Raw genomic sequence first — 55357 nt, 5'->3', positions numbered from 1 at the left:
GAGGTGTTCGCCGAACTGCGCTCGTTCGCCTCCTCGTTGCTGGGGAAGTACCCGAACATCACGTTCGAGGACACACACTTCCACCTCATCGAGGCGATGGGGCGCATCATGCCCGAGGTGTCGTTGCCCACCAGCGAGTGGGTGCTCAAGGACCTCGCCAAGCGCGGTGCACACGTGCACCTCGACACCCAGGTCAAGGGCGCCATCGACGGCAACGTCGAGCTGTCCACCGGTGAGACGCTCCCGTCGGACCTGATCATCTGGACCGCCGGCGTCATGGCCAACCCCACCGTCGTGCGGGGCAGCGACCTTCCGGTCGAGGAGCGCGGGCGCATCCGCACGCGGGCCGATCTCCGGGTGGGAACCGACGAGGAGATCGTCGAGGGGGCCTGGGCCGCCGGTGACGTCTCGGCCGTTCCGGACCTGTCCGGTGGCGGCGTGGGCGGCATGTGCGTGCCGAACGCACAGCACGCCGTGCGACAGGGGAAGCTGCTGGCCAAGAACATCACCGCGGTGCTGCGTGGCGAGGAACCCAAGGAATACTTCCACAAGAACCTCGGCGCCGTCGCCGGCCTGGGGCTCTACAACGGTGTCTTCCAGTCGGGCAAGATCGCCCTGAAGGGCTTCGTCGCGTGGCTGGCACACCGCGGCTACCACGGCCTGGCGATGCCCACGTGGGAGCGCAAGTTCCGCGTGCTGTGGGGCTGGTGGAACAACCTGTGGTTGGGCCGCGACATCGTGAGCCTGTCCAGCGTGCAGAACCCCCGCTACGTGTTCGAGGAGTTCGCGGCCCGGCCGCGTCCGGCCGAGCCGGAGAAGAAGGGCGACGCCGACACGGAGAAGGCCGCCGCGCGCTGACCGGTAGCGTGGCGGGTGCCACGGCGCCCCCGTAGCCCAACCGGCAGAGGCAGGCGACTTAAAATCGCTTCAGTCTGGGTTCGAATCCCAGCGGGGGCACATGATCGAGTTGCTCTCGCGCGAATCGGCGGCACAGTCATGGCGTGATCCTGCGGCGTACTGGGGCGCAATCGCCCACGCGGTCGCCGAGGTGAGCGGGCCGTGTGCCGTGATCGAGGTGGACGCGCTGCGCCACAACGCGCTCGACATGCTCGTGCGCGCGGCAGGCGTGCCCATCCGCGTCGCGAGCAAGTCCGTGCGGGTACGCGGTGTACTCGAGTCGACGCTGGCCCTGCCCGGCTATGCAGGTGTCCTCGCCTACACCCTCCCGGAGGCGTTGTGGCTCGCCCGGACGCACGAGGACGTCGTGGTCGGATACCCCTCGGCGGACCGGGACGCCCTCGCGCGGCTCGCCGGCGACGAACGCTCCGCGACGCGCGTGACCCTCATGGTCGACGATCTCGCGCAGCTCGACCTGCTCGACCACGTCGCGCCTTCGCGGGGGCGCGCCGAGGTGCGCGTGGCCATCGACGCCGACGCCTCGTGGCGATCGGCTGCGCTCGGGCATGTCGGCGTGCGCCGCTCGCCGCTGTTCGAGGCCTCCGACGTGACACGTCTGGCACGGGCGATCGTCGCCCGTCCGGGAATCCGGCTCGTGGGCCTCATGATGTACGAGGCCCAGATCGCGGGGCAACCCGATGCCGTCGGCCCGGAGGCACCGATGATGCGGTGGATGAAGAGGCGCTCCCGCGAGGAGCTCCACGACCGTCGAGCCCGGATCGTGGCCGCGCTGCGGGAGATCGCGTCCCTCGAGTTCGTCAACGGGGGCGGGACCGGCTCGCTCGAATCGACCGCCGCGGATCCGTCGGTGACAGAGGTGACCGCCGGCAGCGGACTTCTCGCCGGTCACCTGTTCGACGGGTACCGCGGGTTCGACCCGGCCCCCGCCTCCGCTTTCGGGCTGGAGGTGGTCCGTCGTCCCTCCGACGACATCGCCACCGTCCTCGGCGGCGGCTGGATCGCCTCCGGCCCGGCGCGGGCGTCCCGTCAGCCGAGACCGGTGTGGCCGGCGGGACTGAAGACCGTGGCACGGGAGGGCTCCGGAGAGGTGCAGACTCCGCTCCGGGGCGCGGCGGCCCGCACGGTGAGCGTCGGGGACCGGGTGTGGTTCCGGCATGCCAAGAGCGGGGAGACAGCCGAGCACGTCGACCGCTACGCGCTCGTCGCGGACGGGGTGGTCATCGGCGAGGAGCCGACCTATCGAGGTGAAGGGAAGGCGTTCCTGTGACACGGCCGGGTGCGATGTGGCACAACTGGGCGCGGTCGGCTTCGGTGCGCCCGCAGCGGATGGAGTTCCCGCGCAGTGTCGGCGCGGTCGCACGCGCGGTCGCCGCCGCCCGGGAGCAGGGCCTGTCCGTCAAAGCCGTGGGCGCAGGTCACAGCTTCACCGGTATCGCCGTCGCACCGGGGGTACTCCTGGATCTGACGGATCTGACGGGCCTGGTGCGCGTCGACCGTGAGCGGGGGCGTGCGACCTTCCTCGCCGGTACCCGGCTGCACCAGATCCCGAAGCTTCTGGCTCCCTACGGGCTCGCGATGGAGAACCTCGGGGACATCGACCGCCAATCGATCTCAGGCGCCATCTCGACGGGGACCCACGGCACCGGCGTGCGGTTCGGTGGACTGGCCACCCAGGTCGTCGGGGCGTCCCTCATCGTCGGCGACGGCGAGATGCTGCAGGTGACCGAGCACGAGGACCCCGATCTCCTGCCCGCCGTCGCACTCGGGCTGGGGGCCCTCGGCGTCCTCGTGGAGGTCACCATCCAGTGCGTGCCCGCTTTCCAGCTGCACGCCGTCGAACGTCCCGAACCGCTCGATGACGTCCGTGAGCACCTGCATCGGCGGGCGGAGGAGGCCGACCACTTCGAGTTCTACTGGTTCCCGCACACCGACAAGGCGATGACCAAGACGAACACGCGTCTTCCGGAGAGCGCGCCCCGTGCACCGCTGGGCGTCCTCGGTGCATGGGTCGACGACACGGTGGTGGGGGGTGTGCTGCACAAGGCCGCGTGCGGCGTCGCGAAGGCCGTGCCGCAGACCGTCCCGACGATCGCCCGGACCTCGGTGACACTGTGGGGGGATCGGGAGTTCACCGATGCCTCGCATCGCGTGTTCGCGACCTCGCGCTCGGTGCGCTTCCGTGAGATGGAGTACGCCCTGCCGGTCGAATCCGCGCTCCCGGCGTTCGACCGGTTGCGCGCGCTCATCGACGAACGGGGATGGGCGATCTCCTTCCCCCTCGAGGTGCGATTCGCCGCGGCCGACGACCGCTGGCTCTCGACCGCCCACGGGAGGGATTCGGCGTACATCGCCGTGCACCGCTATTGGCGCGAGGACCCGTCCGAGTACTTCGAAGCGGTGGAGCAGATCATGCTCTCCTACGGCGGGCGCCCCCACTGGGGGAAGATGCACACGCTCGATGCCCCTCAGCTGCGGGATCTCTACCCGCGCTTCGACGACTTCCTCGCCCTGCGCGAGCGGCTCGACCCCGATCGGCTGTTCGGCAACAGATACCTTTCGCGCGTGCTCGGCGAGTGAACGGGACCCTCAATAGATCAGCACCGGTTTGACGGTGACGCCGCGCGCGGCGTCGTCCAGGGCCCGGTCGATCGATGTGAACGGATACCTCCGGATCAGGCGGTCGAACGGGAACCGCCCCTGTCTCCAGAGATCGATGAGCGCCGGAATGAGCAGCTGGGGGACCGAACTGCCTTGACTGACCGTCCGGACCGTCCATCCCTTGCCCAAGGACGCGCCGACCTCCAGCGGGACTTCGGTGTCTGCCGGCGATGACCCGACCTCGACGGCCATGCCGCCGATCGCGAGGCTGTCGCATGCGGTGCGCAGTGTGGTGGGGCGGGCGGTGGTGTCCAGCGCGAAATCGACTCCGCGTCCTCCGGTGATCTCGGTCACGCGGCGGGCGAGATCAGGGTCGGCGCCGTCGAGGGTATGGGTCGCGCCGAGCTCAGCGGCCAGTTCCCGTCGCTCGGGGACGATGTCGATCGCGATGATCCGTGTCGCCCCGGTCGAGCGCGCCGCCATCACCGCGGCCGCCCCCACCGCCCCCACCCCGAAAACGACCAGCGAGGCCCCGGGCCCGGGCCGGAAGACGGTGAACACCGTTCCCGCCCCGGTGTGGATCCCGCATCCCAGCGGAGCGAGCATCGTCAGGTCCTCCTCGCGGGGAACCGGCACCAGACTTCGCTCCGATACGTTCGCGTGTTCGCTGAAGGACGATTGGCCGAAGAACGTCGAGCCGATCTCGCGCCCGTCAGCGGTGAACGCCGTGGTCCCGTCCTCGCGACGAGCAGCGAAGTTCCGCTGCCAGAACTGCTCGCAGTATGACTGACGGCCGGTCAGGCAGGTGCGGCACGAACCGCAGGAGTTCGCGGAGAGGACGACGTGGTCGCCCACTCCCACCCGCGACACGCTGCGACCTACCTCCTCGACGATGCCGGCCCCCTCGTGTCCGAGGACCGCGGGAAGAGGCGTGGGGATGACCCCGTCGCGCACCGCCGCATCGGTGTGGCACACCCCGGTCGCCACCATCCGCACGCGGACCTCGGAGGCGCGCGGGGCATCCAGCGACACCGTGTCGATGCGGAACGGGGTGCGGGCGGCGACCGCGATCGCCGCGCGGGTCCTCAACGCGGAACCCCCCGCGACGTGGCGAGGACGGTCGGTCGGGGGGATGGTCGGCATGGCGCTCCGGGGTCTGTGCTCGAATTCTAGGCGACCACGCCGCGGTGGCGAGCCCGGAGGGTGCTGAGAGTGTGGGGTCCGGGCGTGGCGGTGCCGGCGACGCTGGATAGGATGGGCGCATGTGGGAATGGCTTATCCCGGTCCTCATCGTCGTCGCAATCGTCGTCATCGCCGGAATCTACCTGTGGGCGACCTACAACTCGCTCGTGCAGTTGAACGTGCGCGTCGACGAGGCATGGAGCGACATCACGGTGCAACTGAAGCGTCGCGCCGACCTTCTGCCGAACCTCATCGAGGCGGTGAAAGGATACGCCGCACACGAGAAGGCCGTGTTCGAGAACGTCACGCGCGCTCGCGCCGAGACACTCAACGTCGCCGGCCCCGCGGAAGCGGGAGTCGCCGAGGGGCATATGCAACAGGCGCTGAAGTCGATCTTCGCCGTCGCCGAGGCCTACCCTCAACTGCAGGCCAGCCAGAACTTCCTGCAATTGCAGCAGTCGATCGTCGACACCGAGGACAAGATCCAGGCCTCGCGCCGGTTCTACAACGGCGGCGTGCGCGAGCTGAACACGAAGATCAAGGTCTTCCCCAACAACCTCTTCGCGAAGAACCTCGGCTTCAGTGAGCGGGACTTCTTCGAGGTCGTGGACGGCGCGGCGATCTCCGAGCCGCCTCGCGTACAGTTCTGACGCGACCCGGACCGACATCCGGCTGAGGTGTCGACACGGGTGATCTCGAGGACGGGGAGTCACCGTGTACAGTGCGATCGCGCGGAACAAGCGCAACACCTGGTTCATCCTGATCGGTTTCGTGCTCGTGCTCGGTGCGATCGGGTGGCTGGCGGGGTGGCTGCTCGGGAACAACTGGTTCGTCACCGGTTTCATCCTCATCTTCGCGGCCGGGTACGCCACCGTGCAGTACTTCTTCGCCGACCGTGAGGCATTGGCGATGGCAGGCGCCGTGGAGGTGTCCAAACAGGAGGCGCCGCGGTACCACCGCCTCGTGGAGAACCTCTGCATCACGACCGGCACACCGATGCCGACCCTGTACGTCGTGGAGGATCCCGCACCCAACGCCTTCGCGACCGGTCGCAAGCCCGAGGAAGCGGCGATCACCGTGACGACCGGGCTGTTCGAGATGATGACCGACCGTGAGCTGGAGGGCGTGCTCGGCCACGAACTCGGGCACATCCGCAACTACGACATCCGGGTGTCGCTGATCGTGTTCGGTCTGGTCGTCGCGGTGGGGATCCTCGCCGACATCATGCTTCGTGCCGCTTTCTTCGGGGGGATGCGGCGCGGCGGGGGCAACAACGGGCAGGCTCAGCTCCTGTTCCTGCTGTTCGGCATCGTCGCGGCCATCGTCGCGCCCCTGTTGGCCGGTGTGGTGCAGGCCGCGATCTCGCGTCAGCGCGAGTACCTCGCCGACGCGACCGGTGCTCTGACCACGCGCGACCCGGACGGGCTCGCCTCGGCACTGGCGAAGCTCGAGCGGTACGGCAAGCCGTTGCGCCGGGAGAATACGTCGATGGCGCACCTGTGGTTCGCCAACCCGCTGGCACCGAAGGCGTTCGCGAAGCTGTTCGCGACCCACCCGCCGATCCCCGATCGCATCGAACGCCTCCACGACATCGGCGGCTCGTTCTGAGCGGTCAGAACACGCTGATCACGGCGCGCGTGTCCTCGAAGGAGAGCGTTCCGCGCAGGGACCAGTCCTCGGCGCGGTAGGTCCGTTCCCCGTCGCCACCGTCGCGCGGGTTGCCGCGCACGGTCGCCACGACGACGCCGTCCGAGGCGTAGACGGCGTCGCCGAGCGAGAATTCCTGGACGGTCGGATAGACATCGACACGGTAGGTGATCGTCTCGACGGAATCGAAGTCGGCCGGCCAAGGCACATCGAATCCGCACGCGGCCGGGACGGCATCCGCGCGCGCGGTGCAGTCGTCGGCGTACGCCTCGATCGCCGACTGCACCGTCGCGACGGCGTCGTCGGCCAGCGCCGCATCCAGCGCCACCACGACGGTCTCCTGCGAACTGACCGCGACGTCGTCGGCGCCGGTGAGCACCTCGGCAGGCAACGGCGCGAGCGGGTACCGGGCGGGAAGGAGCGGGAGTGAGGCCCCGTCGGAGATGCTCGTGCCCCCGACCTGAACGGCATCACCGGGTGAGGTCGATGCGGTCAGCTCGCCGAGGTCGTCGATGACCACGTGGGCACCGTCGTCTTGCGAGAGCACGGTGAAGGGGATCTGCCTGCGCGTGTCGCCGAAGACGGCCGAGGCCTCGACGGTGGCTCGGCCGGCCCGGCTCGTGTCGATCGCCTCGACACGTGCATCGGTGACCGACCGCGCTCCGGAGAACGCCTCCGCGGCACCCTCCGGCAGAGGATCGCGCCGGAGGGCCTGAATCTGCGCGACGTCGCCGCGCTCGAGTGCCGAGAGGTAGCCCTCGGCGGTCTCCCGCGCCGTCGGCTCGCCGCGGGCCGCGAGCGACCACCAGGCCGCGGCGATCACTGCCGCGACGGTCAGCAGGCCGACCCCGGCGAGGAGGACTCGACGACTCACGAGGCCACCGCGAATCCCTCGGGGGAGGGCGGCCCGTCGATCGGGGCGGCTGTGCCGTGCGGGCTCGACGGCCCGGCATCGTGTCGCGCGGCGTCGCCGAGCGCACCGGCCAGATCGTCGGTCGCGTCGCCCCAGTGGGAGACCGACACCGAGTCGAGCCCCTGCCACGCCGCCGCCGCGCGTAGTCGCTCGGCGACGCGCTCGGCGGCATCCGGAGGAGCCCCGGGCTCCCACCACGCCGACTGCACGAGCAGCCGACCACGGGTGCGGTCGGCCTTGAGGTCGGTGCGCCCCACGACGTCGTCTCCGACCACGATCGGAAGCGAGTAGTAGCCGTACCGACGTCGTGCGGCGGGGGTGTAGATCTCGATGCGGTACTCGAAGTCGAAGAGCCGCGCGGCCCGCTCCCGGAACCACACGACCGGGTCGAACGGGGTGAGGATCGCGGCCGTGTCGATCCGACGGGGGAGGCGGGCCGAGCGATGCACCCACGCCGGTGCCGGGCGCCCGCCGACACGCCATCCCTCGACGGCGACGGGGGAGAGTTCGCCGGCGTCGACGAGGTCGTGCACCGCTGTCAGGACGGCTCTGCGGTCCCGGATCCGCCAGTAATCGGCGAGGTCGGATGCGGTCGCGACGCCGTACGCGGCCGCGGCGCGTGAGACGAGTTCGCGGATCGCCTCCTCGCGCGGGACCGGCACGCGTGCGGCGTCGGGGATCACCTGTGAGGCCAATCCGTACCGTCGTTCGAACCCTCGCCGACCGGCGATCGCCACCTCGCCGTACAGCCACAGATACTCCAGCGCCGACTTGACCTCGTCCCAGTCCCACCAGGGACCGCGCGACGAGCGTCGGGCGTCCCGTTCGATCTGCGCGGGACGCAACGGTCCGCGGGAGGCCAACTCGTCGCGCACCCACGCGACGGTGTCCGCGTGGCGTCGCGTCCAGCCCTCCGGGGCATCATGACGGCGCCTCATCTCCTGCATCCGGAAGTCGAACAGGCCCCAGTCCGCAGCCGGGATGAAGGCGGCCACATGGGCCCAATACTCGACGAACGACCGCTTGCCGGTGAACAGCAGACGGTCCAGCCCGGCGGTGTCGTACGCGCCGAGGCGCGAGAACAGCGGCATGTAGTGCGACCGGGCGAACACATTGACCGAGTCGATCTGCAGGGTCCGCAGGCGCCGGATCGTCGCCGCGAGCGCACGGGTGCCCGCACTCCCGTCGATCGGCGGCGTGCCGAAGCCCTGGGCGGCCAATGCGACGCGCCGCGCCTCCACCGTGCTCAGGGTCGCCTTCACGCGGTCAGCCTAGCGGGGCCCGACCTCGAGCCGGGGACCTCCTAGACTGGCATGATGAACGGTCCTGACGACACGTCCCGTGGCTCGTTCTTCTCCGCACTCCGCGACCGTACGCGCATCGTCTCGGGAGAGATGAGCGGACAGGTGCCCCGGGGGCTGCGGCTGACGGCCGAGTACGCGTGGCGCTTCCTGTTGATCGCCGCCGCCGTCGGTGTCCTCATCTGGCTGATCATCCAGCTGAAGCTCCTGATCATCCCCCTCATGGTCGCCATCCTCGTCACGGCGCTGCTGTGGCCGTTCTTCGCGTGGATGATCCGGCACCGGTTCCCGCGGTGGGTGGCGATCGTCCTGTCCCTGCTGGGAACGTTGGCGGTGGTCGCCGGACTGGTGTGGCTGGTCACGTGGCAGATATCCGCCGAATGGCCTTCCGTGCAAGTTCGCACGGTCGAGGCGGCGGCGGAGTTCCGGGACTATCTCGTGCAGGGGCCGTTGCACCTCACCGAAGAGCAGATCGACGATCTCCTGGGGCAGGCCGGGACATTGCTGCAACAGCAGGCGGAGCTGCTGTGGTCCGGAGCCCTCGCGATCGGCACCACCCTCGGCCACGTGGTCACGGGTGCATTCCTGGCCGTCTTCATCCTCATCACGCTGCTCGCCGACGGCGCCGGCATCTGGCGGTGGACCGTCAAACTGTTCCCCACGCGTGCGCGGGCGGCCGTGGACGGCGCCGCCAAGGCGGGCTGGGTGACCGTCATCAACTACGCCCGGACCCAGTTGCTGGTCGCCACGATCGATGCGATCGGCATCGGATTGGGTGCGGCTCTGCTGGGTGTGCCGTTGGCGATCCCCATCGGCGTGTTGGTCTTCCTCGGCGCGTTCATCCCGTTCGTGGGCGCCGTCATCACCGGCGCGCTCGCGGTGTTCCTCGCCCTCGTGTACAGCGGGCCCTGGATCGCACTGTGGATGCTCGTGGTGGTGTTGGGGGTCCAGCAACTCGAAGGCCATGTCCTCCAGCCGTTGCTGATGGGTTCGGCGGTCAAGGTGCACCCGCTCGCGGTCGTGCTCGTCGTCGCCGGCGGTGCGATGGTCGCGGGCATCCCGGGCGCGCTGTTCGCGGTTCCGCTGGCGGCCTTCGTCAACGTCGTCGCCGTCTATCTCAGCGAACGCGCCTGGGAGACCGGCGCCGACCCGCGAACCACCGCGGATCTGATCTGGACCACCGTCCCGAGAACCAGGAGGACGCGCGCGTGAGCGCACCCACCATCGAAGAGTTCACCGATGCCGCCCGCACACTGGCCGGCGTCATCGCCCGAACCCCGACCGACCGCTCGCAGTTCCTCTCCGACCTGCTCGGAGTGCCCGTGCACCTCAAGCTCGAGAATCTGCAGCGCACCGGGTCGTTCAAGATCCGCGGAGCGACCTATCGGCTCTCGCGGCTGAGCGAGGCCGAACGGGAGCGCGGTGTCGTCGCCGCCTCCGCGGGCAATCACGCGCAGGGTGTCGCCCTGGCGGCGCAGACACTCGGGATCCCCGCGACGATCTTCATGCCGTTGGGCGTTCCGGTGCCCAAATTGTTGGCCACGCGAGGGTACGGTGCCGACGTCGTCCTCGAAGGTGCCACGGTCGAGACCCCACTGCGACTGGCCGCCGAATACGCCGATCGCACCGGCGCCGTACTCATCCACCCGTTCGACCACCGCGACGTGATCGTCGGACAGGGGACTCTGGGCATGGAGCTCTACGACGAGGTGCCCGAGGTGGAGACGGTGGTGCTGGGCATCGGCGGGGGTGGTCTGCTGGCCGGTGTCGCCGCCGCGGTCAAGGCGCGTGCCGCGGTCGAGGGCCGCCACGTGCGCATCATCGGTGTCCAGGCGGAGAATTCCGCCGCGTATCCTGCGTCGATGGCGGCGGGGGAACCGCTCGAGGTCGAGACGCGTCCGACGATCGCCGACGGCATCGCGGTGGCCCGTCCCGGCGATCTCCCGTTCGAGATCATCCACGACCTCGTCGACGAGGTCGTCACCGTGACCGAGGATGACATCGCCCGCGCCCTGCTGGTGCTGCTCGAGCGTGCCAAGCAGGTGGTCGAGCCCGCGGGCGCGGTGGGGGTCGCAGCGATCCTCGCCGGAAAGATCACCGCCACCGGCCCCACGGTGACCGTGCTGTCCGGCGGCAACATCGACCCGCTCCTGTTGCAGCGCGTGGTCGCGCACGGGCTCGCGGCCTCCGGCCGCTACATGAGCCTGCGCATCCCGCTGCCGGACCGTCCCGGCCAGCTCGCGAGGGTGTCGGAGCTACTCGCGCTCGCCGGCGCGAACGTCATCGAGGTGCTCCACACCCGGCACGGCCAGGGGCTGCAGATCTCCGAGGTGATCCTGCAGTTGAGCGTCGAGACCCGAGGCGCCGAACACCGCGCCCACGTGATCTCGACCTTGGAGCAGGCCGGGTTCACCGCGACGGTCGTCACCGACTGAGAACGACCGCGGGCCGCCTCGCGGCGTGTGTCACACGCGGAGAGACGGCCCGTCGTCGATGCGCCGCCGTCGGCGGCGGGAGGTCACTGCCCGTCGTAGGTTTCGACCTTGACGATCTCCACCGAGATGTCCTTGCCGTTGGGGGCGGTGTACGAGACCTTCTCGCCCTCCTTGCGGCCGATGATCGCCTCGCCCAGCGGCGAAACCTCGCTGTACACGTCGAGTTCGGTCCCGCCGGCGATCTCGCGGTTGCCCAGCAGGAAGGTCTCCTCGCCACCGGCGATGACGGCGGTGACGACCGTGCCCGGCTCGACGATGCCGTGGCTCTGGGGCGTGTCGCCGACCTTGGCGGACTTCAGCAGCGCCTGCAGCGTGCGGATGCGGGCCTCCTGCTTGCCCTGCTCGTCCTTGGCCGCGTGGTAGCCGCCGTTCTCCTTGAGGTCGCCCTCCTCGCGGGCCGCTTCGATGCGCTTGGCGATCTCCTCCCGTCCGGTGGTCGAGAGGTGCTCGAGTTCGGCGGTGAGCCGGTCGTGGGCCTCTTGCGTGAGGAACGTCACCTGGGCGTCGCTAGACACGTCAATCTCCTTCGGTTCGGATGGGCTCGTCGTGAGAATCCGGTGCGGATAACCGAAACGCCCCGGCATCGGCCGGGGCGTCAGTCGCCTGTGTCTCGAAAGACTATGTCACCCAGCACGAGTTGACAAAACCCGTCGTGGCCTCCGCGAGGGTCGGGATCACCTCGCGGACGGCGATCGTGTGCTGCGTCGATGCCGGGTACTCGACGATCTTCCATCCGACGACGCCGTGGTCGGGATCGCGCGCCTCCAGGGCGCATGCGATGTCGCGGCCGGCGGGTGCGGCCACCTGGAAGCTCAGCGACACCGAGTGCTCGTCGACGACGTCGAAGGCGACGGTCTCGACGTCCACGTCGTCGAGCACGTTGCTCACGGCGCCCCAGGCGATCGCGCCGGCCGCGACGGCTCCGACCCCGATCGCCAGGGTCGCCACGAGCCGTCGACGACGCGACGGTGTGCGACCGTACCGGTCGTCGAGTTCATCGGGGGTCGTCATCGGTGGTGCTCCGGAAGATTAGGCTGGAAGACCAGGCTATGCGCTTCGGCGCGGATCGGGGAAACATGCACGATGCGCTCGTCGTCCTGGCGACCGTGGCACCCAGGACCCTCTCGACCGAGGTCGTCGACCCTGATCTGGTGACCCCCGGCCCATGGGGCTTCCTCGTGTTCGCCCTGCTGGGAGTCGTGGTGATCCTTCTCATCACCGACATGATGCGCCGCATCCGTCGCGGCCGCATCCGCGCGGACATCGACGAGCAGCTCGACGCCGAAGAGGCCGCGCATGACCAGGAGGGGCGGTCGTCCTCGGATGAGGCGTCCGCGGGGGAGTCCGGAGAGCAGCCCGGGCGGTGAATCGGCGGTCGACTCACCCGGCGTGATAGGCGGGCTGCAGCGCGATCAGCAGGCACGCCGTCCAGTGGCACAGGAACGCCAGCACCGTGCACACATGGAAGATCTCGTGGAAACCGAAGTGCCCCGGCCACGGGTTCGGGCGCTTGAGCGCGTAGACGACTGCGCCGAACGTGTAGAGCAGGCCGCCCACGATGACGAGGATCATCATGGCGGGACTGGCGGCGAACAGATCCGCCATGTACATCACCGCGGCCCAACCCAACACCAGGTAGAGGGCGACGTAGAGCCATCGGGGGGCGTCGATCCAGAACACCCGGAACAGGATCCCGAGGATCGCGCCGCCCCATACCAGGGACAGCAGCAGCACCGCCTTCGGGGTGGGCAGGGCGAGCACCGCGATCGGCGTGTACGTTCCGGCGATCAGGAGCAGGATGTTCGCGTGGTCGATGCGCTTGAGCGTGGCGCGCATCTTCGGTTTCCAGTCGAAGCGGTGGTAAAGAGCGGAGTTGCCGAACAACAGCAGCGAGGTCGCCATGAACACCGCAGAGGACCACTTCGCCGGCGCGCCCTGCGCGAGCGCGATGAGAACGATGCCCGCGGCGATCGCGACGGGGAACGTCGCGGCGTGGATCCAACCCCGCCAGCTCGGCTTCAGCTCGGTCTGCGCGCTGACGGCGTTCGCTTCGAGCAGGGGGAGCTCGGGCATCTTGGCGCCCTCGTCGGACACGTTCATGCGCTCGCGGCGGGCCATGATCCGAGCGTACGCGTCGATGTATGCCACCGGGCGCACACGACCTCGCCCCGCGCGTCGGAAGCGTCGGCGGTAGGTTGGGGAGGTGACCGAGTTGAAGCAGGGCAGAGGACCGCTCTACCGCCTCTACATCGGGCGCCTCCGCCGCAGCCTCACGCCGGAGACGGTCCCGCACCACGTCGCCATGATGATCGACGGAAACCGCCGCTGGGCGCGTCAATTGGGATTCGAATCCGCAGCGCACGGCCATCGTGCCGGTGCCGCCAAGATGCGGGAGTTCCTGCGGTGGTGCGACGACATCGGCGTGAAGGTCGTCTCGCTCTATCTGCTCTCCAACGACAATCTCCGCAAGCGTGACTCGCAGGAGCTGTCCGACCTCGTGGAGATCATCGCGGAGCTGGCCGAGGAGTTGTCGCACGAGCGGGACTGGCGGGTGCAGCACGTCGGCAGATCCGACAATCTCCCCCAGGGGCTGGCCGCCGTCCTCGCGGACGCGCAGCGGCGCACGTCGGGTCACACCGGTCTGCATGTGAACCTCGCCGTCGGCTACGGCGGTCGCGGGGAGATCGTGGACGCGGTCCGCAGCCTCATCGCCGCCCACCACCGCCAGGGCGGGTCTTTGGAGGATCTGGCCGAGAGCCTCACACCGGAACAGATCGGCGAGCATCTCTACACCGGTGGCCAGCCCGACCCGGATCTGGTCATCCGGACCTCCGGCGAGCAGCGCCTCAGCGATTTCCTGCTGTGGCAGTCCGCGCACAGCGAGTTCTATTTCGTCGAGGCGCTCGGGCCCGACCTGCGCGAGGTCGACTTCCTTCGCGCGATGCGCGACTACGCCGAACGTGACCGCCGCTACGGCAGCTGACGCGGTCGCGTCACATCCGCGCATCCGGGAATTCACCGGCACGTAACGATCGATCCGCGTGTCGGGATGGCGCCTCGCGCCCGGCGGTCGTAGCTTCAAGGCATCGGGCAAGGCGCCTGATCGGGTCGGCCTCGAAGGATCGCGACTCGTGACCCACGGTCGACTCGAGATCCCGGGTACGGGACCCGGAGCGGGGAGTGGGTTGTGACCTCACGAGCACCACACAAGCAGCGCCGACAGGACGAGGGGATCGCGAGCATCGGGGAGACCTCCTCGGAAGAACGCGATCAGGCCCTTCGGACCTATGTGCTGGACACCTCGGTTCTGCTGAGCGATCCGCGTGCGATCTCACGCTTCGCCGAACACAACGTCGTCATCCCCGTGGTGGTGATCTCCGAACTCGAGGGGAAACGCCACGACCCCGAGATCGGATACTTCGCCCGTCAGGCATTGCGGCTCCTGGACGATCTGCGCACCGAGCACGGTCGCCTCGACTTCCCCCTCCCGATCGGCGAGGGCGGCACGCTGCGCGTCGAGCTGAACAACACCGACGCCTCCGTGCTCCCGTCGGGTATGCGCTTGGGTGACAACGACTCGCGCATCCTCGCGGTGGCGGCGCACCTGTCGCAGGACGGGAACGAGGTCGTGGTGGTCTCCAAGGACATGCCGATGCGCGTGAAGGCCGCCTCGCTCGGCATCAGCGCCGAGGAGTACCTCGCCGAGCAGGCCGTGGACTCCGGGTGGACGGGAATCGCCTCCATCGACGTGTCCGGCGATGACATCAGCGACCTCTACGAGAGTGAGGTCGCGGTCAGCGAAGAGGTCGTCGGCCTCCCGGTCAACACGGGTCTGATCATCCATTCCGAGCGGGGTTCTGCGCTGGGACGGGTCACCGGTGACGGCTCGTACCGGCTCGTGCGGGGCGACCGCGACATGTTCGGCCTCCACGGCCGGTCCGCCGAGCAGCGCATCGCGATCGACCTGCTGATGGACCCGGATGTCGGGATCGTCTCGCTGGGTGGGCGTGCCGGGACCGGGAAGTCGGCGCTGGCGCTGTGCGCCGGCCTGGAGTCGGTGCTGGAGCGACAGCAGCAGAAGAAGATCATCGTCTTCCGCCCGCTGTATGCCGTCGGCGGTCAGGAACTGGGTTACCTGCCCGGTGACCAGGGCGAGAAGATGAACCCGTGGGGTCAGGCGGTCTTCGACACGCTCGGTTCGATCGTCTCGAGCAACGTCTTCGACGAGGTGGTCGAGCGCGGCCTGCTCGAGGTGCTACCGCTGACCCACATCCGCGGGCGCTCGCTGCACGACGCGTTCGTGATCGTCGACGAGGCGCAATCGCTCGAGCGGAACGTCTTGCTGACGGTGCTGAGCCGCATCGGCCAGAACTCCCGCGTCGTTCTCACGCATGACGTCGGACAACGTGACAACCTACGCGTCGGCCGCCACGACGGTGTCGCGTCGGTGATCGAGACGCTCAAGGGACATGACCTGTTCGCGCACGTCACGCTGACGCGTTCGGAGCGTTCGGCGATCGCCGCGCTGGTCACCGAGCTGCTGGAGGTCGGCGAATTGTCGTGATCGGCGACGAGACAGCGGTGGGCCGATGACGTGGCCCGCCCGACGGACCCCCGGCGCCCCGTCGCGTCGGGGGTCCACCGTCTGCGGGGATCACTCCCAGCGGTAGCCTGCCCCGCGCACCGTGACGATGTGGTGGGAACCGAGCTTCCCGCGGAGGTACCGCACGTACACGTCCACGACGTTCGAGCCGGGATCGAAGTCGAGTCCCCACACGCGGCTGAGTAGCTGCTCGCGGCTGAGCACGCGTCCGGGGCTGCGCAGGAACTGCTCGGCGAGGGCGAACTCCCGCGCGGAGAGTTCGACCTCCCGGCCGGCCACGGTCGCGCGTCGGCCGAGGATGTCGAGCGTGACATCCCCGTGCGAGACGGCGGTCCCGGCCGGCTGGGCGTGTTCGCGCAGACGGGACCGGATACGGGCGAGTAGCTCGTCGAAGGTGAACGGTTTCGGGACGTAGTCGTTCGCCCCGGCATCGAGCCCGTCGACGGTGTCACGCGTGCTCGAGCGTGCCGTGAGCATGATCACCGGGACGGTCGAACCGTGCGCCCGCAGCCGCCGCAACACCTCGAACCCGTCGATGGTCGGCAGGCCCACGTCGAGCAACACCAGCGAGACGTCGTCCTCGAGTGCGCGTGCGAGCGCTTCGGCACCGTCCTCGACGATGGCGGTTGCGTAGCCCGCGGCGTTCAAACCCCGCTTGACGAAAGACGCGATGCGCGGTTCGTCTTCGACGATGAGGATCAGGGTCACGACGAGGCCTCTCTCTGCAGGACGTCTCCGGCACGAACCGGTGCGGGCAATTCGGAAGTCGGGGAGGGCAGGTGGATCGTGAACGTCGCCCCGCCACCGGAGGTGTCGGTCACCTGGCAGTGACCGCCGTGACCCTTCGCGATCGCGTCGACGATCGCCAGCCCCAGCCCCGAGCCTCCCACGGGGCGGGCACCCTGGGCGCGATCGAAGCGCCGGAAGATCCGATGCCGATGCGCGCGAGGGATGCCTGCACCGTGATCGCGAACCCACAGCCGCGCGCCCGAGGGTTCCAGCGTGCTCCCGATCTCGATGGGCGATCCGTCGGGTGTGTATTTCGCGGCGTTGTCGGCGAGCTGGAGCCAGGCCTGCAACAAGCGGTCTTCGTCACCGACGACCTTGCCGCGGGCGGTGTGTTCGATCCGCCACCGGTGCCCGGGGATGACCGCGACCAACTCCCCGATCCGCGCCGTCAACACCGCCAGGCTCACCGGCTTCATGTCGAACTCGTCCCCTTCGACGGTGGCCAGCAGATCGATGTCGCTGACCAGACGTGTCATCCGGTCCAGCTCGGCCATCCCGATGTCGCGTGTGGCGATCACATCGTCGCGGTCGTCGGGGTTCATCATCTCCAGATGGCCACGGACGATCGTGATCGGGGTCTTGAGCTCATGACGCACATCGTCGAGCAACTTCCGTTGCACGTCGACGGACCCCTCCAGACGGTCCAACATCTCGTTGACCGTGCGGGTCATGTCGGAGATGTCGTCGTTGCCCTGCGGTTTCAGCCGGGGCGACAGGTCGGCCAACGTGATGGTGTCGGCGGCGTCACGCAGATGTCGGATGGGCGAGAGGAGGCGACCGGCGACGAACCAGGCGACGAAGCCGATCGCGACGACCACCGCGAGGGCTACGGCCCCGAAGGTGATCATCGAGGCCATCACCGGCTGCAGTTCGGCGTCGAGATCGACGGCTCGCACGTAGACACCCGACGCGGGGTCGCCTTCCCGTTCGACGGGGATGGCGATGTACCGCAGAGTGCCGTGCTCGGTCGACACCGTGCCGAGAACGGTGCCGCCCGCGTCTTCCACCTCGGTCAGCGCGGCCTCCACCAGCTCGCTGTCGTCGGCGATGTCGAACCCGGACAACGTGGTCGGGCGGAACCGCACCTCCCCGTCGACGATCGCGGCCGACCCCTCGTTGCGCGCCGGCACGAGCCGGGCGACCGCGGTCTGCAGGTACTCCTCCACCGACGCGAAGTCCTCCAACACCAGATCGTCGCCGGAGGCGCCCTCGTCCGCCGGTGCGTCTCCGGCGGTGTCGTCGGTGGTGACCGCCACCGTACGCAGCTGCTCCACCTGCGTGCGCAGGCGTTCGTCGACGGCGGTCAGCGTGCGTTCCCGCTGTGCCAGGAACGTGACCCCGCCGACGACGATCAGTCCGACGGCCGCGACCGTCACGATCGCGGCGAGGATCCGCGCTCGTGCGGACAGCGGACGGGACAGGGCTGACATGTCCCGATTATCGCGCCGAGGGGCCCCGGCGGTCACGATCAGCCCGGATGGGTCATCGAGAGCAGGTCGAGCTTGTCATCGAGCTGCTCGAGGGTGATCTCGCCCCGCTCGACGTATCCGAGGGCGATGACCGCTTCGCGCACCGTGATGCCTTCGGCGACCGAGTGCTTGGCGATCTTGGCGGCGGCCTCGTAGCCGATGACCTTGTTCAGCGGCGTCACGATCGACGGCGACATCCCCGCGAAGGCGGCGGCACGCTCGACGTTGGCACGCAGCCCGTCGATGGTCTTGTCGGCCAGGAGTCGGCTGGCGTTGGCGAGCAATGAGATCGACTCGAGCAGCGCGGTGCCCATCACCGGGATGGCCACGTTCAGCTCGAACGACCCCGAGCCGCCGGCCCACGCGATCGTCGCGTCGTTGCCGATCACGCGGGCGCAGACCATGAGGGTGGCCTCCGGGATGACCGGGTTGACCTTGCCGGGCATGATCGAGGACCCGGGCTGGAGGTCCGGGATGTGCAGCTCTCCGAGCCCGGTGTTCGGGCCGGAGCCCATCCAGCGCAGGTCGTTGTTGATCTTGGTCAGCGAGACGGCGACGGTCCGGAGCGCCCCGGATGCCTCGACCAGCGCGTCGCGGGCGCTCTGGGCTTCGAAGTGGTCCTTGGCCTCGGTGATCGGCAGTTCGGTGTCGGAGACGATCAGCTCGAGGACCTTCTGGGGGAAGCCCATCGGGGTGTTGATCCCGGTCCCGGTGGCCGTGCCGCCCAGGGGGACCTCCGCCACACGGGGGATGACGGACTGCACACGCTCGATGCCGAGACGGATCTGACGGGCGTAGCCGCCGAACTCCTGTCCGAGCGTGACCGGGGTCGCGTCCATCAGGTGGGTGCGACCGGACTTGACGACCTCCTTCCACTCCTCGGCCTTGGCCTCCAGCGCCACGGCGAGGTGGTCGAGTCCGGGGATGAGGTCGTCGATGAGTTCCTGCGTGGCGGCGATGTGCACCGACGTGGGGAACACGTCGTTCGAGGACTGCGAGGCGTTGACGTGGTCGTTGGGATGCACGGGGGAACCGAGCGAGCGGGTCGCGAGGGTCGCGAGCACCTCGTTCATGTTCATGTTCGAGCTGGTCCCACTACCGGTCTGATAGACGTCGATCGGGAACTGGTCGATGTGCGAGCCGGCGATGATCTCGTCGGCGGCGCCGGCGATCGCGTCGGCGATCGCACCGTCGAGCGTGCCGAGCTCCTTGTTGGCCAGCGCAGCGGCCTTCTTGATGCGCGCGAGGGCGACGATCTGCGCCGGGTCCAGCGGGTCGCCCGAAAGGGGGAAGTTCTCGACCGCGCGCTGGGTCTGCGCCGCGTAGAGCGCGTTCTTGGGCACGCGCACCTCGCCCATGGTGTCGTGCTCGATGCGGTACTCGGTGTCGGTCACGTCGTCGTTCCTCCCGTTTCTCAGGTCGTTCAGGCGCCCTCGACGCCCACGATGGTGTCGGGCACGGCCGTGCCCTCGGACAAGCGGTAGTTGGCGCTGACGACACCGACGGTGCCGGCGGCGACGGCGTCGCTGATCAGCTCGCTCGAGTGCAACAGCTCCGCGACGGTCGCGCGGAGGTGCTCGCGCCCGACCTCCTCCGGATTCAGTGGTGCGCCGGGGTTCAGCTGCTGGAGCCGGCGTGCGGCCGGCACGATCGGCGCGACCTGACGCCAGATGCGCGGCGGCAGGGGCGCGGCGTCGACGGCGGTGCTGTCCATCGCGGCGCGCACGGCACCGCACGCGTCGTGACCGAGCACGACGATCAGCGGCACCTCCAGCACCGCCACGGCGTACTCCAGGCTGCCCACCACCGAGTCGGAGATGACCTGGCCGGCGTTGCGGACGACGAACAGGTCGCCGAGTCCCTGGTCGAAGATGATCTCGGCCGACAGGCGTGAATCCGAGCACCCGAACAGTGCCGCCACCGGTTTCTGCGCCGCGGCGAGCTCGTGACGTCGCTCGACGTCTTGGCGGGGGTGGTGCGGTTCGCCGGCGACGAATCGACGGTTCCCGGCGGCCATGTCGGTCCAGGCGCGGGTGGGGGTGGGGGCGCTCACGATTCCTCCTGCAGCTGTCTGATCTGATCGGCGACCGACTCGGCGGCGACAACGAGGCTCGCGTCGTCGGTGTCGCCGTAGATGAGGATGGTGTCGGGCCCGGCCTGCGTGGCGAACCCCTGGGTGATGTTCCCGGTCTCGCCGGCGCCGGAGACGTCGTAGCGGTCCCACGCGATGCCGTCGATGGTGACGGTGTCTTCGGTCTCGGCCCCGCGGAGCACCCGCGAGGCCCACGCGTCGTCGGCGTCGAAGCCCTGCTCGACACGCAGATATCCCTGGCCGGATTCGGGCACGTAGATGATGGTCCAGGCGCGGACCGCGTCGTCGCTTTCGACGACGGCACTGTTGACGCGCCAGGTGTCGGGAAGTTCCGGCACGATCAGGCCGGTGTCCCCTCCCGACTCGATCCGCTGCGCGGTCTCGGCGACATCGATCTCCGTCGTCGGGACCTCTCCCCGCGGCACGCCGAGGATGATCACCGCGACGATCGCGAGGGTCACCAGGAGTGCGACGACGAGGTTCCGGACGGTCTTGCTGGATCGGTAGGCGGCGGAGGACGCCGCCTTCCGCGCGGCGGTCTCACCGGGGGTCTCAGGACGACCGAGCTCTGCGACGACGCGGGGCTCCTTGGCCATCACGACGCGTCACCCGGGGGGGGCGTCGTCGGGCGTCGAACGGGCCGCGTCGAGGCGGCGCTTGGCGCCGAGCAACCACTGTTCGCACCGCTGTGCGAGCGCCTCCCCGCGCTCCCACAGTCGCAGCGACTCCTCGAGGGTCGGCGCGCCCTGTTCCAACTGCGCGACGACACTGACCAATTCGTCGCGGGCGTCTTCGAACGACAGATCCGCGACGTCGGTGACGGGGCCCTTCGTCTCGGTCATGTCTCCATCCTAGGCGGTGGCGGGGACGCCGCCGACGGCTGTTGCTCCGCCGCCGCGGGGCGGGCGGAGTCGGCGGTCGCACCCTCGGAGCGTGCGGCGAACGACCCCGACCCGACCGTGATCGCCACCGGCGTCCCCGCGGGCGCCTGCGCGGCCTCACGGATGATCTCCCCGTCTTCGAGATGGGCGATCGCATACCCCCTCGCGAGGGTGGATTCGGGGGAGAGGGCGCGCAACGCGGCGCGCAGCTCCGCGGTGCGGCGACGCTGCGCATCCACGCGTCGTTCGATCGTCTCGCGGCCGCGTGAGACCTGCACCCACAGGTGGTGCGAGCGCGACTCGAGCAACGTCTGCGGGTTCCGCATCACCGGCCGCGAGCGGACATGCTCCAGCTGGCTGATGTCGTGGGAGACCCGCTGGGTCAGGCGGCTGCTCAAGCGTGCGCGCAACTGCGCGACCAGCGCGCGCTGCTCGGCCACGTCGGGGACCACCCGCTTCGCCGCGTCGGTCGGGGTGGACGCGCGCAGATCGGCGACCTCGTCCAGGAGTGGGCGGTCGTTCTCATGACCGATCGCGCTCACCACGGGGGTCTGGGCCGCCGCCACCGCACGCAGGAGTCGCTCGTCGCTGAACCCGAGCAGGGTCTGCGGGTCGCCGCCGCCGCGGGCGATGACGATGACGTCCACGTCCGGATCGGCGTCCAGCGCCTGCAGGGCGGCGATGGTCTCGGGTACACACCGGTCGCCCTGGACGGCGGCGTGCCGGGTGCGGAACTCCACCTGAGGCCAGCGCAGCTCGGCGTTGCGGTGTACATCCTTCTCGGCGTCCGAGCGCTCTCCGGTGATCAGGCCGATCGTGTGCGGCAGGAAAGGGATCGGGCGCTTGCGCGCCGCGTCGAAGAGGCCCTCGGACCGCAACTGCGCACGGAGCCGCTCGATCCGTTCGAGCTGCTCGCCCAGGCCCACCTGTCGGAGGGAGGACACCCCGAAGCTGAAGTCCCCCGTCCGGGTGTAGTAGTCGGCCTTCACACACGCCACGACGTGGTCGCCGACGGCGAACTCGCCCCGCATCCGCTGGCGGACCGAAGACCACAGGCGCACCGAGACCGTGGAGTCGGTGGTCAGATCCTTGATCCGGCCGTAGATGTTGCCGCCCCGCACGTTCCAGCTGGTGATCTCTCCTTCGACCCACACCGATCCCCAGCGCTCGATGAATCCCCGGATGGTGTCGTTGAGGCGCCCGACGGAGGTCGGAGTCGACGAGGTGGAATCGCGCGGTGCGACCGAGTCGGGCGGCGGGGCCTGCCCGGCGACGGGTTCGGCGGCGAAGGAGGTCATCCGGTCCTTTCCTGGTGCGGGGCGCCCGTTCAGGCCGCGCCCGTAGAATCGAAGGGTGACCACGACCGCGCCCGCAGTGGCTGTCAGCCTCCCGGCCCCCCGTGTGCCGGGGAGGCGGGAACGGCTCCAGGATATCCCCGTGACCGGACGCAAGAGGGTGCTGTTGGCGGCACCCCGCGGATACTGCGCGGGTGTGGATCGCGCGGTCATCGCCGTGGAGAAGGCACTCGAACGGTACGGGGCACCGGTGTACGTACGCAAGGAGATCGTGCACAACCGCCACGTGGTCGGCGAGCTCGAGCAGCGGGGGGCGGTGTTCGTCGAGGAGGTCGACGCGGTCCCCGAGGGGGCACATGTGGTCTTCAGCGCGCACGGGGTGTCCCCGGCGGTCGTCGCGGGAGCCGCGGACCGCGGCCTGCAGGCCATCGACGCCACCTGCCCACTGGTGACGAAGGTGCATCGCGAGGCGGTCCGGTTCGCCCGCGACGACTACGAGATCCTGCTCATCGGCCACGACGGCCATGAGGAGGTCGAAGGCACCGCCGGCGAGGCTCCGGACCACGTGACCGTCGTCAATTCCCCGGCCGATGCGGCCACCGTCGAGGTCAAGGACCCGTCGAAGGTGGTGTGGCTCTCGCAGACCACGCTCTCGGTCGATGAGACGATGGAGACGGTACGGCGATTGCGTGAACGCTTCCCGCACCTGCAGGACCCGCCCTCCGACGACATCTGTTACGCGACGCAGAACCGCCAGGTCGCGATCAAGAAGGTCGCCAAGGACGCCGACCTCGTGATCGTCGTCGGGTCGGCGAACTCGTCCAACTCCGTGCGGCTGGTGGAGGTCGCCCTCGAGTACGGCGCCGCGGCGGCGTACCGCGTCGACTACGCCGACGAGGTGCGTCAGGAGTGGCTCGATGGCGTCGAGACGGTGGGGGTGACCAGCGGCGCCTCCGTTCCGGAGGTGCTCGTCCAGCAGGTGCTCGATGACCTGGCCCACGCCGGATACCGCGATGTCGAAGAGGTCAAGACCGCCGAGGAGGATCTGATCTTCTCTCTGCCCAAGGAGCTTCGTGGTGATGCCGATCGTCGCGGCGGACGCGCTCCGGGGCGAGGTGACCGATGACCGCGCCCGAGCAGAGCGGATCCCGTCCGCGGCCGCAGTTCGGCGAATATGCGACGCCCGAGGAGCAGCGCCGCCGTATCCGACAGCCCGATGCCACATGGGACCTCGACAGCGGTCGGCACACGGCTTCCGCGCCGCCGGCCCACACCCCGTCGGCCGCTCCGGCCCCTGCCGCCTCGGCCGGGGAGGACTCGATCGACGCGGATCTGAAGCGGCGACGCCGCTTCGCCGACCGCGTCATCACCGTGGGACTGCTGGTCTACGGCCTGTTCAACGTCCTCACCAGCATCCCGCTGTTCACCGACTACAGCGCCTACGCAGACACCTTGTTCGAGATGATGGGGTTGGAAGCCACCCTCGGTGATCCCGACGGCGCGCGGATATGGGGGCTCGCCGCCGCGATCGTGTTGGGGCTGGGATGGCTGGCGACCGCGCTGCTGTCGTGGGCGAATCTGCGCCGCGGGAGGATCAGCTGGTGGATCCCCCTGGTCGGGGCCCTGGTCTTCTCGTTCGCGAGTGGGCTGCTGCTGACCGTTCCGCTGTTCTCCGATCCGGCCGTGTGGGACCTGCTCGTGCAGAACGCCGGCGGCTGATCCGGCTTTCGTCCCGTCACGGCGAACGCCCCGCGGCCGAAACCGCGGGGCGTTCGTCGTGGATCGGCTCAGGCGCCGAGGCTCTTGCCGTGCGAGCCCAGCTGCTGCGTGGCCTCGACCACACGGGCGGCCATGGCCGTCTCCGCGACCTTGCCCCACGCGCGCGGGTCGTACTGCTTCTTGTTGCCGACCTCGCCGTCGATCTTCAGCACGCCCTCGTAGTGGGAGAGCATGTAGCCGGCGACCGACCGGGTGAAGGCGTACTGGGTGTCGGTGTCGATGTTCATCTTGATGACGCCGTTGGCGACCGCGAGGGCGATCTCCTCCTCGGTCGATCCGCTGCCGCCGTGGAAGACGAGGTCGAGGGGCTTGGCGTCGGTGCCGAACGCGGCGGCGATGCCCTCCTGGATCTCGCCGAGAAGCTCGGGTCGGAGCTTGACGTTGCCCGGCTTGTAGACGCCGTGGACGTTCCCGAAGGTCAGCGCCGAGATGTACCGGCCCTTCTCGCCCAGGCCCAGGGTCTGGACGGCCTTGGTGACGTCGGCGACGGTCGTGTAGAGCGCCTCGTTCGAGCCCTCGTGCTTGACGCCGTCCTCTTCACCGCCGACGACGCCGATCTCGACCTCGAGGATCGAGTTGATGTTCTTCATGCGGGGCAGCAGCTCCGCGGCGATCTCGATGTTCTCGTCGAGGGGCACGGCCGAGCCGTCCCACATGTGCGACTGGAAGATCGGCTCGCCACCGGCCTTGACCTGCTCCTCGGACGCCTCCAGCAGCGGCAGGACGAAGGAGGGCAGTGCGTCCTTGGGGCAGTGGTCGGTGTGCAGGGCGACGGTGATCGGGTAGCTCTTGGCGACCTCGGTGACATAGCGCGCGAAGGCGAGCGCCCCGGTCGCGCGGTTCTTCACGGTGTGGCCGGCGAAATAGTCGGCGCCGCCGGTGGTGACCTGGAGGATGCCGTCCGAGCCTGCTTCGGTGAGGCCCTGGAGGACGGCGTTGATGGTCTGCGAGCTCGAGACGTTGATCGCGGGATAGGCGAATCCGCCCGCCTTGGCGCGGTCCAGCATGTCGGCGTACTGATCGGGAGTGGCGACGGGCATAGGTGCTCCTTCGTGACGGGGTCGACGCTTCGAGTGTAACGACGACGGGCCGCGGTCCCACCGTGTGGTCGACCCACGCGCGGCCACAAGATCCCGGCGATCACAAGGATCAGATCCCGCATCTCATCCAGCGCGAAGGAATCGCAATTCCTTCGCGCTGCGCGGGTGTGAATTCCCGCATTCTTCAAGAGACTGCTGGATAGGGTCGAGCCATGGTGAGTCTTACCGGCGATATGAGCCCTCTGCATCCCGATCGAAACCTCGCGCTCGAGCTGGTCCGTGCGACCGAGGCGGCTTCGATCCGCGCGGTGCCGTTCATCGGACGGGGTGCGAAGGAGGAGGCGGACGGGGCCGCGGTCGATGCGATGCGGGCGTTCCTGACCACCGTGAACTTCGACGGCACGATCGTCATCGGCGAAGGCGAGAAGGACAACGCCCCGATGCTCTTCAACGGTGAGGGCGTCGGAAACGGTCGCGGCCCGCAGTGCGATGTCGCGGTCGATCCGATCGACGGCACGTCGCTGACCGCCGCCGGACGCAACAACGCGCTGTCGGTCATCGCGGTGGCAGATCGCGGCTCCATGCTCGATGCGTCGAGCGTGTTCTACATGGACAAGCTCGTCACCGGCCCGGCCGGTGTCGGCGTCGTCGACATCCGTCTCCCGATCGGGGAGAACATCCGGCGGCTGGCCGAGGCGCTCGACAAGCCGGTCGACGAGATGGTGGTCTCGGTGCTGCACCGCCCCCGCCACGAGAAACTGATCGAGGAGATCCGTGCCGCCGGGGCGGGAACCCGCCTGATGAGCGACGGTGACGTCGCCGGCGGAATCAACGCCGCGCGTCACAACGCCCGCACCGACATGTGCGTGGGGGTCGGGGGCAGCCCGGAGGGCATCGTCACCGCCTGCGCCATCAAGGCCCTGGGCGGTCACATCCAGGGGAGGCTCTGGCCGCGCGATGACGACGAGAAGCAGAAGGGCATCGACGCCGGGCTGAAGCTCGAGGGCCATGTCTACGAGGCGGACGATCTGGTCAAAGGCAAGAACACGATTTTCGTGGCCACCGGTGTCACCGACGGTCAGCTCGTGGCCGGGGTGCGGCGTGAAGGGGGCTACGTCTACACCGAGAGTGTCGTCTTGCGCGGCGCGTCGGGCACGCTGCGGCGCATCTCCTCGGAGCACCTCACCTCGAAGTGGCTGTGACGAGCGGCTGCGCGTGCGGGCCGGAGGCACGGCGCCGGACATCGTGATGGGTATGTGATCGGCCTTCCCGTCTCGTTGTGGGAAACTGGGTGCGACGGACAGCGGAGACGCCGACTACGTCGACTCAGCGAGGGAGAACGCGATGCCCGCCACCAGCGGTACCACGACGCAGACCGGGGCGCACGCCGTGGTCGCGGATGCGACCGACCCGGCACGCCGCCCCGATGTCCTCTTCCGCGTACGCCGGGAGGAAGGCCAACAGCCCTCGGCGTGGTGGATGATCGGCGCCTTCGTCGGCGTCTCGGCCGCCGTGATCTTCCTGCTGAGCTTCGTGCCCGGAGGCGCCTGACCTACCGGCCGCCCTCTGGGCCGGTCGCAGGCCCCGTCCCGTCGGTCGCGGTCGCACGGTCGGGGACGGAGGAGTCCAGACGATCCCGGAGCGGACCGATGTCGGCACCCGCCGTGCCCACGAGCTCCTCGGCGACCGCACGTCGCGGGGAGTTCTCGATCGTCGTGGGGGTCGTCGCCGCATCCAGCGTCGCCTCGTCGATGCCGGGGAAACGACGCGCCGTGACGAGCACCCGCGACTCCAGGGAACCGATCAGAGCGTTGTAGCTGTCGATCGTGCGCTCGATCGCGCGACGGAGATCGTCAGCGTGGCCGGACAGTGTCGACAGGCGGGTGTAGAGCTCGTTGCCGAGGTCGAACAGCGTACGTGCTTCCTCGGAGACGTTCTGCTGCGTCCAGACGAAGGCGACGGTCTTCAGTACCGCCCAGAGGTTGACCGGTGAGGCCAGGGCGACGCGTCGGCCGAAGGCGTACTCCAGCAGGCTCGGGTCGGCCTCGAGTGCCGCGGCGAGGAGGGCTTCGCTCGGCAGGAAGCACACGACGAACTCGGGACTGGAGCTCAGCCCCGCCCAGTACTGCTTCTTCGCGAGCGCGTCGACATGGGCCCGGACCGCCTTGACGTGTCTGGCGAGGAGGGCCTCGCGACGCGCGGCCTCCTCTCCGGTCGCCGTGAACGGGATCGCGCTCGCTTCCAGATACGCATCCAGAGGCACCTTCGCATCGACCGCGAGCGCCTTGTCTCCGGGCAGACGCACGACCATGTCGGGGCGCCCCGCACCGGCGTCGGAGTGGACGGAGGTCTGGAGATCGAAGTCGACGTACCGGATGAGTCCCGCCGCCTCGACCACACGGCGCAGCTGGGTCTCGCCCCACACGCCGCGGGTGCTCCCCGATCGCAGTGCGCCGGCCAGTGCCTCGGTCGTCGCGCGCAGCTGCTCGTCGGACTCGTGCGAGCGCCGTAGCTGCTCGGCGAGAGCCCCGAACTGGTGGTGGCGGTCGCGTTCGAGTTCGTCCACCTTCCCCTGCATGCTCTGCAGCGTCTCGTTGACGGGGGCGAGCGCGCGCAGCACCGCCTGCTCCCGGCGCTCGCGTTCGTCGCGCGCCGCCTGGTCGGAGCGGCTCTGCGAGACCAGATCGTGGTAGAGGGTCTGCTGGTGATCGAGCTGTGCCTGCACGCCGTCGCGTGCGGCGGTCGCCGCAGCAACGCGCGCCCGGAGGTCGGCGATCTCCGCCTGCGAGCGCGTCGCGCCACGGGCGGTGCCGAGCCCCCATCCGGCGGCCAGTCCGACGGACAGTGTCGCGCCGGCGAGGGAGACAAGGAGCAGGGTGTCCATGACGACACTCTGTCGCAGGCCACCGACACCGTGCCACGGCGCGCGGGATGACGCGGCGCATGACGGCGTGTTTCACGCGGCGTGCGCGGATGGCGGCCCGACGTCTAGCGTCGCGGCATGACACTTCTCACCGACACCCCCGCCGACATCACCGCCGATGCCCGTGCCGGACGCCTCGACGGGGCCGGCCAGGCCTGGAGCGGGCGCATCGACGCCGATCGCGCCGCCGCGCATCTGACCTACCGTGTCCGCGGTGAGGGGCAGGGAGCCGTGGCCACCCGCATCACCGCGGGACGCCACGAGTTCCTCGTCGACGAACCGGCGGCGCTCGCGGGAGACGACGTCGCCGCCAGCCCCGTCGAGTACGCGCTCGGCGCCCTCATCTCGTGTCAGGTGGTCGTCTATCGCCTGTACGCGAACGCCCTGGGCATCCCGTTCGACGACATCGCCATCACCGCGACGGGGCATCTCGATGCGGCTCGACTGTTCGGCAAGGACGACGCGGTGCGTGCCGGTTTCCAATCCGTCGAGTTGGACGTGCGTATCACCGGGCCCGAGTCGCAGGAGCGCTACGAGCACCTCGCCTCGGTCGTCGATGCCCACTGCCCGGTGCTGGATCTGTTCTCGAACCCGACCCCGGTGACCTCGACGGTCGCCTCGGTCTGACAGGCGGTCGTCGCGGCCTGTTCGGGGGATCAGGCCGGGACGACGGCGGCGTCCGGTGCCGCCGACGTCGTCGAGGCGACCGTGATCTGTGCGATGCGCACGCCGGTCGCCTCGGCGAGTCCCTCGATGTCGTCGGCGCCGACACGGCGTGCGGCATCGACCATCACGTGCGCACACGCCAGGGCGTCCGCGGTGGCGTCGTGGTGGGCGAACTCGGCGAACCCGGCCTCAGCCGCGACGAACGGCAAACGGTACGAGTCCAGTGCGTAGACGCGGCGGGCCACGTGCAGGCTGCAGGCGTAGCGGTACGGAGGGCAGTCGTCCCCGGTCGCCTCGCACGCGCGCTTGATCACGGCCATGTCGAAACCGGCGTTGTGGGCGACGAGGATGTCGTCGCCCACGAAGGCGGCGATCTCCCCGAGCTGCGCGCTCCAGCCGGGGGCGGCGACGACGTCGGAGGCCTGGATCCCGTGGATGCGCGTATTGAGGTCGAAGAACGCGTCGTGGCCGGCGGGAGGCTTGATCAGCCACCCCGTGGTCGCGACCACCTCCCCGGCGCGGACCCGGACCAACCCGACCGCGCAGGCCGACGCGCTACTGGAATTGGCCGTCTCGAAGTCGATCGCGGTGAAATCCAGAGCCACGCCGACAGTCTCCCCGACGCGCCCGTGCATGGATGCAGGCGCGCCGCCGTAGACTGGACTCCCGTGGCTCTCACCATCGGAATCGTCGGACTCCCGAATGTCGGCAAGTCGACCCTCTTCAACGCGCTGACCAAGAACCAGGTGCTCGCGGCGAACTACCCGTTCGCCACGATCGAGCCCAACGTCGGGGTGGTGAACCTCCCGGATCCACGGCTGAAGACCCTCGCCGAGATCTTCAAGAGTGAGCGGCTCCTGCCCGCGACGGTGTCGTTCGTCGACATCGCCGGGATCGTGCGTGGCGCCAGTGAAGGGGAGGGGCTCGGCAATCAGTTCCTCGCCAACATCCGTGAGGCCGACGCCATCGCCCAGGTCGTGCGGGGATTCGCCGATGACGACGTCGTGCACGTCGACGGCGAGGTCAACCCCGCCGGTGACATGGAGACCATCAACGCCGAGCTGCAGTTGGCCGACCTTCAGACCCTCGAGAAGGCGATCCCCCGCTACGAGAAGGAGGTCAAGGGCAAGAAGACCGACCCCGCGGTGCTGACCGCGGCGGTCGCGGCGAAGGACGCCCTCGACTCCGGCACGCTGCTGTCGGCCTCGGGCCTGGACCTCGAGCCGATCAGGGAGCTCGGGTTGTTGACCTCGAAGCCGTTCATCTTCGTCTTCAACGTCGACGAGGGCGTGCTCACCGACGACGTGCGCAAGGCGGAGCTCGCCGCGCTGGTCGCTCCGGCGCAGGCGGTGTTCCTCGATGCCAAGATCGAGTCGGAGCTGATCGAACTCGACGACGACGATGCGGCCGAGATGCTCGCCGCGACCGGTCAGGAGGAGTCGGGTCTGGACCAGCTCGCCCGCATCGGGTTCGACACCCTCGGCCTGCAGACCTACCTCACCGCGGGCCCCAAGGAGGCCCGGGCATGGACGATCGGCAAGGGGTGGAAGGCCCCGCAGGCGGCCGGTGTGATCCACACCGACTTCGAGAAGGGCTTCATCAAGGCGGAGGTCATCTCGTTCGAGGACCTCGTCGAGTGCGGTTCGGTGCTCGAGGCGCGCTCGCGCGGAAAGGCCCGACTCGAGGGCAAGGACTACGTCATGAAGGACGGCGACGTGGTGGAATTCCGGTTCAACACCTGATCAGCGCTTTCGTCGGCGAGAGGCTTTTCGGTCTTCAGCGGGGGGTGACCTCGGAGAAGTACTCGTCCCACGTGACGTGGGGACGCCCGGCGACCTCGGCGAAGTCGCCGGTGTCGCTGTAGACGCCGGCCCGGATGCCGTCGTAGATCCCGCCGATGATCGGTCCGAAGAACTCGCCGAGCTCGGCCGTGCGGTCGGCGATGAACTCCTCCGAGGTCATCTCGCGGTAGGACAGCTCCGTGCCGAAGGTCCGGTTGAGATGGTCGGCGAGCTCGCGCTGGGTGATCGGCTCTCCGTTCAGGTTCACCGTGCGCCCGTCGTGGGCGTCGTCGAGCAGGAGGCGTGCGTAGGCGAAGGCCAGCTCGTCGCGGGTGGTGTAGCCGCAGCGGCCGCCACCGGCGCTGTTGGCGATCTCGCCACGGGCGCGATACCCGTCGATGTACTCCACGTCGGGTTCGATGTAGATGCCGTTGCGCCCGATCGACCAGGTCAGGCCGCTCTCTCGCACGTCCTGCTCGGTGCGCCGGTTGCTCTGGACGACCGGCGAGAAGGCCGAGTCCTCGTCGGGGCCCTGGACGCTCGTGTAGACCACTTTGCGCACGCCCGCACGGCGTGCGGCGTCGAGGACGTTGCGATGCTGCGCGATGCGCAGCTCGGGGGCGTCCAAGCCGGACACCAGCAGCACGGTGTCGACGCCGCGGAGGGAGTCGGCCAGCTGCTCGGGCTCGTTGTAGTCCCCGGAACGGACCTCGATCCCCAGATCGGCCGCCTTCGCGGGGGTGCGGGCCAGGCCCACGACCTCGGGGGCGTCGGGGTGGGCGATCAGTGCCCGGACGACGGCGCGTCCCAGTTGTCCGGATGCGGCGGTGACGGCGACCGACATGAATGTCCTCCTCGGGCAGACGGGTCTGCGTGGTGTTCGCGCCTGTCCAACCCGCCGTGGGGCGATCGCATTCCCGCGTCGACTCGCCACCGTCCGGTGGCGGGGCCCTGCCTCGTCGCGACCGTTGGACCGGGGACCGGGGTGTTGCGGAGTCTCGGCGGTCCGCTTCACATCGTCGCGGAGTTCCCACTAGGCTCGCAGTGGATTCTGAGCGGCTTCACAGCCCTCGATGACGCTGTGACCGGGGGGTCCCGACTCCCGGTGGTCGCGTGTCTCGTGCCGCGCCGAAGCTCTGTCTCAGACGTAGACGGACGATGACAGGAGCTTTCGTGGGACTTCTTCAGGCAGCGGTCGGCGCCATCGGCGGGACGCTCGCGGACCAGTGGACCGACTTCTACACGGTGCCCACGGGCCTGACGCCGACGGCGGCGCTGTTCTCCGCGGTGCCGCGAGGGCAGAATGCCGGCCGTGGTTCGAACACGAAGGGCTCCGACGGTGTGATCACCAACGGCAGCAAGATCGTCGTGCCCGAGGGATACGGGCTGGTGCTCATGCAGGACGGCGCGATCACCGGATTCGCCGCCGAGGCCGGTGCGTACGAGTGGAGCAGTGAAGAGCAGGACTCCCAGTCGATCTTCGCCGGCGACGGCATCGTCAGCCCGCTCATCACGACCTCGTGGGAGCGGTTCAAGTTCGGCGGTCGGCCCAGCGCGCAGCAGCGCGCCTACTTCGTCACGCTCAAGGAACTGCCGAACAACCGCTTCGGAACGCAGTCCGAGATCTATTGGGACGACGCGTACATGAACGCCCAGGTGGGCGCGATCACCCGCGGCACGTACACCATGAAGATCGTCGACCCGATCTTGTTCGTCCGTGCCTTCGTGCCGGCGAAGTACCTGGAGCCGGGAGCGGTCTTCGACTTCACCGACATCGAGAACGACGCCGCTTCGCAGCTGTTCAACGAGGTCGTGGGCTCGCTGGCGCCCGCTTTCTCGATGTACACGAACGACCCGTCGAAGGGTAATCGGATCACCAAGATCCAGCAGGATTCGGTGGGTTTCGCGCAGAGCCTCTCGGCGGCGGTGGAACAGAACTATCAATGGTCGTCGGGTCGCGGCCTCGAGATCGCGTCGACGGCGATCATCGCGATCGAGTACGACGAGAACACGCGTGAGCTGCTGCGCAACGTGCAACGTGCCGATGCGCTCTCCGGTGCGCGCGGCAACTCCAACCTCCAGGCGTCGGTGGCGTCGGGGTTCGAGTCCGCGGGCGAGAACGCCGGCACCGGCGGGATCTTCGGGATGGGGATGGCCGCAGGCGCGACGGGACTGGGAGGTCTGCAGCAACCGGTGCCGGGTGTCGGCGCGCAGAGCACACCGGCGGCCCCGGCGGCCCCGGCGGCCGCGCCCGCGGCGGATGACCCGATGGTCAAACTGGCGAAGTTCAAGCAGATGCTCGACGCCGGCCTCATCACGCAGGAGGACTACGACGCCGCGAAAGCCAAGGCCCTCGGCCTGTGACCGACGGGGAGCGCGCCGTGTCGAATTCCGTGCCGCCGGAGGGTCCTTCCTCGCCCCCGTCGTCGGGTCCGGAGGTTGTCCACACGCAGAACGAGGATCTCTCCGACGGGGTGAACCGGTGCCCTCGGTGTGGGGCGACCGACATCAGTCTGCGGGCGTCGGCCGGCACGCTGATCTGTCTGTTCTGTCGGCACGAGTGGTCGGAGTCGCTTCTGGAGGAAGCCTCCTCCGCGGAGGATCTGACGCAGTTGCAGGGGACGACCGTCGGCTCCGGCGCGGCGGACATCGATGATGCCGTCGATGCCGTCCTCACCATGAAGTGTGCCGGGTGCGGCGCCGAAGTGGTCATCAACACAGACCAGCAGATGGCAGCCCGCTGCCACTGGTGTCGCCATGTGCTGACCGTCAACGAGCAGATCCCGAACGGCGCGGTCCCCGATGCCGTCCTTCCCTTCCGCGTCTCCCACGAGGACGCGGTGGGGAAGGTCAAGGAGTTCGCCGGCAAGCGGCGGCTGTTCGCCCACCGGGGGTTCGTGCGCGAATTCTCCCCGGAGAACGTCGTGCCGGTGTATATGCCCTACATGGTCGTCGACGGCAACGTGAGCGCCGACGTGTGGGGCGTCGGTGAGATCGAGACGAAGAAGTACACGCGCGGTTCGGGGAACGACAAGAAGACCTACTACGACGCCGACATCTACAACGTGCATCGCCACGTGGATTTCACCGTCGACGATCTCACGCTCGAGTCCTCGGGTCGGCGTGCGCATCTGGATACCGCGGTGAACACCAACAACGTCATCAACGCGATCCTCCCGTTCGACACGGAGAACGCGGTGCGCTGGAACGCGAGCTACCTCAACGGTGTCACGTCCGAGAAGCGGGACCAGGACGTCGCCGAGTTGCAACCGGCCCTGGAGGACCAGCTGCTCTCGATCGGTCGTTCGGAAGTCGCCGACTCGGTGCGCTCCTACGGCCGCGGGGTCCGGTGGGAGAAGGAGCGGGTCGACGTCCACGGGACCAAATGGGTGGCGATGTATCTGCCGGTGTGGCTCTATTCCTACTATCACGAGGTCGGGGGCAAGGGCATGGTCCACTACATCGCCGTGAACGGTCGTACCGGCGAGACCATGGGGAGTATCCCGGTCTCGCACGGGCGCCTGCTCCTTGCGGCGTTGACCGTCGGAACGGTCTTCGAAGCGCTCGCGGTCGCCTACCTGGTGGTCGGCGCATGATCGGGATGTTCAGCGCGGCGCTCGATCTCGTGTACACCGCCCCGATCGCGCAGGGTTCATCCGACTCCGGTGGCGGCGAAGTATGGATGCTGCTGTTCGGCCCGCTGGTCGGTGGTGCGCTGTACGGGGTGCTCTACCGCTACTACCGCAACACGGACAAGTCGCACAGCTTCGAGAAGGAGACCCGGATCGAGTCGCAGCCGGTGACCGGCGGTGATGTGAAGGTCGACAGCGTGCGCGGGACGCAACGCAGCCTGGTGCAAGGGCACAACGTCCGCGACTACCGGGAGCGCGTACGGAGGGTGTGAGGCGCGACGGTGTGACTCACCGGTCGACGGTCACGGTGATCGTCTGGCCGCCGTACCCGTGAGTGCGGTCTCTGCCCTCGATGATGACCTCGTCGGCATCCGGCGGGATGACGAACGGCCCGCAGCTCCGTGTGAACGGCTGCTCGTCGGCGTGATCGTGGGTCAGCGTGTGTTCGGCGAGGACGGCCCCGTCGGTCGTGACGACCCGCCATCCGTCGGCGTACCGCTGGGGCGTGTCGTAGGGCGAGGACATCGTCACGGTGATCGTGTACGCCTCGCCGTCGCGGGTCAGGCTCGCCTCGAGGACGTCGGGGAATCGCTGTGACGCGTCGGCGTCGGACGCGTTCGCCGGCGGTGTGGCGGGCGCGTCGGTAGAGGCGGCGCACCCGGACAGGAGTGTCGCGGCGAGCGTGGCGGCGGCAATGCGACCTGAGCGTGATCCCATGCGGGTCGACGCTACCAGGAGGCAGAACCCGGGCGGCGAAAACCATAGATGATGGTCTATGCTTTTGTCATCAGGTTCGACACCACACCTTGAGGAGCCATCCATGACCAAGCCGACCGTCCTGTTCGTCTGTGTCCACAACGCCGGTCGATCGCAGATGGCCGCCGGCTACCTGCGCGAGCTCGGCGCCGGTCGCATCGAGGTGCTCTCGGCCGGCTCGGCCCCCAAGGACGAGATCAACCCCGTGGCCGTCGAGGCGATGGCCGAGGAGGGTATCGACATCGCGGAGAACACCCCGAAGGTGCTGACCGTCGATGCGGTCAAGGAGTCCGATGTGGTCATCACGATGGGTTGCGGTGACGCGTGCCCGATCTTCCCCGGCAAGCGCTACGAGGACTGGGAACTCGAAGACCCGGCCGGTCAGGGCATCGAGTCGGTCCGTCCCATCCGCGACGAGATCCGCGGCCGCGTGGAGGCCCTTGTGGCCGACCTGGTCGGATCCGAAGAAGGTGCGGCGTGACCGAGACGCGCGGCCAGGACGCGCTGCTGTCCGCCGATGCCGTGCTCCACCGCGCGGCCGAACGACTCGCGCAGCAGTTCGACGGGATGGTGAACGCCGAGACCGTCGAGCGGGTCGTGTTCGAGTCGTATGCGGCGCTGGGGCGCACCGCGTCGATCAAGACGCACCTTCCCTCCCTCGCGGAGAAATTCGCGCACGATCGCCTCACGGCGCTGGCGCAGTCCAAGGGCGTCGTCGCCAAGCGTGTGCCCGAGGTGCTCTACGTCTGCGTGCAGAACTCCGGGCGGTCCCAGATGGCCGCCGCGCTCACACGGCACATCTCCGGTGGCCGGGTGCACGTCCGCTCGGCGGGATCGAGTCCGTCGGGGATCGGAATCCTCCCGTCGGTGGTGACGGTGCTCGGCGAGGTCGGCATCGAGGTGGGGGAGGAGTTCCCCAAGCCCCTGACCGACGACGTCGTCCGCGCAGCCGACGCGGTGGTGACCATGGGGTGCGGTGACGCCTGCCCGGTGTACCCGGGGAAGCGATACCTCGACTGGCACTTGGATGACCCGGCGGAACTCGATCTGGACGGCGTCCGCGTCGTGCGTGATCAGATCCGGGCCCATGTCGAGGAGCTGCTCAGCGAGATCTCGCCGCAGCACGCGGGCTGAACGCCCGCAGCAGGCGGCGCCTCAGGCGCCCGGTTCGTCGACCGTCGCCGGCCACGGTGGCAGGGGATCCGCACCTCGAAGCCAGGACTCGGGGCCGGCGGCGAGCTCCGCATCGGTGAGTGCGGCGGCGTCGAGCCGCCGCGTCAGGTCGGCGGCGTCGAGGTCGATCCCTGTCAGGGCGATCTCCTGGACGGTCGCCCGCCATCCTTCGTCGTCATCGAGCGGGTCGAGCCACATCGCCGAGCCGGCCTGCTCCCAGCGGGCCAGGACACCCGGGCGGGTCGCGAGGCGGCAGAACCCGACCGACCTCACGACCGTTCCGCAGTCGCCCGCGTCGATCCGATCCAGCGCGTGCATCAAGCGGGCGGGCTGGAACGGGCGGAGCTGCTCGTAGCGGAGAGTGCTCACGCGCGGGTCACGCATGAACGGCGCGTGCTCACCGTTGAGCGCATGGACCCATCCCGCACGCTCCCGCCACGGCGGAGCCGTCGGGCCCGCCGTGAGGGCCCGCAGATCCTCGACCGCGTTGCGGGAGAGACGGATGCGGCACCCCGGGTTCAGGTGGGAGACGATGGCCATCATCATCGACAGGTCCTCGGTCGGCGTGTCTTCCCAGTCCACGATCACCACACCGGAAGCACTCTCGATCAGGTGCGCGGCGTGGCGGGCCCGTGCCCCGATGTCCCCGCGGTCGTCCCGGGCGTGCTCGCGCGGCGCGAGCGGCGCGCTGCCCTGCAGATCATCGAGCATATGGCGGGCGTCGACGACGCACACGACCTCACCGTCGCCGGCGTCGAGCAGGGCGGGGAGATCGACGCCGGGTGGGGTGTCGACGACGATCGCATCACCGGCGTCCCGGGCCGCCTCGAGTGCGCTGATCAGGAGTCGGTCCCGCAGGCGGGGAGGGGCGGCGCTCGCCGTCACGACCGGTTGTCCGAGCGCGGCGGAGATCTCGCCGGCGTAGCGGCGGCGTTCCGGGGTGCACAGTCCGACGGTGAGGATGGTCCTTCGATGCATGGCGCTCGCTCTCGATTGCGCGGGAAACCCTTGAAGCATAAGCTGAAGTGAAAATCATTCTCAAGTAAGGGGTTCGCGTGAAGGTCCGCGCATCGATCAAGTCACTCAAGAATCAGCCGGGGGCGCAGGTCGTCCGTCGCCGCGGTCGCGTCTACGTCATCAACAAACTCAATCCCCGCTTCAAAGGTCGCCAGGGCTGACCCCGACGTGCGACGGCGTCGGCGTCGGTGCGTCAGTCCAGGGCGGCGCCGAGGGTGGCGAGCGGTTCGCCGGTCAGTCGCTGCGTGGTCCATTCGCCCATCGGCGTCGCGCCGAGCGACCGGTAGAAGGCGATGGAGGGTGCGTTCCAATCCAGCACGGTCCATTCCAGGCGCGCGTACCCCCGGATCGTGCACTCGCGGGCGAGGGAGGCGATGAGGGCTTTGCCGAACCCGCGCCCGCGCTCGCTCTCCGCGACGAACAGGTCCTCCAGCCAGATGCCGTGCGCGCCCGTCCAGGTCGAGTAGGTGAGGAACCACACCGCGATGCCGACGATCGCGCCGCCTCGCTCGACGACATGCGCGAACGCCTTCGGGTCGGGGCCGAAGAAGCTCGCGGAGATCCGCTCGATGGTGTTCTCGACCGCATCGGGCTCGCGTTCGTAGACCGCGAGCTGATGGATGCACTCGAGCAGGCCCGGCTCGTCGCCGGGGCGGGCGGGGCGCAAGACGGCGCCGTGGGGGAGATCGCGCGGTGTCACCGCCCCAGGTTAGGGCTCACCACCGGCGTGCGCCGCGGGGCTCGCGGGTCGCGGGCCGGCTCATACGGGAGTCTCGCCGCCCGTTCCCTGAGCGCTCGTGTCCGGGTGCGGCCACCATCCGGGCATCAGGTGGGTGATGCGCCGCGCCGCGGCGGTCGCGTCGGTCTCGCCCGAGGTCACCCACGCGTCGATGACGCCGACGAAGGCGCCCGCGATGAAGGCGGCGGCCTCCTCGCATTCATGGTCGGTGGACGGCGCCCCCGGCACACCCTGTGTGCGGAACACGTGGACGGCCTTCAGCGCCTGCGGTCGCATGACGGTGACCAGTGCCGCCGGGAACGAATCGTGCGCGTACGAGCCGAAGAGGGCGCGGTACACGGCGCGTTCGCCGGCGACCAGTTCGAGCACCTGCTGCAGAGAGTGCTCGTATCGTCGTGCGACGTCGCGCGAGGCCTCCGTCGAAGGTTCCACGGGAACGGTCGTCAGCTTCTGGATGTCGGCCACGAACTCGGCGATGGCGAGATCGCGCACGCTTCGTGCGTGACGGTAGAAGGTCGTGCGGTGCACCCCCGCCTCTCGACACAGGACGGAGACGGAGATCTCGGCCAGGGGCGTGGTGAGGACGAGGCGGTGGAGAGTGCTCCTCAGCGACTCGCGGCTACGGACGAATCGGGGGTCCTCGTGCATGATCCCTCCGGGTTCGGACGCCGCGCGGTGCGCGTCGCATCAGGTTATCCGTCCACGGTGGGGATGGGGGCGACGGTGTCCTGCGCGTCGCCCACCATCCCCGGCAGGCTCAGGACTCGTAGTGCGAAAGTCCCGCGGTCTCGCCACCGTCGGCCACGAACTCCGCACCCGTCGAGAAGCTCGACTCGTCCGACGCGAGGAACAGGATCATGTTCGACAGCTCGATCGGCTCGCCGACGCGGTGCAGCGCGACATGGTTCTGCGGGGTCTCCAGCGACTCCGTCATCGGGGTGCGGATGACCCCGGGGTGCACCGAGTTGACCCGGATGTTGTACTTGCCGAGATCGAGCGCGGTGCTCTTGGAGAGTCCACGCACGCCGAACTTCGCCGCGTTGTATCCCGGCAACGCCTCGTAGCCCTGCAGTCCCGCCGTCGAGGAGATGTTGATGATCGATCCGCTACCGCGCTGTTTCATCGGCTCGATGACCGCCTTGGTGCCGTAGAACACGCCGGTCAGGTTGATCGCGATGATCTTGTCCCAGTCCTCCAGGGAGTAGTCCTCGATCGATCCGAAGTTGGCGATGCCGGCGTTGTTGACCAGGACGTCCAGGCCTCCGAACTGGTCGACGGCTGTCTGGACCGCCGCCTGCCACTGGTCGAAGCTCGTCACGTCGAGGTGCACGTAGCGCGCGGCGTCGCCGAGCTCCTCGGCCAGAGCGGTGCCCTCCTCGTCCAGGATGTCCGCGATCACGACCTTCGCGCCCTCCGCGACGAGGAGCTTCGCGTGCGAGGCCCCCATTCCGCGAGCGCCACCGCTGATGAGTGCGACCTTGTTCTGCACACGTGCCATGAGATACACCTTTCTCTTCCCTGAGACCCGGATCATGGCCGGGTGGTCGCGAGTGCCGCGACCACATCTAATCTACAACTGTCGTATAGCGCTCGGGCCGTCGATGGCGAGATCTCGGCGCCGTCGCGTCCCACTTCGTACAGATAGACTGTTGTCTATGGGTGCTCCGTCAGAGGTCGACGACCGCCGTCTCGCGTTGCTCGCCGACCCGACCCGTTCCCGCATCCTCCGACTCATCCGCGACAGCGACGAGGGGCGCGCGCTCGTGGGCGAGCTGGCGGCCGCTCTCGAACTGACCCAACCGACCGTCAGCCACCACATGAAGGCGTTGCTGGCCGAGGGGTTCGTGAGGCGCCATCCCGAGGGGCGTCGTGTGTGGTACGCCATCGACCCCGATGAGTACGACCGGGTGTCGGCCTTCCTCGGGGCCGGCGCGGCCGCCGAGCCCGACCTCGGCCGGATCGTCGCCGACCTCTCTCTGAGGTTCCGTGGCGTCTTCGGCGAAGAGACGATCCGGCGGATCGTCCATGACAGCTCGGAGCTGCTCCGCGACGCGAGCGCCTCCACGCCGTATCTCGCGTCCCGCACGGCGGCTTTCGCGTCGGCGCGGCTCGATGCTCTCGCACGCGCCGACGGCGACCGTGACGCCACCCCGGAGGTGCTGTTCGTCTGCGTGCAGAATGCGGGTCGGTCGCAACTGGCCGCCGGTATCCTCCGTCACCTGGCCGGTGACCGGATCCGCGTCGCCACGGCCGGATCCGAACCGGCGACCGATGTGCGCTCGACGATCATCGCCGCGCTCGACGAGATCGGCGTGCCCGCCACGGGAGACTTCCCGAAACCGCTCACCGACGAGGCCGTCCGTGCGGCGAGCGTCGTGATCACGATGGGGTGCGGCGACGCGTGCCCGGTGTTGCCGGGGCGGAGGTATCTGGACTGGGATCTGGAGGACCCCGCGGGGTTGCCGCTGGCCGATGTGCGTGAGATCCGCGACGACATCGCGCGGCGTGTGCGCGAGCTCTACGCCGAGCTGGTGCCCGCGGCCTGAAGCACCCGCATCGGGGCTACGATCGGGGGATGGAGACGTCGAACACCCCGACCCCCGAGGTCGAAGACAAGATCGTGCTGACCACCATCGATACCGGATCGCAGGGTTCGTGCTGCGGCGGGAGCGGTTGCGGCGGACAGTGACCGCTGCCGGCGACGAGGGCCGGTGACGATCGCCGTCACCGGCCCTCCCGCCCGGGCCCGCCGACGTCAGGCGGTCTGTCCCGAGTGCTTTCCTTCGGCGATCTCCTCGACCGTCTTGGCGTTGAAGGCGGGGAGGTCATCGGGGGTGCGGCTGGAAGTCAGGCCCTGGTCGACGACCACTTCCTCGTCGACCCACGTCGCGCCGGCGTTGCGCAGGTCGGTCTTCAAGCTGGGGTAGCTGGTGAGCGTCCGGCCCTCGAGCACGCCGGCTTCGGCGAGGATCCACGACCCGTGGCAGATCGCCGACACCGGCTTGTGCGCGTCGAAGAAACCGCGCACGAAAGCCACCGCGCGGTCATCCATCCGAAGATGGTCGGCGTTGACCACGCCGCCGGGAAGCACGAGCGCGTCGAAGTCGCCGACGCCGGCGTCGGAGACGGCGAGATCCACGGATTGCTCGTGCCCGTTCTTGCCGGTGACGGTCCCCTCCGCGGGCGAGACGAGCGTGGCCGTCGCCCCCGCCTCGGTCACCGCCGCCCAGGGACTGGTCAGCTCGCTGTCCTCGAACCCGTCGGTCAGGAGGAACGCGACCTTCTTGCCATCGATGTTCTCGGTCAAGATGTGGCTCCTTTCGGTCGGTCGGCCTCCACGCTAGGAGGCGCCGACGATCGGAAGGAGGGGATTGCGCGGCGGTCTGCTCGTCGCTAGCGCGACGTCGAGGTCAGTGCGCCACCGCCGCCGGTGCGTCGTCGTCATCCGGCTTACGGATGAAGAACGCCCCCACGATGAGCGTCAGCGACACGATCGCGGCGATGAGGAAGGCCGCATGAGCGCCCTGGGCGCCGGCGGTCAACTCGTCCACGCCGGATTCCATGGCCGAGGTCTGCACCCCCGACATCACCGCCACCAGCAAGGCGATGCCGGCGGCGCCGCCGACCTGCTGCGTCGTGCTGACCACCGCGGACCCGTACGAGTAGTAGCGACGCGGGAGCGAGGCCAACGACGCGGTGAACAGCGGGGTGAAGGACATCGCGAGCCCCAGCGAGAGAGCGGTCTGGGCGATCAGGATCATCCAGATGGTCGTGTCCTGGTCGAAGGTGGTGAACATCCACAGCACACCCGAGGCGATGATCGAGCCGGGGAACAGCAGCACGCGAGGTCCGAAGCGGTCGTAGATCCGCCCGACCACCGGCCCGGCCAGTCCCATCAGCAACGCACCGGGGAGCACGACGAGACCGGTGACGGAGGCGGATGCCTGCAACACGTTCTGCATGTAGAGGGGGATGACGGTGATCGCGCCGAAGAACGACACCGACAGCAGGCCGAACTGGGCGACCGAGAGGGAGAAGTTCATCGAGCGGAACACCCGCAGGTCCAGCAGCGGCACGCCACGGGTCTGCAGGGCTATCTGGCGCCAGGCGAACAGGGCGAGCGAGACCACACCCACCGACAGCGACACGATCAGCGTCGTGGTCGCCTGGGCGCCGGCGGCCTTTTCGGCTGCCGTCCCGCCGTGCGCGGCCGCCCCGCCGATCTGGCTGAGGCCGTACACGACGCCACCGAAGCCGAAGGCGGACAGCACGACCGAGAGGGCGTCGATCGGCTCGCGGATCGTCTCGCCGATGTTGCGGATCCAGATCGCGCCGACGGCCAGGGCGGCCAAAGCGATCGGCAGGACGATCCCGAAGATCCACCGCCATCCCAGCGTGTCCAGCAGTACGCCCGACATCGTCGGACCGATCGCCGGTGCCAGCGCGATGACCATGCTCACGCGGCCCATCATGCGGCCGCGGGCGTGGGCGGGGACGACGTTCATGATCGTCGTCATCAGCAACGGCATCATGATCGCCGTTCCGGAGGCCTGCACCACACGGCCGAGCAGGAGCACCGTGAAGCCGGGGGCGATCAGGGCGATCAAAGTGCCCGTCGAGAACAGGCTCATCGCGGCGATGAACATCATCCGGGTCGGGAACCGGCGCAACAGGAACCCCGTGATCGGGATGACCACGGCCATCGTGAGCATGAACGCGGTGGTCAGCCACTGGGCCGCGACGGCGGTGATGCCCAAGTCGGTGATGAGGTGCGGGATCGCGACCCCCATCGTCGTCTCGTTCAAGATCGCGACGAAGGCGGCCGCCAGCAGGAGCCAGATGGCGCGATTGCCGTCGGCCGAGACGACGTCGGTGCGCGGGAGCGCCACACTGCCGGTGCCGGGGGTGACGTCGGTGGCAGCCATGGGATCTCCGATGGTACGGTCGCGGAAGCGAGGACTGGGGCGCGCGCACGCGCGAGGACGCCGAGGGCGGCGCCCACGACAGGCTAACCGCGACCGACGACGGCGTTATTCCCGATCCGGGGGGATCGGTGGTGAAGACGCGGTGGAGGTCAGTCCTCCGAGGTCGTGTCTTCCCAGCGCTCGGAACCGATCGAGTCGGTGGGGGAAGGGGTCGGCTCGCGGCCTTCCCAGCCCCGGGGAGTGGGGTTGACCATCTCCTCCTCGGGCACCTTCTTCAGCTCGTCGATCTCGGCGCGCAGTGCGTCGAGGTCGGATCCGTCGTGTGCGGGGTGTTCGCCGGAGGTGCTCATGGAGCCGAGCCTACCGTGCGCGATTAGCCTGATTCCATGACGATGCTCGGACCTCCCGGTCGCGGGGGAGGGTTCCGCGGCGTCGACGAAGCGGCACAGCGGCGACGCAACGCGCAAGCGCCGAAGGTCCCCGACCTCGGCCACCGCGTGGTGGCGCTGTTCCGCCCGTACACGGGGCGGATCGTGGTGACGGCCACACTGGTGGTCGTCGGTGCGGCCGTCGCCGTCGTCCCGCCGTTGCTGGTGCAGAGGATCTTCGACGACGCACTGTTCCCCGTCGACGGTTCGGCGCCGGATCTGCGGCTGCTGATCATCCTGGTCGGCGCCATGATCGGGTTGTTCCTGCTTTCGTCCGGGTTGTCCGTGGCGCAGACCTGGCTCACCGCCACCGTCGGCAATGCCGTCACCGGTGATCTGCGGGTGCGGCTGTTCGAGCACCTCCAGTCGATGGAGCTGGCGTTTTTCACCCGCACCAAGACCGGCGCGATCCAATCCCGCCTGCAGAACGACGTCGGAGGCGTCGCGGGGGTCCTCACGAACACGGTCACGAGCATCCTCGGCAACGCCGTCACCGTCGTGGCGTCGTTGGTGGCCATGCTCATCATCGACTGGCGCCTGACCCTCATCGCGGTGGCGATCATGCCTTTCCTCGTGATCGTGCAACGGCGGGTGGGGCAGGTGCGCGCGCGGATCGCCGGTGAGACGCAGGAGTCCCTGTCGGAGCTGAGCGCGATCACGCAGGAGACCCTCAGCGTCTCGGGCATCCTGTTGTCGAAGTCCTTCAACCGGCAGCGGACCGAATCCCATCGCTACCAGGAGGAGAACCGCAACCAGGTGCGCCTCCAGGTGCGCCGCGCCATGAGCGGGCAGGGATTCTTCGCGGTGGTGCAAGTGCTCATGTCGAGCGTTCCCGCCGTCATCTATCTCGTCGCGGGCTATCTCATCACCGGCGGTGCCGACGACCTCACCGCGGGAACGATCGTCGCTTTCACCACGGTCCAGGCGCGCCTGCTCATGCCGCTGATGGGGCTGATGCGCGTGGCGTTGGACCTGCAGACCTCGGCGGCGCTGTTCGCCCGCATCTTCGAGTACCTCGATCTGACCCCGACGATCACCGACCGTGCCGACGCGATCGACGTCGACCAGGCGCCGGGCCCCCTCGGACGCGTCGAGTTCCGCGACGTCGAGTTCCGATACCCGGATGCGGCGCCGCAGACCCCCGCGACCCTGGACGGGGTGACCTTCCGGGTCGAACCCGGCCAGCACGTCGCCTTCGTCGGCCCCTCGGGCGCGGGCAAGACCACGATCCTCTACCTCACGCCGCGGATGTACGCCGCCAGCGGGGGAGAGGTCCTCTTCGCGGGCGCCGACGTGGATTCCCTCCGAGCCGCGTCGATCATCGACCACGTCGGGATCGTGTCGCAGGAGACCTACCTGTTCCACGCGTCCATCCGCGAGAACCTCCGCTATGCCAAGCCCGACGCAACCGACGACGAACTCGTCGCGGCGTGCCGGGCGGCGAACATCCATCACGTGATCGAGCGGTTCACCGACGGCTACGACACGATCGTGGGCGAGCGCGGCTACCGGTTGTCGGGCGGGGAGAAGCAGCGCATCGCGATCGCGCGCGTCCTGCTGAAGGATCCTCCCGTGCTCCTGCTCGACGAGGCGACCTCGGCGCTGGACACCGTCTCGGAGCGCGTCGTGCAGGAGGCGTTGGATGCCGCTTCGCGGGGGCGCACCACCCTGTCGATCGCCCACCGCCTGTCGACGGTGATCGCGGCCGATGTCATCCACGTCGTCGACGCGGGACGCATCGTCGAGTCCGGCAGCCACGCCGAGCTCCTGGCCCGAGGCGGGCTCTACGCGGAACTCGCGGCGCAGCAGGTGGCCGCATCGCGGATCCTCCAGACCGAGGAGGCCGAGCCGCACCCGCCGTTGCCGGAGCGGCGCGCCGACCGCGCCCCCGACGACATCGTGGATCCGGGACCGGTCACCAGAGGGTGACCGCGTCGATCCGGGTCCGGAGCCCGGCGTCCAGGTGCGCGCGCGCCACATCGGCGCGGTGCCACACGCGGCGGGTGAACGCACCCAACAGTCTCCGGTAGGACGCATCGGGGTGGTCCTCGGCGATCGCGGCCAGCCGCGGCACATCCATCGTCAGAATCAGCTCGACGCGCGCCTGGAGGGCGTTCGTGATCCCGGACCGCTCGAGGACGTCGAGCCCGGCGGTCATCGCATCGAGGCAGTCGCGCAGGACGTCCAGGCGGGCCTCGTTCTGGGTGATGGACGAGCCGTCCGGCCGCACGCGCCACCGGACCACGACCTCGGTCACGGTGTCGAACCGTCGGGCACGGGTGTACATCCGCTGCGCGACCACCTGATCTTCGTACAGGCGTCCCTCCGGGAAGTGCAGATCGGCACGACGCCAGAAGTCCGTCCGGCTCACCTTCGACCACGCGACGACGTTCCCTCCCGCCGCGGGATGCTCCGCCAGGGTGGTCGCCCGACGTGCGGGGGATGTGGACGCGGCGACCCAGGGCTGGACCTCCCCTTCGAGATACCCGCCCGTCCCGTCCGGGCGTAGCCGGGTGTAGGCGCCGACGGCGAAGTCGCTCCCGCTGTCCTCCACGGCCCCCACAAGCGTTTCCAGTGCGCCGGGGGTCAGCTCGTCGTCGGCGTCGAGGAACCCGACGAACGGGGTCTCGAGGTGTGCCAGGCCACTGTTGCGGGCCGCGCCGAGACCGCGGCGGCGCGGATGATGGACCACGCGGAATCGCGCGTCCGAGGCGGCCGCGGCGGCGAAGAGCGCCGCGGTGCCGTCGTCGGAGGCATCGTCGACGAGGATGGCCGTCCAGTCCTCGCGGGTCTGTGCACGCAAGGACGCCAGTGCCGCCGGCGCGTAGTCGACGACGTTCCAGCCGGGGACGACCATCGTGATCGAGGGACGCGTCACGAGCTCGATCCTACGGGCGCCCGAGGTCAGACGGCTGCGACGGCGGCCGCGACGGCATCGGCGACCGGGTCCAGCGTGCCCCGCCAGGTGTGGGGGAGGGTGAACCGTACCGCGGTGCGGGCCACGTCGGGGTCGACCCCGATCGCGACGAGGACGTGCGACGCGTCGTCGCTGCCCGCCGCACACGCCGAGCCGCTCGAGGAGACCACCCCGCGTCGCTCGAGTTCGAGCAGCACCGCCTCGCCGCTGGTCCCGGCGAAGGTGAAGCTCGCCGTGCCGGGCAGCCGGCGATCCGGGTGCCCCGTGAGGTGCGCGGTCGGAACCTTCTCCCGCACCCGGGCGATGAAGGCGTCTCGCACGCCGGCGACCCGTGCGGTCGCGTCCTCCCGCTCGGATTCGGCGAGTTCCAGGGCGGTCGCGATGCCCACTGCGCCGGCGACGTTCTCGGTACCCGAGCGGCGTCCGCGCTGTTGACCACCGCCGTGCACGACCGGTTCGAGGGGGATGCGTCCTCGCACCATCGCCACCCCGATCCCCTTCGGCGCGCCCAGCTTGTGGCCCGCCAGGGTGAGTGCGTCGACGCCGAGGCCGGCGAGGGGGAGCCATCCGGCAGCCTGCACGGCGTCCAGGTGCAGCGGCACGCGGCCGCTCGCGTCGACCAGGCCCCCGGCGTCCTGGACCGTGCCGATCTCGTTGTTGGCCAGACCGATAGAGATGACCGAGGTGTCGGGGCGGATCGAGCGTCGGAGGTCGTCTGGGTCGACCAGGCCATGCCGATCCACCGGCAGCCTCGTGACCTCGACACCGTGCAGGCGCCGCAGGTAGTCGATCGAGGCGAGCACCGACTCGTGCTCGATGGGCGTGGTCACCACATGCCGTGCACCCGTGTTCTGCAGGGCCGCGAGGGCGATGCCTTTGACGGCGAGGTTGTTCGCCTCGGTGCCCCCGGAGGTGAACACGACATCGCCGGCCCGCACGCCCAGCACGCGGGCGACACGTCGTCGGGCATCATCCAGCGCGGCGGCGGCGCGCTCGCCGACGGTGTGGTGGCTGGAGGGGTTCCCGTACGTGGTGGTCAGCAGCGGCGCCATCGCCTCGAGCACCTCGCGCCGCACCGGCGTCGTCGCGGCGTTGTCGAGATACAGTCCGCTCATCGGACTATTCCTCGTGGACGTCGACGCGGATGTCGAGTCCGAGGTCCAGGGCACGCGCGGAGTGGGTCAGGGCCCCGACCGAGATGACGTCGACGCCGGTCTCGGCCACGGCACGGACGCTTTCCAGCGAGATGCCCCCCGACGCCTCCACCGTCGCGCCGCCGCCGATGCGCCGGACGCCCGCCCGCAGGTCGTCGAGGGAGAAGTTGTCGAGCATGATCGTGTCGACCCCCGCGGCCAGGACCGCGTCGATCTGGTCGATGCGGTCGACCTCCACCTCGACGTGCGTCGTGTGCGGCAGGCGGGCGATCGCGCCGTTCAGGGCGGCGGTCACCGAGACGCCTCGGTCCTTGAGGACGGCGAGGTGGTTGTCCTTGGCCATGACCGCATCGCTGAGCGAGGTGCGGTGGTTGTGTCCCCCGCCGCACCGGACGGCGTGACGCTCGAAGGCGCGCAGCAGCGGCGTGGTCTTACGGGTGTCGGCGATGCGCGCGCCGGTGTGGGCGACTTCTGCGACGTAGCGCGCCGTGAGCGTGGCGACCCCCGACATCCGCTGCACGAAATTCAGCCCCACCCGCTCGGCGGTCAGGACGGCGCGGGCCGGGCCACTGACGACCGCGAGGGTGCGGCGTGCGGCGAACGCCTCCCCGTCGGCGTAGCGCACGTCGACGTGGATCGCGGGGTCCGTCAGTCGGAACGCCGTGGCGAACACCTCGCCGCCGGAGAACACCCCCGGTTCGCGGGAGGTCAGCTCCGCGCGGGCGATCGCGTCTTCGGGGATGAGGGTCTCGCTGGTGATGTCGCCCCAGGGTGCGTCTTCGTCGAGGGCCGCCTCGACGATCCGTTCGATCACGCGTGGTGTCAGCATGGGGCTCCGATCAGGGTGGGGGAGGGGGCGGGTGGCGCATCGGGACACGTGCCGTCGGTGCGGAAGTGGGCGCCGACGGACTCGCGGCGCGCTTCGGCAGCGGCGAGCATGTGGGCCGCGACGAGCAGGAGGTTGTCGTCTTCGACGCCCGCCGGTGTGGCGGCGCGCGCGGGGCGGCCGTTGCGCCATGCGGCGACGGTCGCGGCCGCACGCACAAGACCGCCCCCCTCGCGGCGGAGGCCGGCGTGCTCCCACATGAGTCGTTGCAGCGCCGCGCGGGTGAACGGTTCCGGCTCCTCGTCGGCGACGGTCACCTGCGGCGTCGGGCCGCCGCCGCCGATCTCCGGCCACGAGGCTCCCGCGGCGTCCGAGGTCGCGGCCGCGGCGACCCGGGTGCCGAAGACGACCCCCTCGAGCAATGAGTTCGACGCGAGACGATTGGCGCCGTGCAGGCCCGTTCGCGCCGTCTCGCCGGCGGCGAACAGGGCCGGGATGCTCGTACGTCCGTCGAGGTCGGTGACGACCCCGCCCATCAGGTAGTGGGCGGCGGGGGTGACCGGGACGGGCGTCACAGACCAGTCGAGGCCCGCGGCGCGCACCGCCCGGTCGATCGTGGGGAACCGGTCGGCGAGGAAGGCCGCACACGCGGAGGTCTCTTCACGCAGGACGGTCGCGTCCAGCCGTACGCTCCGACCGCCCTGGCGCGCCATCGCGTCCGCGATGGCGCGGGACACCACGTCCCGGGGTGCCAGCTCGCCCTCCGGATGGGCATCCAGAGCGAAGCGGCGACCGCTGTCGTCGAGGAGTACCGCACCCTCGCCCCGGACGGCCTCGGACACCAGGAACGGTTCCGCGGCGTCGAGCACGGTCGGATGGAACTGCACGAATTCCAGGTCGGTCACCGCCGCGCCCGCGCGCAGCGCCATCGCCACCCCGTCCGCGGTGGCCACGGGCGGATTGGTCGTGTGCGCGAACAGCGCTCCCGCGCCACCGGTGGCCAAGACGACCGCATCCGCGCGGAGGATGTCTCCGCCGAGAAGGCGCACGCCGCGGGCGCGGCCGTCCTCCAGAACGATGTCGACGGCGATGCCGTGCTCGCGGACGGTGATCCTCGAGGCGGTGCGCGCGGCGGCGGACAGCGCGCGCTGGATCTCGCGGCCCGTCGCGTCCCCGCCGGCGTGGATGATCCGCGGATGGGAGTGGGCGGCTTCCAGACCGCGCACGTGGTGCCCCGCGGCGTCGGTGTCGAAGACGACACCCCGCGAGACCAGGTCGGCGATCGCGTCGGCGCCGCCGGCGGCGACCAGCTGCGCGGCGGCGGGGTCTCCCAGACCCGCGGCCGCGGTGAGGGTGTCCTCGGCATGGGAGGCGACGCTGTCACCGTCGTCGGTCACCGCGGCGATCCCGCCTTGCGCCCACGACGTTGCGGTGTCCTCGAGGGTGCGCTTGGTCACCACCGTGACCCGGGCCCCCCGCGAGGCGGCGTGCAGCGCGGTCGTGAGACCCGCGATCCCACTTCCGACCACGACCAGCGACGTCGTCGCGTGACTCCTCATGCGGCCGGGGGCTTGGCCGCCAGCATCCGCTCGAGGGCGACGCGGGCGGGGTCGGCGACGTCGGCGGGTACCGTGATGCGGTTCTCGACCGTCCCGGCCACGAGTGCCTCGAGGGTCCAGGCCAGGTAACCCGGGTGGATGCGGTACATCGTCGAACACGGGCACACCACCGGGTCGAGGCAGAAGATCGTGTGCTGCGGGTGCTCGGCGGCCAAGCGCTGCACGAGATTGATCTCGGTTCCGATCGCGAACGTGGTGGGCTCGTCCGCGGCCTCGATCGCCTTGCGGATGTAGTCCGTGGAGCCGGCCTCGTCCGCGGCGTCGACGACCGCCATCGGGCACTCGGGGTGCACGATCACGCGTACGCCGGCATGCTCGGCGCGCGCCTTGTCGATCTGGTCGACCGTGAACCGGCGGTGCACCGAGCAGAAGCCGTGCCACAGGATGACGCGTGCGTCGGTGAGGGTCTCTTGGTCCGATCCGCCGAGGGGGCGGTTCGGGTTCCACATCGGCATCCGGTCCAGCGGTACACCCATCGCCTTCGCGGTGTTGCGCCCGAGATGCTGGTCGGGGAAGAACAGCACGCGGCGCCCGCGCTCGAACGCCCACTCCAGCACCGTGCGCGCGTTCGAGGAGGTGCACACGATTCCGCCGTGGCGTCCGACGAAGCCTTTGATGGCCGCGGAGGAGTTCATGTACGTGACCGGGATCACCGGCACTCGTCCGTCGGCATCGACGGCCGTCATGTCTCCGTACACCTCTTCGAGTTGCTCCCAGCACTCCTCGACCTGGTCGATGTCGGCCATGTCGGCCATCGAGCAGCCCGCGGCGAGGTTGGGGAGGATGACCGCCTGCTCCGGTCGGGAGAGCAGATCCGCCGTCTCGGCCATGAAGTGAACGCCGCAGAAGACGATCGCCTCCGCGTCCGGGTGCTCGAGTGCGGCGTTGGCGAGCTGGAACGAGTCGCCCACGTAGTCGGCGTGGGTGACGACCTCCTCGCGTTGGTAGAAGTGGCCGAGGATGACCACGCGGTCTCCGAGTGTCTGCTTGGCCGCGCGGATCCTCGCGTCCAGCTCGGTGTCGTCGGCTTCGCGGTACTCCGCGGGCAGCTCCCCCTGACGCGGCGCGCCCGTGGGGATCACATCGCCCATCGACGCACCGGGTCCGTATCCGGGTCGGGTGTCGATCTCCCAGGGGCCGGCGGCAAGGTCGGCGGAGCACGTCGCCGACGCGTCGGGGCCCGCGACGATCTGCTGGATGAGGTGGTCGACGGAGGGGTCGGCGGGACGGGGCTGCGGCGTGACGGGGATGGCGGCCATGGCGTCCTCTTTCTCTCGGTGGTGGTCTCAGGCGCGTACGCCGAGCGGCCCGTGGTCGGCCAGTTCGACGTCGCGGTTGTAGCGGTACAGCCGCGCCGGGCGGTGGCTGCCGGTGCGGAAACGCTCGGTGGGGATGAGGGTGCCCGACCCCTCCGCCTGACGGCGGAAGTTCGCCGGGTCCAGCCTGCGGCGCAGGATCGCCTCATAGACCTCGCGTAGCTCGGCCAGGGTGAACTCGTCCGCCAACAGGCCGTGCGCGATCCGGCTGTAGCCGACCTTGTTGCGCAGTCGCCACAGGGCGTAGTCCACGATGTCGTTGTGGTCGAACGCGAGCCCCGGGAGGTCGGTGGCGTCGAACCACGCGACGTTCTCGGGGGCGTCGCCTGCGGCGGCGTGCGCGGCCACCTGGGCGTCCACGTCGTCTTGACGCAGCAGCGCCCAGTACACGATCGAGACCACACGGCTCGGGGAGCGGTCCACCGCGCCGAAGGCGTAGAGCTGTTCGAGGTAGCTCGGCTGCAGGCCCGTCGTCTCGGCGAGGGTTCTCGAGGCGGCGGCATCGAGGCTCTCGGAGATGTCGAGCCACCCGCCGGGCAGGGCCCATTGTCCCTCGTGGGGATCACGGGTGCGGCGCACGAGCGGGAGGCTGAGCGAGATCGCGTCGCCGGTTCGGCGCACGGTGAAGATGACCGTCGAGACGGCGACGCGGGTGATGTCGTGGTTCCGATCCGCACTTCGTGTCATCATGACCTTTACCTCCGGAGCGATCTTAGTGTCGATATGACCTGAACTCCAAACGCCGTTGCTCGGCGATCATCGGGCGCTCTCATAGCTGCGCCCCGTAGGGTTCGAGGAAGGAGGGGTCGTGCTGCTGCTGGACATCGTGTTGATCGTGATGCTCGTCATCGCGTTGGTCATCGGCGCGGTGCGCGGGTTCATCGCGAGCCTGGGCTCGATGATCGGGCTGGTCGTCGGAGTGCTGGCCGCATGGTGGCTCGTGCCCCTCGTCAACGACGCGTGGCCGTATCCCGAGTGGCGATCCCTCGTCGTCGTCGGGCTCGCCCTCTTGCTGGTGCTGGGGGGCACCGCGATCGGTGCGGGCATCGCCGGGCGAATCCGTTCCGGTGTGGACCGCACCCCGCTCCGTTTCGTCGACCGGCTGCTGGGTGCTGCGGCCGGCGTCGTGGTCACCGCCCTCGCCCTGTCGCTGATCGGCGCGAGCGTGACCGCCACCGGCGCACCCATGCTCGCTCCCGCGATCGGTTCCTCGCGCGTGCTCCAGACCATCGACCGTTACACGCCGACGCCCGTCGCGCTGGCCATGGCACAGCTGCGCTCGCTCGTGCTCGACGACGGCATCCCCCGCGTCGGGGAGCTGCTGGCGCCGCAGGTGCAGGCGACCGAGCCGCCGATCGCGCTGGATGACCCCGAGCTGGCCGCGGCGGCGGCATCCGTCGCGCGCGTGTCGGGAACCGCCTACGCCTGCGGGACCAGCTCCACCGGCAGCGGCTTCGTCATCGCCGAGGATCGCGTGGTCACCAACGCCCACGTGATCGCCGGCGTCGACGAGCCTCTCGTGCAGCTTCCCGGCGGTCAGGCTCTGGCCGGGCGCGTGGTCTACTTCGACGCCGTCGACGACATCGCGGTGATCGCCGTCGACGGGTTGGACGCCGACCCGCTCGTCCTCGGCGAGGTGCTCGCGCCGGGCTCGGCGGCCGTGGTGCAGGGATACCCGCTGGGCGGGCCGTTCACACAGAACAACGCGCAGGTGCTCTCCACCGGGACCGTCCCGGTCCCCGACATCTACTCCGACCAGTCCTCCCCGCGTGAGATCTACACGCTCGAGGCGCTCGTGCGCCCGGGTAACTCCGGGGGGCCGGTCCTGACCGGTGACGGTGCCGTCGTCGGAATCGTCTTCGCCCGTGGACAGAGCGACGACACCCGCGGGTACGCGGCGACCAACGCGGAACTGGTGGACGTCGTCGCCGACGCGCCGGCGCTGGTCGACGCGGTGTCGTCCGGGGCCTGCACCGCCTGACCCCGGGGCCTGCCTGGAGATGAGGGGCGGGGCCCAGGCCCCCACCCCTCATTCGGGAGAGACCCTCACTCGGCCGGGATGACCAGCCCGTCGTAGTTCTCGATGATCCATTCCTGCGTCCGGTCGGAGGTCAGCAGGTCGTACAGGGTGACGATGCGCGGGTCGTCGATCAGCTCGCCACGGGTGGCGAGGATGTTGAAGTACGGGCTGTCGGTCGACTCGGTGAGGATCTGCAGGTCGCCCGACAGGCCGGCCGCGGCGGCGAAGCTGAAGTTGACGATCGCGGCGTCCTGCTGCTGCAGCGCGGTCGGAAGGCTCGCCGCATCGATCTCGGTGAACGCGAACTCGTGCGGGTTGGCGGTGATGTCGGCGACCGTGGTGGGGGTCTCCGTCGTCTCGATGAGACCCGCGTCGGCGAGCAGGAGGAGCGCACGGGACTCGTTGCTGGCGTCGTTGGGGAGGGCGATCGACGCGCCGTCGGGCAGGTCGTCGACCGTGTCGACGGTCTCCGAGTACAGCGCCAGCGGCGGCAGATACACCTCGCCGACCGAGACCAGGTCTTCGCCGGAGTCCTCGATGAACAGGTCGAGGAAGGGCTTGTGCTGGAACAGGTTGGCGTCGGTGGCGCCCTGCGCGAGCGCCGGGTTGGGCGTGTTGTAGTCGCTGAACTCGGTGATCTGCAACTCGAGCCCGGCTTCGTCGGCGAGGTTGTCCTGGACGAAGGCGAGGATCTCGCCGGCCGGAACGGCGGTCGCGCCCACGACGAGGGTGCCGAGGTCGTCGGCCGATGCCGGCTCGGTGTCCGAGGCGCCCGAACAGGCGGAGAGCGCCAGGGCGACGGTGGCGGCCGCGGCGATGCCGGCGGCGGGACGGAGGATGCGAGACATGGGTGTCCTTTCGATGAAGAGGTCAGTCGGCGGTGGGCGCGGCGCCGGTCCTGGCGCGGCGGCGCGAGCGGGGACGCTCGTGGTCGAGGCGAGCGGCGAGGAGGCCGCCGGCGGACTGCAACACCTGCACGAGGACGAGCAGGACCAGCACGACCGCCACGATGTACTCGGTGCTGTAGCGCTGGTACCCGTAACGGATGGCCAGGTCGCCCAGCCCACCCGCGCCGATGACGCCCGCGATCGCCGAGAAGTTGATGATCGAGATGACCGTCGTGGTGAAACCCCGCACGATCGCCGGCATCGCCTCCGGGACCAGCACCTTGCTGAGGATCTGCCAGCGCGTGGCACCGAGGGCGTCTGCGGCCTCCACCTTGCCGGGGGAGACCTCGCGCACGGCGATCTCGACGATGCGGGCGAAGAACGGCACGGCCGCGACGCTGAGGGGAACGATCGCCGCCGTCGACCCGAACGAGGTCCCGATGAGGACGAAGGTGACCGGGATGAGGGCGATCATCAGGATGACGAACGGGATGGACCGGGTGATGTTCACGACCACCGCGACGAGGATGTTGATCGTCCGGCCGAGGGCGCGGCTGCCGAACGGCGCCTGCAGGATGCCCCCGCGGTCGGTGGCGACCAGGACGACGCCGACGGCGAGTCCGACCACCCACGTGATGAGCATGGTCGCGAGCACCATGTAGAGGGTCTCCCACGTCGCCTGGGCGACGTTCTCGACCAGATCCGACCAGAACCCGGGGTCCGCGGAATCGATCATGCGCGGCTCACCTCCTCGACGACAAGATCCTGCGCCCGGAGGTCGGCGATGACGGCGGCCACGTCGGCGCCTGCGGGGATCTCCAGACGGGTGCGGCCGGTCTGGACGCCGTCGATCGTCTCGATCGCCGCACCCAGAAGCCCGACATCGGCGGTGTGCCGCCGGGCGAGCCGCGTGATGACGGGCTCGTTCGCCGTCAGCCCCGTGAAAGTGACATCGAGGACGGTCCCGGAGCCCGCCGCCGGGAGGGCGCCGAGCGGGAAGAGCTGGCGGGCGATGACGGAACCGGGGGTGCGCAGCAGGTCGTGCAGGCGCCCGGTCTCCACCACACGTCCCCGTTCCATGAGGGCCGCCGACGAGCACACGCCCTTGACGACGTCCATCTCGTGCGTGATGAGCAGGACCGTCAGCCCGAGTTCGCGGTTGAGGGTGCGCAGCAGGTCGAGGATGCTCAGGGTCGTCTCGGGGTCGAGGGCGCTCGTGGCCTCGTCCGACAGCAGGACGCGCGGGTTGGTCGCCAACGCACGGGCGATCCCGACCCGCTGCTTCTGCCCGCCGGAGAGCTCGGCGGGATACGAACCGGCTTTGTCGGCCAGACCCACGAGGTCGAGGATCTCGCGCACGCGGTTCGCACGCCGTGCCCGCGGCACGCCCTGCGCTTCGAGGGCGAGAGAGACGTTCCCGGCCGCGGTGCGGCGCGAAAGCAGGTTGAAGTGCTGGAAGATCATGCCGATGTCGTGGCGTGCGTCGCGCAGCGCCTCCCCGGTCAGCGAGGTGATCTCACGACCGGCGACCTCGACGGTGCCGGAGTCGGGCTTTTCGAGCCCGTTGATCGTGCGG

The 55357-nt window shown here is 69.5% G+C and carries 59 protein-coding genes and 1 tRNA gene (2 of these 60 only partly in view); 26 read left to right on the top strand and 34 right to left on the bottom strand.

Annotated features, from left to right (window positions below; genetic code table 11):
- The 4 genes from ABD204_RS13680 to ABD204_RS13665 form a co-directional block, all read left to right on the top strand.
- Positions 1-858 carry the 3' portion of an NAD(P)/FAD-dependent oxidoreductase gene (locus ABD204_RS13680; RefSeq protein ID WP_194424984.1) on the top strand. It extends 516 nt beyond the left edge of the window, so only the last 858 of its 1374 coding nucleotides appear in the window; the start codon falls outside the window, past its left edge; its stop codon occupies positions 856-858.
- A gap of 25 nt (positions 859-883) precedes the next feature.
- Positions 884-957: transfer RNA gene (locus tag ABD204_RS13675), tRNA-Leu, on the top strand.
- A 1-nt stretch (position 958) separates the two neighbouring features.
- Positions 959-2185, top strand: coding sequence for an alanine racemase (locus ABD204_RS13670; protein WP_194424363.1), 1227 nt, complete (start codon positions 959-961; stop codon positions 2183-2185).
- Entirely contained in the window at positions 2182-3495 is a 1314-nt protein-coding gene (locus tag ABD204_RS13665) for a D-arabinono-1,4-lactone oxidase (RefSeq protein ID WP_194424364.1), read from the top strand. The genes ABD204_RS13670 and ABD204_RS13665 overlap by 4 nt, the downstream gene beginning before the upstream one ends.
- Before the next feature lie 9 nt (positions 3496-3504).
- Here ABD204_RS13665 and ABD204_RS13660 read toward each other — a convergent pair whose 3' ends face one another.
- Positions 3505-4605 (bottom strand): NAD(P)-dependent alcohol dehydrogenase, encoded by a 1101-nt coding sequence (locus ABD204_RS13660; protein WP_194424365.1) that lies wholly within the window; start codon positions 4603-4605, stop codon positions 3505-3507.
- 173 nt (positions 4606-4778) lie between these two features.
- Between ABD204_RS13660 and ABD204_RS13655 the strand changes: the two genes are divergently transcribed.
- Both ABD204_RS13655 and ABD204_RS13650 read left to right on the top strand, forming a co-directional pair.
- Positions 4779-5348, top strand: a complete 570-nt coding sequence (locus ABD204_RS13655; RefSeq protein WP_194424366.1) for a LemA family protein — start codon at positions 4779-4781, stop codon at positions 5346-5348.
- A 64-nt stretch (positions 5349-5412) separates the two neighbouring features.
- Positions 5413-6306 (top strand): M48 family metalloprotease, encoded by an 894-nt coding sequence (locus ABD204_RS13650; RefSeq protein WP_194424367.1) that lies wholly within the window; start codon positions 5413-5415, stop codon positions 6304-6306.
- A gap of 4 nt (positions 6307-6310) precedes the next feature.
- Here the strand turns inward: ABD204_RS13650 and ABD204_RS13645 are convergent, their stop codons facing one another.
- Both ABD204_RS13645 and ABD204_RS13640 read right to left on the bottom strand, forming a co-directional pair.
- Entirely contained in the window at positions 6311-7219 is a 909-nt protein-coding gene (locus tag ABD204_RS13645) for a hypothetical protein (RefSeq protein ID WP_194424368.1), read from the bottom strand.
- Entirely contained in the window at positions 7216-8520 is a 1305-nt protein-coding gene (locus ABD204_RS13640) for a winged helix-turn-helix domain-containing protein (protein ID WP_194424369.1), read from the bottom strand. Before ABD204_RS13640 ends, ABD204_RS13645 begins: the two co-directional genes overlap by 4 nt.
- Before the next feature lie 54 nt (positions 8521-8574).
- Between ABD204_RS13640 and ABD204_RS13635 the strand changes: the two genes are divergently transcribed.
- Both ABD204_RS13635 and ilvA read left to right on the top strand, forming a co-directional pair.
- Complete coding sequence (locus ABD204_RS13635; RefSeq protein ID WP_194424370.1) at positions 8575-9771, top strand: AI-2E family transporter; 1197 nt, start codon at positions 8575-8577, stop codon at positions 9769-9771.
- Complete coding sequence (ilvA, locus tag ABD204_RS13630) at positions 9768-10994, top strand: threonine ammonia-lyase (RefSeq protein WP_194424371.1); 1227 nt, start codon at positions 9768-9770, stop codon at positions 10992-10994. The genes ABD204_RS13635 and ilvA overlap by 4 nt, the downstream gene beginning before the upstream one ends.
- Positions 10995-11077: 83 nt before the next feature.
- On the opposite strand, the gene greA is transcribed toward ilvA, so the two are convergent.
- Together greA and ABD204_RS13620 are read right to left on the bottom strand one after the other, a co-directional pair.
- The gene (greA, locus tag ABD204_RS13625; protein WP_194424372.1) at positions 11078-11569 is read right to left on the bottom strand and encodes a transcription elongation factor GreA; all 492 of its coding nucleotides are present in this window, start codon (positions 11567-11569) and stop codon (positions 11078-11080) included.
- Between the two features lie 103 nt (positions 11570-11672).
- The gene (locus tag ABD204_RS13620; protein ID WP_194424373.1) at positions 11673-12065 is read right to left on the bottom strand and encodes a DUF4307 domain-containing protein; all 393 of its coding nucleotides are present in this window, start codon (positions 12063-12065) and stop codon (positions 11673-11675) included.
- Between the two features lie 65 nt (positions 12066-12130).
- Here ABD204_RS13620 and ABD204_RS13615 point away from each other — a divergent pair, with 65 nt between their 5' ends.
- On the top strand, positions 12131-12421 hold the full coding sequence (locus tag ABD204_RS13615; RefSeq protein WP_194424374.1) for a hypothetical protein: 291 nt from the start codon (positions 12131-12133) through the stop codon (positions 12419-12421).
- 13 nt (positions 12422-12434) lie between these two features.
- On the opposite strand, the gene trhA is transcribed toward ABD204_RS13615, so the two are convergent.
- Positions 12435-13127: a PAQR family membrane homeostasis protein TrhA gene (trhA, locus tag ABD204_RS13610; protein WP_194424985.1), complete on the bottom strand. Its 693-nt coding sequence runs from the start codon at positions 13125-13127 to the stop codon at positions 12435-12437.
- A gap of 130 nt (positions 13128-13257) precedes the next feature.
- Here trhA and ABD204_RS13605 point away from each other — a divergent pair, with 130 nt between their 5' ends.
- Entirely contained in the window at positions 13258-14037 is a 780-nt protein-coding gene (locus tag ABD204_RS13605; protein WP_194424375.1) for an isoprenyl transferase, read from the top strand.
- Between the two features lie 249 nt (positions 14038-14286).
- Entirely contained in the window at positions 14287-15618 is a 1332-nt protein-coding gene (gene phoH2 / locus ABD204_RS13600) for an RNA 5'-3' helicase PhoH2 (RefSeq protein ID WP_322597640.1), read from the top strand.
- Positions 15619-15708: 90 nt separating this feature from the next.
- Here phoH2 and ABD204_RS13595 read toward each other — a convergent pair whose 3' ends face one another.
- The 7 genes from ABD204_RS13595 to xseA are packed head-to-tail and all read right to left on the bottom strand — an operon-like array spanning position 15709 to position 22186.
- Positions 15709-16365 carry a response regulator transcription factor gene (locus ABD204_RS13595; RefSeq protein ID WP_194424377.1) on the bottom strand — a complete coding sequence of 219 codons (657 nt, stop codon included), beginning with the start codon at positions 16363-16365 and terminating at the stop codon, positions 15709-15711.
- Positions 16362-17876 carry a sensor histidine kinase gene (locus ABD204_RS13590; protein ID WP_194424378.1) on the bottom strand — a complete coding sequence of 505 codons (1515 nt, stop codon included), beginning with the start codon at positions 17874-17876 and terminating at the stop codon, positions 16362-16364. The genes ABD204_RS13595 and ABD204_RS13590 overlap by 4 nt, the downstream gene beginning before the upstream one ends.
- Positions 17877-17914: 38 nt before the next feature.
- Positions 17915-19309 carry a class II fumarate hydratase gene (locus tag ABD204_RS13585; protein ID WP_194424379.1) on the bottom strand — a complete coding sequence of 465 codons (1395 nt, stop codon included), beginning with the start codon at positions 19307-19309 and terminating at the stop codon, positions 17915-17917.
- A gap of 29 nt (positions 19310-19338) precedes the next feature.
- A complete protein-coding gene (locus tag ABD204_RS13580; RefSeq protein WP_194424986.1) occupies positions 19339-19932 on the bottom strand; it encodes a carbonic anhydrase in 594 nt (197 codons plus the stop codon).
- A gap of 32 nt (positions 19933-19964) precedes the next feature.
- Positions 19965-20603: a DUF4245 family protein gene (locus tag ABD204_RS13575; protein WP_194424380.1), complete on the bottom strand. Its 639-nt coding sequence runs from the start codon at positions 20601-20603 to the stop codon at positions 19965-19967.
- Between the two features lie 9 nt (positions 20604-20612).
- Complete coding sequence (locus tag ABD204_RS13570) at positions 20613-20849, bottom strand: exodeoxyribonuclease VII small subunit (RefSeq protein WP_194424381.1); 237 nt, start codon at positions 20847-20849, stop codon at positions 20613-20615.
- On the bottom strand, positions 20846-22186 hold the full coding sequence (gene xseA / locus ABD204_RS13565) for an exodeoxyribonuclease VII large subunit (protein ID WP_194424382.1): 1341 nt from the start codon (positions 22184-22186) through the stop codon (positions 20846-20848). The genes ABD204_RS13570 and xseA overlap by 4 nt, the downstream gene beginning before the upstream one ends.
- Positions 22187-22289: 103 nt before the next feature.
- Between xseA and ABD204_RS13560 the strand changes: the two genes are divergently transcribed.
- Together ABD204_RS13560 and ABD204_RS13555 are read left to right on the top strand one after the other, a co-directional pair.
- Positions 22290-23309: a 4-hydroxy-3-methylbut-2-enyl diphosphate reductase gene (locus tag ABD204_RS13560; protein ID WP_409263999.1), complete on the top strand. Its 1020-nt coding sequence runs from the start codon at positions 22290-22292 to the stop codon at positions 23307-23309.
- A complete protein-coding gene (locus ABD204_RS13555; protein WP_194424384.1) occupies positions 23306-23902 on the top strand; it encodes a DUF6264 family protein in 597 nt (198 codons plus the stop codon). Before ABD204_RS13560 ends, ABD204_RS13555 begins: the two co-directional genes overlap by 4 nt.
- A gap of 68 nt (positions 23903-23970) precedes the next feature.
- Here the strand turns inward: ABD204_RS13555 and fbaA are convergent, their stop codons facing one another.
- The gene (gene fbaA / locus ABD204_RS13550) at positions 23971-25002 is read right to left on the bottom strand and encodes a class II fructose-bisphosphate aldolase (RefSeq protein ID WP_194424385.1); all 1032 of its coding nucleotides are present in this window, start codon (positions 25000-25002) and stop codon (positions 23971-23973) included.
- Positions 25003-25214: 212 nt separating this feature from the next.
- Between fbaA and glpX the strand changes: the two genes are divergently transcribed.
- Together glpX and ABD204_RS13540 are read left to right on the top strand one after the other, a co-directional pair.
- Complete coding sequence (glpX, locus tag ABD204_RS13545; RefSeq protein ID WP_194424386.1) at positions 25215-26204, top strand: class II fructose-bisphosphatase; 990 nt, start codon at positions 25215-25217, stop codon at positions 26202-26204.
- A 142-nt stretch (positions 26205-26346) separates the two neighbouring features.
- A complete protein-coding gene (locus ABD204_RS13540) occupies positions 26347-26553 on the top strand; it encodes a UDP-N-acetylmuramyl pentapeptide phosphotransferase (RefSeq protein WP_194424387.1) in 207 nt (68 codons plus the stop codon).
- Between the two features lies 1 nt (position 26554).
- Here the strand turns inward: ABD204_RS13540 and ABD204_RS13535 are convergent, their stop codons facing one another.
- On the bottom strand, positions 26555-27886 hold the full coding sequence (locus ABD204_RS13535) for a DNA recombination protein RmuC (protein ID WP_194424388.1): 1332 nt from the start codon (positions 27884-27886) through the stop codon (positions 26555-26557).
- A gap of 117 nt (positions 27887-28003) precedes the next feature.
- Here ABD204_RS13535 and ABD204_RS13530 point away from each other — a divergent pair, with 117 nt between their 5' ends.
- Entirely contained in the window at positions 28004-28552 is a 549-nt protein-coding gene (locus ABD204_RS13530) for an OsmC family protein (protein WP_194424389.1), read from the top strand.
- A gap of 29 nt (positions 28553-28581) precedes the next feature.
- Here the strand turns inward: ABD204_RS13530 and ABD204_RS13525 are convergent, their stop codons facing one another.
- Positions 28582-29196, bottom strand: a complete 615-nt coding sequence (locus ABD204_RS13525) for an exonuclease domain-containing protein (protein ID WP_344098578.1) — start codon at positions 29194-29196, stop codon at positions 28582-28584.
- A gap of 63 nt (positions 29197-29259) precedes the next feature.
- Here ABD204_RS13525 and ychF point away from each other — a divergent pair, with 63 nt between their 5' ends.
- Positions 29260-30333, top strand: coding sequence for a redox-regulated ATPase YchF (gene ychF, locus ABD204_RS13520; RefSeq protein WP_194424391.1), 1074 nt, complete (start codon positions 29260-29262; stop codon positions 30331-30333).
- A 34-nt stretch (positions 30334-30367) separates the two neighbouring features.
- Here the strand turns inward: ychF and ABD204_RS13515 are convergent, their stop codons facing one another.
- Positions 30368-31216: an SDR family oxidoreductase gene (locus ABD204_RS13515; RefSeq protein ID WP_194424392.1), complete on the bottom strand. Its 849-nt coding sequence runs from the start codon at positions 31214-31216 to the stop codon at positions 30368-30370.
- A 329-nt stretch (positions 31217-31545) separates the two neighbouring features.
- On the opposite strand from ABD204_RS13515, the gene ABD204_RS13510 reads away from it, so the two are divergent.
- The 3 genes from ABD204_RS13510 to ABD204_RS13500 all read left to right on the top strand — a co-directional run bounded on the left by ABD204_RS13510 (position 31546) and on the right by ABD204_RS13500 (position 34276).
- Positions 31546-32736: an SHOCT domain-containing protein gene (locus ABD204_RS13510; protein ID WP_194424393.1), complete on the top strand. Its 1191-nt coding sequence runs from the start codon at positions 31546-31548 to the stop codon at positions 32734-32736.
- A 110-nt stretch (positions 32737-32846) separates the two neighbouring features.
- A complete protein-coding gene (locus ABD204_RS13505) occupies positions 32847-33968 on the top strand; it encodes a TFIIB-type zinc ribbon-containing protein (protein ID WP_194424394.1) in 1122 nt (373 codons plus the stop codon).
- Positions 33965-34276, top strand: coding sequence for a hypothetical protein (locus tag ABD204_RS13500; protein ID WP_206697361.1), 312 nt, complete (start codon positions 33965-33967; stop codon positions 34274-34276). Before ABD204_RS13505 ends, ABD204_RS13500 begins: the two co-directional genes overlap by 4 nt.
- A 16-nt stretch (positions 34277-34292) precedes the next feature.
- On the opposite strand, the gene ABD204_RS13495 is transcribed toward ABD204_RS13500, so the two are convergent.
- Entirely contained in the window at positions 34293-34721 is a 429-nt protein-coding gene (locus ABD204_RS13495) for a hypothetical protein (RefSeq protein WP_194424395.1), read from the bottom strand.
- Between the two features lie 103 nt (positions 34722-34824).
- Here ABD204_RS13495 and ABD204_RS13490 point away from each other — a divergent pair, with 103 nt between their 5' ends.
- Together ABD204_RS13490 and ABD204_RS13485 are read left to right on the top strand one after the other, a co-directional pair.
- Positions 34825-35241 carry an arsenate reductase ArsC gene (locus ABD204_RS13490; RefSeq protein WP_194424396.1) on the top strand — a complete coding sequence of 139 codons (417 nt, stop codon included), beginning with the start codon at positions 34825-34827 and terminating at the stop codon, positions 35239-35241.
- On the top strand, positions 35238-35894 hold the full coding sequence (locus tag ABD204_RS13485; protein ID WP_322597580.1) for an arsenate reductase ArsC: 657 nt from the start codon (positions 35238-35240) through the stop codon (positions 35892-35894). The genes ABD204_RS13490 and ABD204_RS13485 overlap by 4 nt, the downstream gene beginning before the upstream one ends.
- A gap of 21 nt (positions 35895-35915) precedes the next feature.
- Here the strand turns inward: ABD204_RS13485 and ABD204_RS13480 are convergent, their stop codons facing one another.
- Positions 35916-36911, bottom strand: a complete 996-nt coding sequence (locus ABD204_RS13480; RefSeq protein ID WP_194424397.1) for a GTP-binding protein — start codon at positions 36909-36911, stop codon at positions 35916-35918.
- A gap of 77 nt (positions 36912-36988) precedes the next feature.
- On the opposite strand from ABD204_RS13480, the gene ykgO reads away from it, so the two are divergent.
- A complete protein-coding gene (ykgO, locus tag ABD204_RS13475; RefSeq protein WP_023951906.1) occupies positions 36989-37111 on the top strand; it encodes a type B 50S ribosomal protein L36 in 123 nt (40 codons plus the stop codon).
- 32 nt (positions 37112-37143) lie between these two features.
- On the opposite strand, the gene ABD204_RS13470 is transcribed toward ykgO, so the two are convergent.
- The 3 genes from ABD204_RS13470 to ABD204_RS13460 form a co-directional block, all read right to left on the bottom strand.
- Positions 37144-37650, bottom strand: coding sequence for a GNAT family N-acetyltransferase (locus ABD204_RS13470; RefSeq protein ID WP_194424398.1), 507 nt, complete (start codon positions 37648-37650; stop codon positions 37144-37146).
- Between the two features lie 60 nt (positions 37651-37710).
- Positions 37711-38337 carry a TetR/AcrR family transcriptional regulator gene (locus ABD204_RS13465; RefSeq protein ID WP_194424399.1) on the bottom strand — a complete coding sequence of 209 codons (627 nt, stop codon included), beginning with the start codon at positions 38335-38337 and terminating at the stop codon, positions 37711-37713.
- Between the two features lie 109 nt (positions 38338-38446).
- Positions 38447-39187 (bottom strand): glucose 1-dehydrogenase, encoded by a 741-nt coding sequence (locus tag ABD204_RS13460; RefSeq protein ID WP_194424400.1) that lies wholly within the window; start codon positions 39185-39187, stop codon positions 38447-38449.
- Positions 39188-39344: 157 nt separating this feature from the next.
- Here ABD204_RS13460 and ABD204_RS13455 point away from each other — a divergent pair, with 157 nt between their 5' ends.
- Complete coding sequence (locus ABD204_RS13455; protein WP_194424401.1) at positions 39345-40235, top strand: metalloregulator ArsR/SmtB family transcription factor; 891 nt, start codon at positions 39345-39347, stop codon at positions 40233-40235.
- A gap of 209 nt (positions 40236-40444) precedes the next feature.
- Here ABD204_RS13455 and ABD204_RS13450 read toward each other — a convergent pair whose 3' ends face one another.
- From ABD204_RS13450 to ABD204_RS13440, 3 genes are all read right to left on the bottom strand, one after another.
- Complete coding sequence (locus ABD204_RS13450) at positions 40445-40999, bottom strand: type 1 glutamine amidotransferase domain-containing protein (RefSeq protein ID WP_194424989.1); 555 nt, start codon at positions 40997-40999, stop codon at positions 40445-40447.
- A gap of 100 nt (positions 41000-41099) precedes the next feature.
- The gene (locus ABD204_RS13445) at positions 41100-42614 is read right to left on the bottom strand and encodes an MDR family MFS transporter (protein WP_194424402.1); all 1515 of its coding nucleotides are present in this window, start codon (positions 42612-42614) and stop codon (positions 41100-41102) included.
- Between the two features lie 149 nt (positions 42615-42763).
- Positions 42764-42964: a hypothetical protein gene (locus ABD204_RS13440; RefSeq protein ID WP_194424403.1), complete on the bottom strand. Its 201-nt coding sequence runs from the start codon at positions 42962-42964 to the stop codon at positions 42764-42766.
- A gap of 42 nt (positions 42965-43006) precedes the next feature.
- On the opposite strand from ABD204_RS13440, the gene ABD204_RS13435 reads away from it, so the two are divergent.
- Positions 43007-44971: an ABC transporter ATP-binding protein gene (locus tag ABD204_RS13435; protein WP_194424990.1), complete on the top strand. Its 1965-nt coding sequence runs from the start codon at positions 43007-43009 to the stop codon at positions 44969-44971.
- Here the strand turns inward: ABD204_RS13435 and ABD204_RS13430 are convergent.
- Genes ABD204_RS13430 through ABD204_RS13405 form a run of 6 tightly spaced genes read right to left on the bottom strand, consistent with a single transcriptional unit; the run spans position 44958 to position 51561 of the window.
- Entirely contained in the window at positions 44958-45920 is a 963-nt protein-coding gene (locus ABD204_RS13430) for a glycosyltransferase family 2 protein (RefSeq protein ID WP_194424404.1), read from the bottom strand. The genes ABD204_RS13435 and ABD204_RS13430 overlap by 14 nt on opposite strands.
- 26 nt (positions 45921-45946) lie before the next feature.
- Positions 45947-47074 carry a cysteine desulfurase family protein gene (locus ABD204_RS13425; RefSeq protein ID WP_194424405.1) on the bottom strand — a complete coding sequence of 376 codons (1128 nt, stop codon included), beginning with the start codon at positions 47072-47074 and terminating at the stop codon, positions 45947-45949.
- Positions 47075-47078: 4 nt separating this feature from the next.
- Positions 47079-47942: a carboxylating nicotinate-nucleotide diphosphorylase gene (nadC, locus tag ABD204_RS13420; protein WP_194424406.1), complete on the bottom strand. Its 864-nt coding sequence runs from the start codon at positions 47940-47942 to the stop codon at positions 47079-47081.
- Positions 47936-49498 carry an L-aspartate oxidase gene (gene nadB / locus ABD204_RS13415; protein WP_194424407.1) on the bottom strand — a complete coding sequence of 521 codons (1563 nt, stop codon included), beginning with the start codon at positions 49496-49498 and terminating at the stop codon, positions 47936-47938. The genes nadC and nadB overlap by 7 nt, the downstream gene beginning before the upstream one ends.
- Positions 49495-50817, bottom strand: a complete 1323-nt coding sequence (gene nadA / locus ABD204_RS13410) for a quinolinate synthase NadA (protein WP_194424408.1) — start codon at positions 50815-50817, stop codon at positions 49495-49497. The genes nadB and nadA overlap by 4 nt, the downstream gene beginning before the upstream one ends.
- A 27-nt stretch (positions 50818-50844) precedes the next feature.
- Entirely contained in the window at positions 50845-51561 is a 717-nt protein-coding gene (locus ABD204_RS13405; RefSeq protein ID WP_194424991.1) for an NUDIX hydrolase, read from the bottom strand.
- 121 nt (positions 51562-51682) lie between these two features.
- Here ABD204_RS13405 and ABD204_RS13400 point away from each other — a divergent pair, with 121 nt between their 5' ends.
- On the top strand, positions 51683-52855 hold the full coding sequence (locus tag ABD204_RS13400) for a MarP family serine protease (protein ID WP_194424409.1): 1173 nt from the start codon (positions 51683-51685) through the stop codon (positions 52853-52855).
- A gap of 65 nt (positions 52856-52920) precedes the next feature.
- On the opposite strand, the gene ABD204_RS13395 is transcribed toward ABD204_RS13400, so the two are convergent.
- The 3 genes in view from ABD204_RS13395 to ABD204_RS13385 are tightly spaced (at most 22 nt apart) and all read right to left on the bottom strand, a layout consistent with a single transcriptional unit that may run on beyond the window.
- Entirely contained in the window at positions 52921-53742 is an 822-nt protein-coding gene (locus tag ABD204_RS13395) for a MetQ/NlpA family ABC transporter substrate-binding protein (protein WP_194424410.1), read from the bottom strand.
- Between the two features lie 22 nt (positions 53743-53764).
- The gene (locus ABD204_RS13390) at positions 53765-54517 is read right to left on the bottom strand and encodes a methionine ABC transporter permease (RefSeq protein WP_194424411.1); all 753 of its coding nucleotides are present in this window, start codon (positions 54515-54517) and stop codon (positions 53765-53767) included.
- A protein-coding gene (locus tag ABD204_RS13385; protein ID WP_194424412.1) for a methionine ABC transporter ATP-binding protein crosses the window boundary here: on the bottom strand, positions 54514-55357 show its 3' portion. It continues 131 nt past the right edge of the window; the window shows 844 of its 975 coding nt (coding positions 132-975); the start codon falls outside the window, past its right edge; its stop codon occupies positions 54514-54516. Before ABD204_RS13385 ends, ABD204_RS13390 begins: the two co-directional genes overlap by 4 nt.

Source organism: Microbacterium aquimaris (assembly GCF_039531285.1).
In the GTDB taxonomy this organism is placed as follows: domain Bacteria; phylum Actinomycetota; class Actinomycetes; order Actinomycetales; family Microbacteriaceae; genus Microbacterium; species Microbacterium aquimaris.
Note: the sequence above shows the minus strand (reverse complement) of the source record. Positions and strands in the feature narration are given on the sequence as shown.

Excerpts from the sequence above, each read along its gene's own strand:
- ABD204_RS13590 (WP_194424378.1), bottom strand. The coding sequence starts at position 17,876 with ATGTCAGCCCTGTCCCGTCCGCTGTCCGCACGAGCGCGGATCCTCGCC.
- ABD204_RS13540 (WP_194424387.1), top strand. The coding sequence starts at position 26,347 with ATGCCCGCCACCAGCGGTACCACGACGCAGACCGGGGCGCACGCCGTG.
- ABD204_RS13390 (WP_194424411.1), bottom strand. The coding sequence starts at position 54,517 with ATGATCGATTCCGCGGACCCCGGGTTCTGGTCGGATCTGGTCGAGAAC.
- ABD204_RS13635 (WP_194424370.1), top strand. The coding sequence starts at position 8,575 with ATGAACGGTCCTGACGACACGTCCCGTGGCTCGTTCTTCTCCGCACTC.
- ABD204_RS13670 (WP_194424363.1), top strand. The coding sequence starts at position 959 with ATGATCGAGTTGCTCTCGCGCGAATCGGCGGCACAGTCATGGCGTGAT.
- ABD204_RS13570 (WP_194424381.1), bottom strand. The coding sequence starts at position 20,849 with ATGACCGAGACGAAGGGCCCCGTCACCGACGTCGCGGATCTGTCGTTC.
- trhA (WP_194424985.1), bottom strand. The coding sequence starts at position 13,127 with ATGCCCGAGCTCCCCCTGCTCGAAGCGAACGCCGTCAGCGCGCAGACC.
- fbaA (WP_194424385.1), bottom strand. The coding sequence starts at position 25,002 with ATGCCCGTCGCCACTCCCGATCAGTACGCCGACATGCTGGACCGCGCC.
- glpX (WP_194424386.1), top strand. The coding sequence starts at position 25,215 with ATGGTGAGTCTTACCGGCGATATGAGCCCTCTGCATCCCGATCGAAAC.
- xseA (WP_194424382.1), bottom strand. The coding sequence starts at position 22,186 with ATGACCTCCTTCGCCGCCGAACCCGTCGCCGGGCAGGCCCCGCCGCCC.
- ABD204_RS13480 (WP_194424397.1), bottom strand. The coding sequence starts at position 36,911 with ATGCATCGAAGGACCATCCTCACCGTCGGACTGTGCACCCCGGAACGC.
- ABD204_RS13460 (WP_194424400.1), bottom strand. The coding sequence starts at position 39,187 with ATGGCACGTGTGCAGAACAAGGTCGCACTCATCAGCGGTGGCGCTCGC.
- ABD204_RS13515 (WP_194424392.1), bottom strand. The coding sequence starts at position 31,216 with ATGTCGGTCGCCGTCACCGCCGCATCCGGACAACTGGGACGCGCCGTC.
- ABD204_RS13495 (WP_194424395.1), bottom strand. The coding sequence starts at position 34,721 with ATGGGATCACGCTCAGGTCGCATTGCCGCCGCCACGCTCGCCGCGACA.
- nadA (WP_194424408.1), bottom strand. The coding sequence starts at position 50,817 with ATGGCCGCCATCCCCGTCACGCCGCAGCCCCGTCCCGCCGACCCCTCC.
- ABD204_RS13555 (WP_194424384.1), top strand. The coding sequence starts at position 23,306 with ATGACCGCGCCCGAGCAGAGCGGATCCCGTCCGCGGCCGCAGTTCGGC.
- ABD204_RS13465 (WP_194424399.1), bottom strand. The coding sequence starts at position 38,337 with ATGCACGAGGACCCCCGATTCGTCCGTAGCCGCGAGTCGCTGAGGAGC.
- ABD204_RS13455 (WP_194424401.1), top strand. The coding sequence starts at position 39,345 with ATGGGTGCTCCGTCAGAGGTCGACGACCGCCGTCTCGCGTTGCTCGCC.
- ABD204_RS13580 (WP_194424986.1), bottom strand. The coding sequence starts at position 19,932 with ATGGCCGCCGGGAACCGTCGATTCGTCGCCGGCGAACCGCACCACCCC.
- ABD204_RS13575 (WP_194424380.1), bottom strand. The coding sequence starts at position 20,603 with ATGGCCAAGGAGCCCCGCGTCGTCGCAGAGCTCGGTCGTCCTGAGACC.
- ABD204_RS13490 (WP_194424396.1), top strand. The coding sequence starts at position 34,825 with ATGACCAAGCCGACCGTCCTGTTCGTCTGTGTCCACAACGCCGGTCGA.
- ABD204_RS13445 (WP_194424402.1), bottom strand. The coding sequence starts at position 42,614 with ATGGCTGCCACCGACGTCACCCCCGGCACCGGCAGTGTGGCGCTCCCG.
- ABD204_RS13395 (WP_194424410.1), bottom strand. The coding sequence starts at position 53,742 with ATGTCTCGCATCCTCCGTCCCGCCGCCGGCATCGCCGCGGCCGCCACC.
- ABD204_RS13530 (WP_194424389.1), top strand. The coding sequence starts at position 28,004 with ATGACACTTCTCACCGACACCCCCGCCGACATCACCGCCGATGCCCGT.
- ABD204_RS13535 (WP_194424388.1), bottom strand. The coding sequence starts at position 27,886 with ATGGACACCCTGCTCCTTGTCTCCCTCGCCGGCGCGACACTGTCCGTC.
- ABD204_RS13440 (WP_194424403.1), bottom strand. The coding sequence starts at position 42,964 with ATGAGCACCTCCGGCGAACACCCCGCACACGACGGATCCGACCTCGAC.
- nadB (WP_194424407.1), bottom strand. The coding sequence starts at position 49,498 with ATGAGGAGTCACGCGACGACGTCGCTGGTCGTGGTCGGAAGTGGGATC.
- ABD204_RS13500 (WP_206697361.1), top strand. The coding sequence starts at position 33,965 with ATGATCGGGATGTTCAGCGCGGCGCTCGATCTCGTGTACACCGCCCCG.
- ABD204_RS13435 (WP_194424990.1), top strand. The coding sequence starts at position 43,007 with ATGCTCGGACCTCCCGGTCGCGGGGGAGGGTTCCGCGGCGTCGACGAA.
- ABD204_RS13615 (WP_194424374.1), top strand. The coding sequence starts at position 12,131 with ATGCACGATGCGCTCGTCGTCCTGGCGACCGTGGCACCCAGGACCCTC.
- ABD204_RS13620 (WP_194424373.1), bottom strand. The coding sequence starts at position 12,065 with ATGACGACCCCCGATGAACTCGACGACCGGTACGGTCGCACACCGTCG.
- nadC (WP_194424406.1), bottom strand. The coding sequence starts at position 47,942 with ATGCTGACACCACGCGTGATCGAACGGATCGTCGAGGCGGCCCTCGAC.
- ABD204_RS13405 (WP_194424991.1), bottom strand. The coding sequence starts at position 51,561 with ATGACACGAAGTGCGGATCGGAACCACGACATCACCCGCGTCGCCGTC.
- ABD204_RS13655 (WP_194424366.1), top strand. The coding sequence starts at position 4,779 with ATGTGGGAATGGCTTATCCCGGTCCTCATCGTCGTCGCAATCGTCGTC.
- ABD204_RS13425 (WP_194424405.1), bottom strand. The coding sequence starts at position 47,074 with ATGAGCGGACTGTATCTCGACAACGCCGCGACGACGCCGGTGCGGCGC.